Source organism: Subtercola sp. RTI3 (genome assembly GCF_035018625.1).
Lineage (GTDB): Bacteria > Actinomycetota > Actinomycetes > Actinomycetales > Microbacteriaceae > Subtercola > Subtercola vilae.
The window spans coordinates 55,716-102,976 of sequence record NZ_JASJXO010000008.1 but is presented as its reverse complement, the minus strand read 5'-3'; the positions used below and the strand labels follow the sequence as shown (position 1 = coordinate 102,976).

At 65.2% G+C, this 47,261-nt stretch carries 48 protein-coding genes and 1 tRNA gene (1 of these 49 only partly in view); 42 read left to right on the top strand and 7 right to left on the bottom strand.

Features of this window, described 5'->3' with window-relative positions; genetic code table 11:
* Window positions 1-191 precede the first annotated feature (191 nt).
* From QN358_RS05405 to der, 17 genes are all read left to right on the top strand, one after another.
* Complete coding sequence (locus QN358_RS05405) at window positions 192-1,292, top strand: hypothetical protein (RefSeq protein WP_323511803.1); 1,101 nt, start codon at window positions 192-194, stop codon at window positions 1,290-1,292.
* 1 nt (window position 1,293) lies between these two features.
* Entirely contained in the window at window positions 1,294-2,286 is a 993-nt protein-coding gene (locus QN358_RS05400) for an HAD-IIA family hydrolase (RefSeq protein ID WP_136642364.1), read from the top strand.
* 22 nt (window positions 2,287-2,308) lie between these two features.
* Window positions 2,309-2,506: a hypothetical protein gene (locus QN358_RS05395; protein ID WP_136642365.1), complete on the top strand. Its 198-nt coding sequence runs from the start codon at window positions 2,309-2,311 to the stop codon at window positions 2,504-2,506.
* Window positions 2,499-3,320: a TlyA family RNA methyltransferase gene (locus tag QN358_RS05390; RefSeq protein WP_323511802.1), complete on the top strand. Its 822-nt coding sequence runs from the start codon at window positions 2,499-2,501 to the stop codon at window positions 3,318-3,320. Before QN358_RS05395 ends, QN358_RS05390 begins: the two co-directional genes overlap by 8 nt.
* Complete coding sequence (locus QN358_RS05385; protein WP_416351957.1) at window positions 3,275-4,267, top strand: NAD kinase; 993 nt, start codon at window positions 3,275-3,277, stop codon at window positions 4,265-4,267. Before QN358_RS05390 ends, QN358_RS05385 begins: the two co-directional genes overlap by 46 nt.
* Before the next feature lie 65 nt (window positions 4,268-4,332).
* Window positions 4,333-6,054 carry a DNA repair protein RecN gene (gene recN, locus QN358_RS05380; RefSeq protein ID WP_323511810.1) on the top strand — a complete coding sequence of 574 codons (1,722 nt, stop codon included), beginning with the start codon at window positions 4,333-4,335 and terminating at the stop codon, window positions 6,052-6,054.
* A 189-nt stretch (window positions 6,055-6,243) separates the two neighbouring features.
* Window positions 6,244-7,764 carry an MFS transporter gene (locus QN358_RS05375; protein ID WP_237280389.1) on the top strand — a complete coding sequence of 507 codons (1,521 nt, stop codon included), beginning with the start codon at window positions 6,244-6,246 and terminating at the stop codon, window positions 7,762-7,764.
* Window positions 7,765-7,776: 12 nt separating this feature from the next.
* Entirely contained in the window at window positions 7,777-9,540 is a 1,764-nt protein-coding gene (locus QN358_RS05370; protein ID WP_136642368.1) for a CTP synthase, read from the top strand.
* Window positions 9,541-9,542: 2 nt separating this feature from the next.
* Complete coding sequence (locus QN358_RS05365; protein ID WP_323511800.1) at window positions 9,543-10,196, top strand: NUDIX hydrolase; 654 nt, start codon at window positions 9,543-9,545, stop codon at window positions 10,194-10,196.
* A 9-nt stretch (window positions 10,197-10,205) separates the two neighbouring features.
* The gene (locus QN358_RS05360; protein ID WP_136642370.1) at window positions 10,206-11,297 is read left to right on the top strand and encodes a site-specific tyrosine recombinase XerD; all 1,092 of its coding nucleotides are present in this window, start codon (window positions 10,206-10,208) and stop codon (window positions 11,295-11,297) included.
* Window positions 11,298-11,350: 53 nt separating this feature from the next.
* A complete protein-coding gene (locus tag QN358_RS05355) occupies window positions 11,351-12,184 on the top strand; it encodes a ParA family protein (protein WP_136642418.1) in 834 nt (277 codons plus the stop codon).
* On the top strand, window positions 12,168-13,037 hold the full coding sequence (locus tag QN358_RS05350) for a segregation and condensation protein A (RefSeq protein WP_416351956.1): 870 nt from the start codon (window positions 12,168-12,170) through the stop codon (window positions 13,035-13,037). Before QN358_RS05355 ends, QN358_RS05350 begins: the two co-directional genes overlap by 17 nt.
* Complete coding sequence (scpB, locus tag QN358_RS05345) at window positions 13,027-13,683, top strand: SMC-Scp complex subunit ScpB (RefSeq protein WP_323511799.1); 657 nt, start codon at window positions 13,027-13,029, stop codon at window positions 13,681-13,683. Before QN358_RS05350 ends, scpB begins: the two co-directional genes overlap by 11 nt.
* Window positions 13,667-14,512, top strand: a complete 846-nt coding sequence (locus tag QN358_RS05340; protein ID WP_136642373.1) for a pseudouridine synthase — start codon at window positions 13,667-13,669, stop codon at window positions 14,510-14,512. Before scpB ends, QN358_RS05340 begins: the two co-directional genes overlap by 17 nt.
* Window positions 14,487-15,587 carry a prephenate dehydrogenase gene (locus QN358_RS05335; RefSeq protein ID WP_323511808.1) on the top strand — a complete coding sequence of 367 codons (1,101 nt, stop codon included), beginning with the start codon at window positions 14,487-14,489 and terminating at the stop codon, window positions 15,585-15,587. The genes QN358_RS05340 and QN358_RS05335 overlap by 26 nt, the downstream gene beginning before the upstream one ends.
* On the top strand, window positions 15,584-16,267 hold the full coding sequence (gene cmk / locus QN358_RS05330) for a (d)CMP kinase (RefSeq protein ID WP_323511798.1): 684 nt from the start codon (window positions 15,584-15,586) through the stop codon (window positions 16,265-16,267). The genes QN358_RS05335 and cmk overlap by 4 nt, the downstream gene beginning before the upstream one ends.
* Window positions 16,260-17,798, top strand: a complete 1,539-nt coding sequence (gene der, locus QN358_RS05325; protein WP_136642375.1) for a ribosome biogenesis GTPase Der — start codon at window positions 16,260-16,262, stop codon at window positions 17,796-17,798. The genes cmk and der overlap by 8 nt, the downstream gene beginning before the upstream one ends.
* A 76-nt stretch (window positions 17,799-17,874) precedes the next feature.
* Here der and QN358_RS05320 read toward each other — a convergent pair whose 3' ends face one another.
* Window positions 17,875-18,795 (bottom strand): LysR family transcriptional regulator ArgP, encoded by a 921-nt coding sequence (locus QN358_RS05320; protein WP_323511807.1) that lies wholly within the window; start codon window positions 18,793-18,795, stop codon window positions 17,875-17,877.
* 71 nt (window positions 18,796-18,866) lie between these two features.
* Between QN358_RS05320 and QN358_RS05315 the strand changes: the two genes are divergently transcribed.
* The 3 genes from QN358_RS05315 (at window position 18,867) to QN358_RS05305 (ending at window position 20,252) form a co-directional block, all read left to right on the top strand.
* On the top strand, window positions 18,867-19,496 hold the full coding sequence (locus QN358_RS05315; RefSeq protein ID WP_136642376.1) for a LysE/ArgO family amino acid transporter: 630 nt from the start codon (window positions 18,867-18,869) through the stop codon (window positions 19,494-19,496).
* A gap of 38 nt (window positions 19,497-19,534) precedes the next feature.
* Window positions 19,535-20,080 carry an MOSC domain-containing protein gene (locus tag QN358_RS05310; RefSeq protein ID WP_136642377.1) on the top strand — a complete coding sequence of 182 codons (546 nt, stop codon included), beginning with the start codon at window positions 19,535-19,537 and terminating at the stop codon, window positions 20,078-20,080.
* 98 nt (window positions 20,081-20,178) lie between these two features.
* Window positions 20,179-20,252: transfer RNA gene (locus QN358_RS05305), tRNA-Pro, on the top strand.
* A 261-nt stretch (window positions 20,253-20,513) separates the two neighbouring features.
* Here the strand turns inward: QN358_RS05305 and QN358_RS05300 are convergent.
* Entirely contained in the window at window positions 20,514-21,431 is a 918-nt protein-coding gene (locus tag QN358_RS05300; protein ID WP_136642378.1) for an IclR family transcriptional regulator, read from the bottom strand.
* Window positions 21,432-21,576: 145 nt separating this feature from the next.
* Between QN358_RS05300 and QN358_RS05295 the strand changes: the two genes are divergently transcribed.
* From QN358_RS05295 to QN358_RS05240, 12 genes are all read left to right on the top strand, one after another.
* The gene (locus QN358_RS05295) at window positions 21,577-22,242 is read left to right on the top strand and encodes an ABC transporter permease (protein ID WP_136642379.1); all 666 of its coding nucleotides are present in this window, start codon (window positions 21,577-21,579) and stop codon (window positions 22,240-22,242) included.
* A gap of 1 nt (window position 22,243) precedes the next feature.
* Complete coding sequence (locus QN358_RS05290; protein WP_323511797.1) at window positions 22,244-23,347, top strand: ABC transporter ATP-binding protein; 1,104 nt, start codon at window positions 22,244-22,246, stop codon at window positions 23,345-23,347.
* The gene (locus QN358_RS05285; RefSeq protein WP_323511796.1) at window positions 23,344-24,135 is read left to right on the top strand and encodes an ABC transporter permease; all 792 of its coding nucleotides are present in this window, start codon (window positions 23,344-23,346) and stop codon (window positions 24,133-24,135) included. The genes QN358_RS05290 and QN358_RS05285 overlap by 4 nt, the downstream gene beginning before the upstream one ends.
* 61 nt (window positions 24,136-24,196) lie before the next feature.
* Window positions 24,197-25,144 (top strand): glycine betaine ABC transporter substrate-binding protein, encoded by a 948-nt coding sequence (locus QN358_RS05280; RefSeq protein ID WP_136642381.1) that lies wholly within the window; start codon window positions 24,197-24,199, stop codon window positions 25,142-25,144.
* A complete protein-coding gene (gene fae, locus QN358_RS05275) occupies window positions 25,144-25,662 on the top strand; it encodes a formaldehyde-activating enzyme (protein WP_323511795.1) in 519 nt (172 codons plus the stop codon). Before QN358_RS05280 ends, fae begins: the two co-directional genes overlap by 1 nt.
* Complete coding sequence (locus QN358_RS05270; RefSeq protein WP_323511794.1) at window positions 25,659-26,762, top strand: mandelate racemase/muconate lactonizing enzyme family protein; 1,104 nt, start codon at window positions 25,659-25,661, stop codon at window positions 26,760-26,762. The genes fae and QN358_RS05270 overlap by 4 nt, the downstream gene beginning before the upstream one ends.
* A gap of 46 nt (window positions 26,763-26,808) precedes the next feature.
* Window positions 26,809-28,314: an aldehyde dehydrogenase gene (locus QN358_RS05265; RefSeq protein ID WP_323511793.1), complete on the top strand. Its 1,506-nt coding sequence runs from the start codon at window positions 26,809-26,811 to the stop codon at window positions 28,312-28,314.
* Window positions 28,275-29,264 (top strand): NAD(P)-dependent oxidoreductase, encoded by a 990-nt coding sequence (locus tag QN358_RS05260; RefSeq protein WP_323511806.1) that lies wholly within the window; start codon window positions 28,275-28,277, stop codon window positions 29,262-29,264. Before QN358_RS05265 ends, QN358_RS05260 begins: the two co-directional genes overlap by 40 nt.
* Window positions 29,261-30,448 carry an iron-containing alcohol dehydrogenase gene (locus QN358_RS05255; protein ID WP_323511792.1) on the top strand — a complete coding sequence of 396 codons (1,188 nt, stop codon included), beginning with the start codon at window positions 29,261-29,263 and terminating at the stop codon, window positions 30,446-30,448. The genes QN358_RS05260 and QN358_RS05255 overlap by 4 nt, the downstream gene beginning before the upstream one ends.
* The gene (locus tag QN358_RS05250) at window positions 30,445-31,941 is read left to right on the top strand and encodes an NAD-dependent succinate-semialdehyde dehydrogenase (RefSeq protein WP_323511791.1); all 1,497 of its coding nucleotides are present in this window, start codon (window positions 30,445-30,447) and stop codon (window positions 31,939-31,941) included. The genes QN358_RS05255 and QN358_RS05250 overlap by 4 nt, the downstream gene beginning before the upstream one ends.
* A 71-nt stretch (window positions 31,942-32,012) precedes the next feature.
* Window positions 32,013-32,810 (top strand): aminoglycoside 6-adenylyltransferase, encoded by a 798-nt coding sequence (locus QN358_RS05245; protein ID WP_323511790.1) that lies wholly within the window; start codon window positions 32,013-32,015, stop codon window positions 32,808-32,810.
* A 138-nt stretch (window positions 32,811-32,948) separates the two neighbouring features.
* Complete coding sequence (locus QN358_RS05240; RefSeq protein WP_136642388.1) at window positions 32,949-33,167, top strand: hypothetical protein; 219 nt, start codon at window positions 32,949-32,951, stop codon at window positions 33,165-33,167.
* A 67-nt stretch (window positions 33,168-33,234) separates the two neighbouring features.
* Here QN358_RS05240 and QN358_RS05235 read toward each other — a convergent pair whose 3' ends face one another.
* Complete coding sequence (locus QN358_RS05235) at window positions 33,235-34,089, bottom strand: helix-turn-helix transcriptional regulator (protein WP_136642389.1); 855 nt, start codon at window positions 34,087-34,089, stop codon at window positions 33,235-33,237.
* A 141-nt stretch (window positions 34,090-34,230) separates the two neighbouring features.
* Between QN358_RS05235 and QN358_RS05230 the strand changes: the two genes are divergently transcribed.
* Window positions 34,231-34,974, top strand: a complete 744-nt coding sequence (locus QN358_RS05230) for an SDR family oxidoreductase (RefSeq protein ID WP_136642390.1) — start codon at window positions 34,231-34,233, stop codon at window positions 34,972-34,974.
* A 51-nt stretch (window positions 34,975-35,025) separates the two neighbouring features.
* On the opposite strand, the gene QN358_RS05225 is transcribed toward QN358_RS05230, so the two are convergent.
* The 4 genes from QN358_RS05225 to QN358_RS05210 all read right to left on the bottom strand — a co-directional run bounded on the left by QN358_RS05225 (window position 35,026) and on the right by QN358_RS05210 (window position 39,996).
* On the bottom strand, window positions 35,026-36,969 hold the full coding sequence (locus QN358_RS05225; protein WP_323511789.1) for a cation:proton antiporter: 1,944 nt from the start codon (window positions 36,967-36,969) through the stop codon (window positions 35,026-35,028).
* A 97-nt stretch (window positions 36,970-37,066) separates the two neighbouring features.
* Complete coding sequence (locus QN358_RS05220) at window positions 37,067-37,825, bottom strand: ATP-binding cassette domain-containing protein (protein WP_136642392.1); 759 nt, start codon at window positions 37,823-37,825, stop codon at window positions 37,067-37,069.
* Window positions 37,822-38,877: an ABC transporter permease gene (locus QN358_RS05215; RefSeq protein WP_136642393.1), complete on the bottom strand. Its 1,056-nt coding sequence runs from the start codon at window positions 38,875-38,877 to the stop codon at window positions 37,822-37,824. The genes QN358_RS05220 and QN358_RS05215 overlap by 4 nt, the downstream gene beginning before the upstream one ends.
* 114 nt (window positions 38,878-38,991) lie before the next feature.
* Window positions 38,992-39,996 carry a substrate-binding domain-containing protein gene (locus tag QN358_RS05210; protein ID WP_161580425.1) on the bottom strand — a complete coding sequence of 335 codons (1,005 nt, stop codon included), beginning with the start codon at window positions 39,994-39,996 and terminating at the stop codon, window positions 38,992-38,994.
* A 196-nt stretch (window positions 39,997-40,192) separates the two neighbouring features.
* Between QN358_RS05210 and QN358_RS05205 the strand changes: the two genes are divergently transcribed.
* The 9 genes from QN358_RS05205 to QN358_RS05165 form a co-directional block, all read left to right on the top strand.
* Window positions 40,193-41,263, top strand: a complete 1,071-nt coding sequence (locus tag QN358_RS05205) for a LacI family DNA-binding transcriptional regulator (RefSeq protein WP_136642395.1) — start codon at window positions 40,193-40,195, stop codon at window positions 41,261-41,263.
* A gap of 62 nt (window positions 41,264-41,325) precedes the next feature.
* Entirely contained in the window at window positions 41,326-41,637 is a 312-nt protein-coding gene (locus QN358_RS05200) for a putative quinol monooxygenase (protein ID WP_136642396.1), read from the top strand.
* The gene (locus QN358_RS05195; protein WP_136642397.1) at window positions 41,624-42,571 is read left to right on the top strand and encodes a carbohydrate kinase family protein; all 948 of its coding nucleotides are present in this window, start codon (window positions 41,624-41,626) and stop codon (window positions 42,569-42,571) included. The genes QN358_RS05200 and QN358_RS05195 overlap by 14 nt, the downstream gene beginning before the upstream one ends.
* A gap of 66 nt (window positions 42,572-42,637) precedes the next feature.
* On the top strand, window positions 42,638-43,024 hold the full coding sequence (locus tag QN358_RS05190) for a hypothetical protein (RefSeq protein WP_136642398.1): 387 nt from the start codon (window positions 42,638-42,640) through the stop codon (window positions 43,022-43,024).
* 209 nt (window positions 43,025-43,233) lie between these two features.
* Window positions 43,234-43,737 carry a flavin reductase family protein gene (locus QN358_RS05185; protein WP_161580426.1) on the top strand — a complete coding sequence of 168 codons (504 nt, stop codon included), beginning with the start codon at window positions 43,234-43,236 and terminating at the stop codon, window positions 43,735-43,737.
* Window positions 43,738-43,742: 5 nt separating this feature from the next.
* The gene (locus tag QN358_RS05180; protein WP_136642400.1) at window positions 43,743-44,603 is read left to right on the top strand and encodes an ABC transporter ATP-binding protein; all 861 of its coding nucleotides are present in this window, start codon (window positions 43,743-43,745) and stop codon (window positions 44,601-44,603) included.
* An 8-nt stretch (window positions 44,604-44,611) separates the two neighbouring features.
* The gene (locus QN358_RS05175) at window positions 44,612-45,478 is read left to right on the top strand and encodes an ABC transporter permease (RefSeq protein ID WP_136642401.1); all 867 of its coding nucleotides are present in this window, start codon (window positions 44,612-44,614) and stop codon (window positions 45,476-45,478) included.
* Between the two features lie 101 nt (window positions 45,479-45,579).
* Window positions 45,580-46,680, top strand: coding sequence for an ABC transporter substrate-binding protein (locus QN358_RS05170; RefSeq protein WP_323511788.1), 1,101 nt, complete (start codon window positions 45,580-45,582; stop codon window positions 46,678-46,680).
* A 32-nt stretch (window positions 46,681-46,712) separates the two neighbouring features.
* Window positions 46,713-47,261, top strand: the 5' portion of a protein-coding gene (locus QN358_RS05165) for an LLM class flavin-dependent oxidoreductase (RefSeq protein WP_136642403.1). 567 nt of this gene lie beyond the right edge of the window; 549 of the gene's 1,116 nt are visible here — the first part of the coding sequence; the start codon lies at window positions 46,713-46,715; the stop codon falls past the right edge of the window.

The following is a 47,261-nucleotide window of genomic DNA, read 5'->3' as shown; positions in this document are numbered from 1 at the left end:
AGACTCGCAGCGCCGATGGTACTGCAAGGGAGACCTTGTGGGAGAGTAGGACACCGCCGGACCCACCTTAAGAAACAAGACCAGAAGCCCACCTCACACGAGATGGGCTTCTGGTCTTTAACGCCTCGTTTCTTTCATCTAGACTCGAACCCACATCTACACAGCGCGCGTACAACAGCAGAAGGAGTGTCATGAGCGATTCACCAGACAGGGAGAAACGCCCAGGGCGCCGCGAAGACGGTGCGCGTGCAGACGGGCCACGGGGTGGCTCAGACCGGCCCCGTAGTGCAAGGCCTCCGCAGTCCGCTTCGGGCCAGGGCTATCAGGGTGCGAACAACAAGGGTGGCAGGCCCGCCAAAGACGGCGAACGTCGCCTCTGGACGAGCGACGGCAAACCCGCGCGCAGCGCCGCCCCCGGTTCTCGCGATACTCACAGCCAGCGCGGCGGTTACCGCGATGAGGGGCTGACCCCCGAAGAGTTGATGGCGCGCGAGCTGCGTGCGGTCAGGTCTCACCACGACGACCCTGATGTTCCCGAAGACGTGTCGGTGAAAGAACTCGATCGTGGGGCCTTCAACGAACTGAAGACGCTCTCGAAAGAGAACGCCGACGGCGTTGCGAAGCACCTGGTGATGGTTGCGCGGTTGATCGAGAGCGATCCAGAGCTCGCCCACAAACACGCGACGTCGGCCTCGCGGCGCGCAGGTCGTATCGCGATGGTGCGGGAGACCCTCGCGATCACTGCCTACGCCACGGGCGACTATGCCCTGGCCATCCGGGAGCTGCGCACCTATCGCCGCATCTCTGGGTCGAACGAGCAACTGGCACTCATGGTCGACAGCGAGCGTGGCCTCGGCCGACCCGACCGTGCCCTGGAGCTCGGCCGTTCGGTTGCGCGCGACACGCTGTCGCCGGCGACGCAGGTGGCAGTAGCCATCGCGATGTCGGGGGCCAGGCTCGACCTCGAGCAGCCGGAGGCGGCTCTGGCTGAGCTCAGCATTCCCCAACTCGACCCGACGCGCGCCTACACCTACAGCCCTGAGCTGTTCTGGGCGTACGCCGAAGTTCTCGACGATCTGCACCGCGACGACGAGGCGGCCACTTGGCGGGCTCATGCGGAGCGTGCCGAGCAGGCCCTCGATGCGGCTGTGGCCGTCGACGACGATGACCTGGTCGAGGTCTTTGAAGAAGACGTTTTCGAAGACGACGATGCCTTTGTCGTGACGGCAGAAGCCGACGACGAGAACCCCGAAGAAACGGTTGACGTACCTGTTCACGACGAAGAGAAATAGGGTGACAGCGCCCACTCCGCTCGATGGGGTCGATGTCGTTCTGGCCGATCTCGATGGAGTCGTCTACAAGGGCAAGGGCGCCATCGACCACGCTGTCGATGCCCTGAACCGGGCGGCAGGCGAAGGCCACGCTGTGGCGTACATCACGAACAACGCTTCTCGCACCGACGTGCAGGTGGCCGACCACCTCTCGAGCTTCGGGCTCAGCGTGTCCCCCCACGACGTGGTCACGAGCCCGCAGGCGGCAGTTCGACTTCTGGTCGATCTCGTGGCTCCGAACTCGAAGATTCTGGTCGTGGGTGGCGAGGGGCTCACCAGTGAGGTTGAGAAGGCCGGCTTCACCGTGGTGCGTGAGGCCTCTGATCAGCCGGCGGCAGTGATTCAGGGCTTCTCGCCCGATGTGGGGTGGAAGCATCTGGCCGAGGCGAGCTTTGCGTTGCATACCGGTATTCCATGGGTGGCGACGAACACCGACTGGACCATTCCGGTGGAGGGTGGCATCGCCCCCGGCAATGGCACTCTGGTCTCTGCGGTGCACACGGCTGTGGGCACGCTGCCTGTCGTGGGCGGAAAACCTGAGCGGGCGATCTTCGATGCGGCCGTTGCGCGATTCGGTGCGAAGCAGCCCATCTTCATCGGCGACAGGCTCGACACTGACATCGTGGGGGCGAACAAGGCGGGCATGCGTTCCATTCATGTGCTGACCGGCATCGACGGGCCGAAGCAGCTCATCGCGGCCGACAAAGACTCGCGCCCCACCTTCATTCTCGACGACCTCCGTGGGTTGTTCGAGCCGTATCCGGCGCTCGAACTCTCGAAAGACGGGGCCACGGCTACGGTCGGCGCCGCAGTCGTACGCATTCGCGGCAACGATGTTGAGTTGGTGAAGCCGGGGGAGTCGAGCGTGAACAGGTTGCGGGCAGCGTGCGGGTTGATCTGGGCATCCGGTCGCCCCATCTACGGCCTCACCGTGGCTCCTCAGCTCTACAGCTGACGGGCCGCGGTACCCTAGACAGGTGACTTTCGAGCCGAACGAACCAACGGGCGAGGGCTCTGCTGCCCCGACCGACTACCCGCGCGACGGTGGCCTGGTCACGCGTCTGCGGGTCATCGAAGACCAGCCGCTCGATACTCGGGCGGGGGCGTACGTGCAGGTGTACGACGAGTTGCGGGTGCGGCTCGAAGGCGGAGACGTTTCGACCAACCGTGCCTGAGCCCGAATCTGCTCGGCTCGACCAGGCGCTGGCTGCGAGCGGTCTCGCCCGGTCACGAAACCACGCGGCGCAGCTCATCGTCGACGGTTTTGTGCGGGTCGATGAGGTCGTGGTGGTGAAGCCCTCAGCGAAGGTGCGCGAGGGTCAGTCGCTGCGGGTCGAGGGCGAGGACCACTATGTGAGTCGTGGTGCCGGCAAGCTCGTTGCGGCTCTCGATGCCTTCGCGGGTGTCGTGGTGAAGGGCCGCGTCGCGCTCGATGCGGGCGCCTCGACCGGCGGGTTCAGCCAGGTGCTGCTCGAGCGGGGAGCCGCGCGGGTGCTCGCGGTCGACGTGGGGCACGGGCAGATGTCGCCGGTGGTGGCACAGGATGCCCGGGTCAGCGTCGTCGAGGGCTACAACATCAGGCACGCCACGCCCGAGTCGCTCGCGGCGGCGTCGAACGAGAGCGCGGCCCCCCAGCTCGTGGTGGCCGACCTGTCGTTCATCTCGCTGACAACGGTGCTGCCCGCGCTCGTGGCGGTGGCAGCACCCGGCGCAGATTTCGTGCTGCTGGTGAAGCCGCAGTTCGAGGTGGGCAGAACGGGCATCCGCGAAGGCGTAGTGAAGAACGCTGGGCTGAGGGCCGATGCGATTTCGACGGTCTTGTGGGCCGCGTTCGATCTCGGGTTGTCGACGGCGGGGCTCATCTCCTCCCCAATCGTGGGCAACCACGGAAATCATGAGTATCTGGTTTGGCTCAGTGCTTCGGTCGGCAGCAATCCGACAGAATGGTTAGACCGCGTTCTTTCAGTGGCAGGAGCACACACCCCGTGACGTCGACCCGATTCATTCTTGTTGTGCTGCACACGGGGCGGGGCGACTCGGTTGAGGCAGCCATGCGAGTGTGCGACCAGCTCGCCGCGTCGGGCGTGACCCCGGTGCTCTCGCCGAGCGACTTGGCCGATATCGCCGACCACCTGAGCGACCCTTCGGTGATCGCGGTGCTCGGCGAAGACGTCGAGCTGGGCGAGCTCGAACTCGTCATTGTGCTGGGCGGCGACGGAACGATTCTGCGCGCGGCCGAGGTGGTGCGGGGGTGTTCCGTTCCGCTGCTGGGCGTGAACCTCGGGCACGTGGGCTTCCTGGCAGAGAGTGAGCGTGAAGAGCTCGGTGCCTCGGTTGAGCGCGTGCTGAGCGGCGACTACACGGTCGAAGAGCGCATGACAATCGACATCGTTGTCACCGGCACCAACCATGACACGGGTGACACCGAGATTCTCTATGAAGGCTGGGCTCTGAACGAGGCGACGGTCGAGAAGGCCAGCCGGGAGCGCATGATCGAGGTCGTGATCGAGGTCGACGGCCGACCGCTGTCGACGTTCGGCTGCGATGGAGTGGTCATGGCGACGCCGACGGGCTCGACGGCGTACTCATTCAGTGCGGGTGGGCCCATTGTGTGGCCGAGCCTGGATGCGCTGTTGTTCGTTCCGCTGAGCCCGCACGCGCTGTTCTCTCGTGCGCTCGTGATCGGGCCCGACTCGGTGCTGGCCGTCGAACTGCTCGAGCGCACTCCGGGCGCCGGGGTGCTGTGGTGTGACGGTCGGCGCGGGTTCGACCTGCCCCAGGGCGCGCGGGTGGAGTCGCGGCGGTCGAGCGTTCCGGTTCGCCTGGCGCGGCTGACGCACGGCCCGTTCTCCGACCGGTTGGTGCAGAAGTTCTCGCTGCCCGTCGAGGGTTGGCGCGGCCCGGTGACCCGCGACGAGGCCGGCGGCGATCGATGAGCAAGGCCCAGGCCCAGGCACAGGCACAGTCGGCAGCCGTCGGCGCCGCCCCCACGAACCGCGGGGTGATCGACGAGATCACCATTCGAGACCTCGGGGTGATCGCCGAGGCCGTTCTGCCGCTCGGTGCGGGTTTCACGGCCGTGACCGGTGAGACCGGCGCGGGCAAGACCATGGTGGTTCAGGCGCTCGGCCTGCTGATGGGCGAACGTGCGGTGGCCGGGCAGGTGCGCATCGGCAGCACGCAGACCTGGGTGGAGGGGCGGTGGCGGGTTCCCGTCGACGGCCCCGTCGCCGAGCGTGTGCGTGACGCCGGCGGCGAGATCGACGACTTGGGTGCTTCGCCAGAGTCGATGGGCGAACTCATCCTGTCTCGGTCGGTGTCGGGCGAGGGTCGCAGCCGGGCGATTGTGGGCGGCCGGAGTGCCCCTGTGGGCGTGCTCGGGGAGCTCGGCGAACGGTTGGTTGTGGTGCACGGGCAGTCCGACCAGCTGCGCCTGCGATCATCCACCCAGCAACGACTCGCGCTCGACCGGTTCGCGGGCCCCACCTTCCACGCTGCCCTCGGCGTCTACGAAGAGACCTACGCGGGCTGGCAGCGGCTGCAGGTCGAGCTTGAAACGCTTGTATCGCAGCGGGAAGAGCGAATTCGCGAGGCAGACGCGCTCCGCGTTGCCGTCACCGAGATCGATGCCGTTCTGCCCCAGCCGGGCGAAGACGTCACCCTCGCCGAACGTGCGGCGCGCCTCACCAACCTCGAAGACCTCCGAGTGGCTGCTGCGGCCGCGCGGGAGGCCGTGTCAAGCGACGACCTCGACGGCCGACCCGACACCGTGAGCCTCATCGACTCGGCCCTTCGCCAGCTCGAGCGGGTGAGCGCACACGACTCGGCCCTCGAGCCGATCGTCGAGTCGCTGGCCAGCGCGTCGTTTCTCGTGGCCGAGATCTCGACCCAGCTGTCGAGCTACCTCGCCGAACTCGACACCGACGGTGGGGCCGAGCTCGACGACGTGCAGGAGCGGCGGGCCGAACTCTCGGTGCTCGCCCGCAAATACGGCCCCTCGCTCGACGATGTGATTGAGTATGTCGCGTCGGCCGGCCCTCGCCTGATCGAACTCGAGAACGACTCCGACCGCATCGACGAGCTCACCGACCAGGTGGCCGAACGCGCTGCCATAGTGGATGCCCTGGCCACAGACCTGAGCACAGCCCGCCTCGAGGCGGCCGGCCGTCTCTCCGGGCTGGTCTCCGACGAGCTGACAGCCCTCGCCATGAGTGGCTCGCAGCTGATCGTCGAGGTTCTGTCCGGCGACGAGCTCACCGCCTCCGGCCGTGACACCGTACATTTTCTGCTGGCTTCGCATGCCGGTACCGAGCCGCGCCCGCTCGGCCGGGGTGCTTCGGGCGGCGAGCTCTCACGCATCATGCTGGCCATCGAAGTGGTGCTCGCCGCGACCGACCCCGTGCCCACCTTCGTGTTCGACGAGGTCGACGCGGGGGTCGGCGGAGCTTCGGCCATCGAGATCGGCCGACGGCTCGCTCGGCTGGCCGAGGGTTCGCAGGTGATCGTGGTCACCCACCTCGCGCAGGTGGCCGCCTTCGCCACGAACCACCTGTCGGTGATCAAAGACAGTGACGGTGCGGTGACCGAGAGCAGTGTTCGCCAGCTCACCGGCGAAGACCGGGTGGCGGAGATGGCGCGTCTGCTGTCGGGGCTGCCCGACTCCGAGAGCGGCCTGGCCCACGCGCGCGAGCTGATCGAGTTGGCGGCGAGCCGCAGCGTGTAGGTAGCACGCAGCGTTCAGACGAGCGCGGTGAGCGGGCCATCGGCTTGGGCGTGGCAGCTTGTGTGGTCAGAAGTCCAGCAAAAAAGCGAACTCGCAATGCTCGACGTTTGCCCCTACCGTGAGAGAGCATCGCCTCCGCCAGTGTCGTCGCGATTCCAGATGCGCAATGACCTCAAGCCAGGAGATTTCGTGCCCGACAACTCAGTTCCCGAGGCGCCCGCCGCGGCCCCAGCCACGAGCAGCACCGCTGGTGCGGCACGGCGTGCGGGGGCATCCACAGCCGCCGAACAGCCCGAGCACCCTCGTCGACGCTGGGTCGTGCTCGGCATCGTGGCGCTCGCTCAACTCACGGTGGTGCTCGACGGAACCATCGTGAACATTGCTCTGCCCGATGCCCAGATCGACCTCGGCATGAGCGACGCCGACCGCAGTTGGGTGATCACGCTGTACGCGCTGGCATTTGGCGCACTGCTGCTGCTCGGTGGTCGCGTGGCCGACTACTGGGGCCGCAAACGTTCGTTCATCGTCGGCATGGCGGGGTTTGCGCTCGCATCGGGTATCGGTGGGCTCGCGAGCAGCAGCGAGATGTTGCTCGTCGCCCGCGGCGCGCAGGGTGTGTTCGCTGCGCTTCTCGCGCCGGCAGCCCTCGCGCTCTTGTCGGTGACCTTTCCGTCGGGGCCGAGCCGCGGCAAGGCGTTTGCCGTGTACGGCACCATCGCGGGTGGGGGAGCGGCCATCGGGCTCGTGCTCGGCGGCGTACTCACCGACTACCTCAGCTGGCACTGGTGCCTGCTGGTGAACGTTCCGATCGCCATTGTGGCGGTGGCGTTCGCCATTCCGATTCTCAAAGAAAGCAAGGCCGAGGGCGACACGCGCTACGACATCCCTGGTGCGCTTCTCGTGACGCTCGGCCTGGCATCGGTGGTCTACGGGTTCTCGCGGGCCAGCAACGGCTGGGGAAACCTCGACACCATCGGGTTTCTCGTGCTGGGCGTGGCGCTGCTCGTCGCGTTCGTCGTTGTCGAGTCTCGCGTGGCGAACCCCCTGCTGCCGCTTCGCGTAGTGGCGAACCGGGTGCGCGGCGGGGCGTACCTCACGTCGATCCTGGTGGGCGCGGCGCTGCTCGGCGGCCTGCTCTACCTGACGCTCTACTTTCAGATCGTGCTCAAGTTCTCACCGCTGCACTCGGGTATCGCCTCACTGCCCATGACGGCGTCGATCATTGTGACGGCCACGCTGATCTCGCGTGTTCTCACGCGGGTCGGGCCGCGCATCCTGATGACCGCTGGCCCCGTCGTGGCCGCGGGTGGGTTGTTCTGGCTCAGCCACATCACCGTTCAGGGCAACTACCTCACCGAGGTTCTGCCCGGCCAGATTCTGCTCGGTGTAGGGCTCGCGCTGGTGTTCGTGCCGCTGCAGAACGTGGCGCTCTCGGGCATTGAAGAACGCGACTCGGGCGTTGCCAGCGCCGCCGTGACGGCCACGCAGCAGATCGGCGGCTCGATTGGCACGGCGGTGTTCACGGCGCTCTACACTGCTGCGGCGGCCGCATATCTGTCGGTCAACCAGAGCAAGAACCCGCTGCCCAGTTTTGTCGATGGCTACTCGACTGTCTTCATCGCCGCGGCCATCACCGTGCTCGCTGCGGCACCGATTGCATACCTGCTCGTCAACATCAAGCGTGACGCATTCGCCGCGTCGCAGAGGTAGGGGCAGCCGTGCATGCTGTTAGTGTGGAACTCCGTGGATGATGATCAAAACGGCCCCCTGTTGACAGCGAACGATTCGACCGAGATTTCGGCTCCGAAGAACGGTTCGGCTCCGAAGAACAACTCGACGACGAAGCACATCTTCGTCACAGGCGGTGTCGTCTCGAGCCTCGGCAAGGGTCTCACCGCCGCAAGCCTCGGCAATCTGCTCACCGCGCGCGGTCTGCACGTCGTGATGCAGAAGCTCGACCCGTACCTGAACGTCGACCCGGGCACCATGAACCCGTTTCAGCACGGTGAGGTCTTCGTTACCGACGATGGCGCCGAGACCGACCTCGACATCGGTCACTACGAGCGTTTTCTCGACATCAATCTGAACCAGGCCGCGAACGTGACGACCGGCCAGATCTACTCGACCGTGATCGCGAAAGAGCGTCGCGGCGAGTATCTTGGCGACACCGTGCAGGTCATCCCGCACATCACCGACGAGATCAAGCGCCGTATGCGTCTGCAGGCCCAGGGCGAGAACGCGCCCGACGTGATCATCACGGAGATCGGCGGCACGGTAGGCGACATCGAGTCGCAGCCTTTTCTCGAATCGGCCCGCCAGGTTCGCCACGAGCTCGGCCGCCGCAACGTGTTCTTCGTGCACGTGTCGCTGGTGCCGTACATGAATGCCTCGGGTGAGCAGAAGACCAAACCCACGCAGCACTCGGTAGCTGCCCTGCGGTCGATCGGTATTCAACCCGACGCCCTGGTGCTGCGAAGCGACCGGCCCGTCTCCGACCCGAACAAGCGCAAGATCGCGCTGATGTGCGACGTCGACGAAGACGCCGTGGTGAACGCCATCGACGTTCCGTCGATCTATGACATCCCCACCATGTTGCACAACCAGGGCCTCGACGCCTACATCATCGATCACTTCGGGCTCGAGGTGAGCGACGTCGACTGGTCGGGCTGGGCCCCGCTTCTCGAAGCGGTCCATGAGCCGAAGCACGAGGTCACCATTGGTCTGGTCGGCAAGTACATCGACCTGCCCGACGCGTACCTCTCGGTCACCGAGGCGCTGAAGGCCGGCGGGTTCGCCCACCGCACCAAGGTCAACCTGAAGTGGATCGCCTCTGACGACTGCGAGACCCCCGAGAAGGCCGCCAAAGAGCTGGCCGATGTCGACGGCATCTGTGTTCCCGGCGGTTTCGGGGTTCGCGGTATCGAGGGAAAGCTCGGCGCACTGCTGTTCGCTCGCGAGAACGCGATTCCCACACTCGGCCTCTGCCTCGGCCTGCAGTGCATGGTCATCGAGTACGCCCGCAACGTGGTGGGGCTCACCGAGGCCTCCTCGAGCGAGTTCAACCCCGAGACGCCCTTCCCGGTGATCGCGACGATGGCCGAGCAGGTCGACATCATCGCCGGCGGCGACCTGGGTGGCACCATGCGCCTCGGCCTCTACGAAGCCAAGCTCGCCTCCGGTTCGCTGGTCGAGAGCCTCTACGGGGCACCCGCCGTCGAAGAGCGTCACCGCCACCGCTACGAGGTGAACAACAACTACCGCGGCAAGATCGCCGAGGCAGGCCTCTGGTTCTCTGGCACGTCTCCGGATGATCACCTCGTCGAATTCGTCGAACTGCCTCGTGACGTGCACCCGTACTACGTCGGAACGCAGGCGCACCCCGAACTCAGGTCGCGCCCGAACCGTGCCCACCCGTTGTTCGATGGACTGATCTCTGCCGCCCTCGAGCGCCAGGAAGCCAGCCGCCTGTTCCCGACGGACGCCTGAGCGTGACAACTGAAGCGGGTTCCTCTGCCCCGCTCGTCGACGACGAGATCGAGCCCACCATCACCCAGAGCAACGTGGTGTTCGACGGCAAGATCTGGGATGTCCGACGCGAGACCTTCACCTACAACGGTGCCGAGGTGGTGCGCGAGTTCGTCGCCCACACCGGCGCCGTGGCTGTTCTCGCCATCGATGACGACGACAACGTTCTGCTGATCAAGCAGTACCGCCACCCCATTCGCAAGCGCGAGTGGGAGATTCCGGCGGGGCTGCTCGACGGCGACGGCGAAGACTACCTCGTCGCGGCGCAGCGCGAACTGGCCGAAGAGGTCGACCTCGAAGCGGCCGAGTGGAGCGTGCTCACCGACTACGCCACTACTCCGGGCGGCAACAATGAGATCATCCGCATCTACGTCGCCCGCGGGCTCACGGCCACCACGACGGCTTTCGACCGCGAAGACGAAGAGGCCGACATGGAGCTGCGCTGGGTGGCGCTCGACGACATCGTCGACGGCGTGCTCGCCCGCGAGCTTCAGAACCCGTCGCTTGTCATCGCGTCGCTCGCCGCGCAGGCTTCTCGCGCCCGCGGCTGGTCGACGCTGGCGCCGAGTGACGCGCCGTGGCCCGAGTACGCTCGTCTGCACCCCGAGAACGACTAACTTGGCAGCATGCACACGCTCATCGACGGGTACCTCAGGCACCTGACGATCGAGCGGGGGCTCTCGGTGAACACGCTTGCCGCGTACCGGCGCGACCTCGGGCGGTATGAGGCGTGGCTGGCGGCGGCGGGGGTCGACGACTTCGCGGCGGTGGGCGAAGACCAGATCGGCGCGTTCACGAGGCAGCTGCGCACGGTAGAGGTGCCGGGGGCGCGGGCTGTGCCGGGGGTTCCGGATGCCCGTGACCCTGTCGGTGCGTCAGACACCGTCGCGGCGCCGACAGCACCCACAGCGCCGCTCGCGCCCTCGTCGGTGGCGCGCATCGTCTCGTCGGTGCGGGGGCTGCACAAGTTTCTGGCCGAAGAGGGCACCGTGCCGAGCAACGTGGCGCGCCAGGTGAAACCGCCGAAGCTCGGCAGCCGCCTGCCTAAGGCCATCACCATCGCGCAGATGACGACGCTTCTCGAGGCGACCGGGGGAGACGACCCCCAGTCGCTTCGTGATCGGGCGCTGCTCGAGCTGCTCTACGCCACCGGCGCGCGGGTCTCGGAGGCGGTGGCGCTCAATGTCGACGATGTGCCGGCCGACTCCGACTTCGTGCGGGTGGTGGGCAAGGGCAGCAAGCAGAGGGTGGTTCCGGTGGGCAGCTTCGCCCGGGCAGCGCTCGACGCGTACCTCGTGCGGGTGCGGCCGCTCTACTCGGTGCGCGGCAGGGCGACCCCGGCGCTGTTCCTCGGGCTGCGGGGCGACCGGTTGAGCAGGCAGGGGGCCTGGCTGATCATCCAGAGCGCGGCGAAACGGGCGGGACTCGAGGCGCACATCTCACCGCACACTTTTCGGCACTCGTTCGCAACGCACCTCATCACGGGCGGTGCCGACGTTCGGGTGGTGCAAGACCTGCTCGGGCACGCGTCGGTGACCACCACGCAGATCTACACGCAGGTCACCGCCGACACGCTGCGCGACATGTACCAGACCGCTCATCCGCGCGCTCGGAGGCAGACCACGCCTGCAGGGTTCCCGGGCGAAGCGCCTGCAGCCGGTAGAGTTGAGGCACCCGCCCTGGGAGAGGTCGGGGTGAGTGAGGAGCAGCGCCTGTGACGGCAAAGAAGAATGACCTTGCTGCTGAACTGCCGGGTCTTGAAGCGCCTGAGATGGGGCCGACGGGCCGACCGAAGAGACAGTTTCCGGCACCCGCACCGCTGAAGAGCCACGGGCCTGCGCGCATCATCTCGCTCTGCAACCAGAAGGGCGGCGTGGGCAAGACGACCACGACCGTGAACCTCGGCGCAACGCTCGCCGAAGACGGCCGCCGGGTGCTCGCCATCGACTTCGATCCGCAGGGTGCCCTGTCGGCCGGGCTCGGTGTGACCACGCATGACGGCGTCACGATCTACGACCTGCTGCTCGGCACGGCGAAAGACCCGCACGACGCCATCAGGTCGACGAGCGTGCCGAACTTCGACATCATTCCGGCGAACATCGACCTGTCGGCCGCCGAGGTGCACCTCATCAACGAGGTCGCCCGCGAGACGATTCTGGCGCGGGTGCTCCGCAAGGTGAGCGACGAGTACGACGTGATCCTCATCGACTGCCAGCCGTCGCTCGGCCTGCTCACTGTGAACGCACTGACCGCGAGCCATGGGGTGCTGATTCCTCTCGAGTGCGAGTTCTTCGCCCTTCGCGGTGTGGCGCTGCTGGTCGAGACCATCGACAAGGTTCGCGACCGTCTCAACCCGGCCATCAAGCTCGATGGCATTCTGGCCACCATGTACGACCCGCGCACGCTGCACTCGCGCGAGGTCATGCAGCGCGTGGTCGAGCAGTTCGGTACCGATGTGCTCGAGACGGTCATCGGCCGCACCATCAAGTTTCCTGACGCGAGCGTGTCTGGCACGCCCATCACGCAGTTCGCACCTGATCACGCGGCGGCGAATGCGTACCGCCAGCTGGCGCGAGAACTGGTTTTTCGTGGCGCGGTCGCCTAAGACGGCCGTTCAGAGCAGTTCGCGGGCGGCGCTCGCGACGGGCAGTGCTGACGGCGAGACGGTTTCTGCGGCGCCCGGTTTCTCGCTGAGTCTGTCGAACTTCGAGGGCCCGTTCGACCTGCTGCTCTCGCTCATCTCGAAACACGAGGTCGACATCACCGACATCGCGCTGAGCGCGGTGACCGATGAGTTTCTCAGCTACCTCAGAAACCTCGACTCTGAAGAAGAGCTCGAACGGGCATCCGAGTTCCTGGTGGTGGCGGCGACGCTGCTCGACCTGAAGATTGTCGGGTTGCTGCCGCAGGGTGAACTGGTCGATGCCGAAGATGTGGCCCTTCTCGAGGCGCGCGACCTGCTGTTCGCCCGGCTTCTGCAGTATCGGGCGTTCAAACAGGTTTCGGCTTGGTTCGCCACGCACTTCGACGCCGAGAACGGCCGGCACGCCCGTGCCGTGCGGCTCGAAGAGAAGTTTCGGCAGCAGACTCCCGAGCTGGTGTGGACCCTCAGCCCCGACGACTTCGCCGCACTGGCGATGCTTGCACTGACCCCGCGCGAAGTGCCGATGGTGGGGCTCGAGCACCTGCACGCACCGCTGGTGAGCATCCGGGAGCAGGCCGCGCACGTGGTGAGCGCGCTGCGGTCGGGTGAGCCCCTGAGTTTTCGCGAGTTGATCGCCGGCATTCTTGAGAAGGGCATCGTGGTGGCGCGTTTTCTCGCGGTGCTCGAGCTGTACCGCCACGCCGCCATCTCGTTCGAGCAGATCGAGCCGCTCGGCGACCTCACCATTCGCTGGACCGCCGACACGTGGTCTGAAGAGAACCTCTCGAACCTGGGGGCCGACTATGACAACTGAGCTGACCTCCCAGGCCGAATTCGCGCCCGAGCTGGCCGCCCAAGCCGAGTTCACACCCGAGCTCATCGAGCTGACGGCACCGGATGCCCCACAACTCGACCTCGAACGGGCGCTCGAAGCGATCTTCATGGTCGCCGACGCTCCGCAGAGCCTCGTCGCCCTGGCCACCACCCTCGGCAGCCCCGTGGCCGCCGTACGGCAGAGCATCGAGCGGCTCGTCGACGACTACGACGGCGCCGACGGCACCACCCGCCGCGGCTTCGAGCTACGCGAGGTGGCGGGTGGTTGGCGCCTCTACGTACGCAGCACCTACGACGCGGTAGTGCGCGACTTCGTGCTCACCGAGAACCCCTCGAAGCTGTCTCAGGCTGCCCTCGAGACGCTCTCGGTGATCGCCTACAAGCAGCCCATCACGCGCAGCGCCATCGCTTCGATTCGCGCGGTCAACGTCGACTCTGTGGTGCGCACTCTGCTCGGCCGCAGCCTCATCACCGAGGTCTCGACCGACGGTGAAACCGGCGCGATTTACTATGGAACGACCGATTTGTTGCTCACGCAGCTGGGGCTGAACAGCCTCGACGAGCTGCCTAAGATCTCACCACTCCTAGCCGATGGTGCGGAGGGTTTTGATGACCAGTTCCACTGATTTCGACAGCGCCGATGGTGCCGGCGGAGGCACGCTCCCCGAGGGTGTGCGCCTGCAGAAGGTACTCGCCGCGGCGGGTGTCGCTTCGCGGCGCGTGAGCGAAGAGCTCATCACCGCCGGCCGCGTGCGCGTGAACGGCGAGATCGTGCGAGAGCTCGGCCGCCGCATCGACCCCGAGACCGACAAGGTCGCGGTCGACAACACCGCGGTTCAGCTCGACACCACGAAGCGCTACGTGATGCTCAACAAGCCGGTGGGCATCGTCAGCTCGCTCGCCGACCAGCACGGCCGCCCTGACCTTTCGCGCTACACCTCGCTCTACGAAGAGCGCCTGTTCAACGTTGGCCGGCTCGACGCCGAGACCTCGGGTCTTCTCATTCTCACGAACGACGGCGAGCTCGCGCACGTGCTCGCGCACCCCTCGTTCGGCGTCATGAAGACCTACATCGCGCAAGTCGAAGACCGGGTCTCGCCGCAGACCATCTCGAAGCTCACCAAGGGCATCGAACTCGACGACGGCCCCATCGTCGCTGACAAAGCGCGACTGCTCGACAGCTCTGACCGCAGCAGCCTCGTCGAGGTGACGCTGCACTCCGGTCGCAACCGCATCGTGCGCCGGATGCTCGAAGAAGTCGGTCACCCCGTCATCGAGCTCGTTCGGCGGCAGTTCGGCCCGCTGCACCTCGGTTCGCTGAAGGCGGGCGACGTGCGCGACCTCACCCGCGACGAGCTCGGAGCCCTGCTGACCCTGTCGCGCGCGGCGAAGGCGCCCGACACGGGCGACGCCCGCTCAGCCGGTGGCAATTCGACCGGCGACGCCCGTGGTTGAGAGCCGGCTCACCGGCTCGGTTCGCGTGGTCGGGGTAGGGCTGCTCGGCACGAGCATCGGGTTGGGGCTCCGCGAACGCGGGGTCGACGTGATCCTCGCCGACGCGTCGCCGACTCACCTTCGTATCGCGATCGACTACGGCGCCGGGCGCCAGGCCGCGGCCGGGGACGAACCGCAGCTGATCGTGGTGTGTGTTCCGCCCGACGTCACCGCGCGTGTGGTGGCGGCCGAGCTCGAAGCGTATCCGCACGCGACGGTGACCGATGTGGCGAGCGTCAAGTTGGCGCCGCTCAGGGAACTGCGGGCATCCGGAGCCGACGTGTCGCGCTACGTGGGCACCCACCCCATGGCGGGCGCCGAACGCGGCGGGCCGCTGTCTGGCCGCGCCGACCTCTTTCTCGGCCGGCCGTGGGTGGTGGCCGCCCACGACGGCATCTCGTACCAACGCGGCAGCGCCATCGACGACCTCATTCTCGACCTCGGGGCGACCCTGGTTGAGATGACGCCCGAAGAGCACGACCGCAGCGTGGCGCTCATGTCGCACGTGCCGCAGGTGGTGTCGTCGCTGATGGCGCGGCGCCTGATCGATGCTCCGCACGCCGCGGTGAATCTGGCCGGGCAGGGCATTCGCGACGTGACCCGCATCGCCGCGAGCGACCCCGAACTGTGGGTGCAGATACTGGGGGCGAACGCGGCGGCCGTCGCGGGCATCCTGAACCTGTACCGAGACGATCTCACGCGCCTCATCGAGACGCTAGAGGCGCCCGAAGCTGTGGGTGCCAGCCGGCGCCTGGCCGAAGAACTCGCCGGTGGCAACGCGGGTGTGGCACGCATCCCGGGCAAGCACGGCCTCGACCGCCGCTACGCTCAGCTCGTGGTGATGGTCGACGACACGCCCGGCGAGCTCGCACGGCTGCTCGGCGAAATCGGAGAAGCAGACGTGAACCTCGAAGACCTGCGACTCGAACATTCGCCCGGCGCGCAGATCGGTTTCGCGAGCATTGCCGTGGTGCCCGAACGTCTTGCGCACCTCATCGAGTGGCTTTCGGCGCGCGGCTGGCGGATCGCCGGATGACCGGGGTCACCGTTGTGGCCGTCGATGGCCCCGCCGGCAGCGGCAAATCGAGCGTCAGCAAGCAGTCAGCACGCGAACTCGGTTTCGGGTACCTCGACACCGGAGCCGCCTACCGCGCTCTGGCGTGGATGCTGCTCGACCGCGGGCTCGACGCCGCCAACCCCGAGGTGGTGATCGCTTCGCTCGCCGACTTCGGGTTCTCGATCGGCACCGACCCCGACAATTACTTCGTGAAAGTCGACTCGGATGAGATCACGGAGGCCATTCGTGAGCCCTGGGTGACGAGCGAGGTTCGACTCGTCGCGCGGGTTCCCGAAGTGCGCGCGCACCTCAGCAACCTCTTTCGTTCGATCATTCTGGGCATCGACAAACCGGGCATCGTGGTGGAGGGTCGCGACATTACGACGGTCGTTGCGCCGGATGCTACCGCACGAATCCTGCTGACAGCGTCAGAAGAGGCTAGAATGGGCAGGCGTTCACTAGAACTCGTCGATCAGTCGGCCGCCGTCGTCGGCGAACAGCTGCGATCACGAGACCGCGCTGACTCCCGGGTCGTCGACTTCATGAATGCCGCAGACGGTGTAACCACCGTCGATTCAACCGAACTCGACTTCGACCAGACCGTTTCAGCGGTGGTCAGAGTTGTCAGACTTGCAGTATTGAGGGCCACCCATGGTTAACATTCACAGCGCCGACCGCGACACCGACGGCGAGTACGAAGAGTACCCGGCGGTGTCGGGCCAGCTCGTCGAGCGTCTCTCCGACCTCGACGAAGACCTCTCGGCCCGTCGCGCCGAAGCGCTCCGCACCGGGCTCGCCGACTACGACCTCGGCGAAGACGACCTCGCGATTCTCGAGGCCGCCACCGACGACCCCGACGCCATCACGTACCTGCCGGCCCTGCCGGTGCTGGCCATCGTGGGCCGCCCGAACGTGGGCAAGTCGGCGCTCGTCAACCGCATCATCGGCCGTCGTGAGGCCGTTGTCGAAGACACCCCCGGTGTCACCCGCGACCGAGTGAACTACAAGGCAGAATGGGCCGGCCGCCACTTCACCATCGTCGACACCGGCGGCTGGGAGCCCGATGCCCGCGGCATCGACGCCTCCGTCGCCGCGCAGGCCGAGATCGCCATCGAGCTCGCTGATGCCGTTCTCTTCGTCGTCGACGCCAACGTGGGCCCCACCGCCACCGACGAGCACGTCGTGCGGATGCTCCGCAAAACCAAGCGACCGGTGTTCGTGGCCGCCAACAAGATCGACGATGTGCGTCAGGAGCCGAACGCGGCCTCGCTGTGGTCGCTCGGCCTCGGCAACCCGTACCCCGTCTCGGCCCTGCACGGCCGCGGCGTCGCCGACATGCTCGACCAGATCATGAAGGTGCTGCCCGAGATCTCGGCCGTCGCCAAGCAGGAGGTCGGCGGCCCCCGCCGCGTTGCCATCCTGGGGCGCCCGAACACCGGCAAGTCGTCGCTGCTGAACCGCGCTGCGGGCGAAGAGCGCGTCGTTGTCAACGAACTCGCCGGAACCACTCGCGACCCGGTCGATGAGCAGGTCGAGATCGGCGGCAAGATCTGGCGCTTCGTCGACACCGCGGGCATCCGGCGCCGTGTGCACCTGCAGCAGGGTGCCGACTTCTATGCGTCGCTTCGCACCTCGGCCGCGCTCGAGAAGGCCGAAGTCGCTGTGGTCATGATCGATGTGTCGCAGCCGGTGAGCGAGCAAGACGTTCGCATCATCGACCTCGTGCTCGAATCGGGCCGTGCGCTGGTGTTGGCCTTCAACAAGTGGGATCTGCTCGACGACGAACGCCGTCGCTACCTCGAGCGCGAGATCGAGCAAGACCTCGCGCACGTGTCGTGGGCGCCGCGCGTCAACATCTCAGCGAAGACCGGGCGTCACATGGAGAAGCTGGTTCCGGCCCTCGAGCTGGCGCTTGCGTCATGGGACACCCGGGTGCCCACCGGCAAGTTCAACGCGTTTCTCGCCGAACTCACGGCCGAGCATCCCCACCCCGTTCGTGGTGGCAAGCAGCCGCGCATTCTGTTCGGTACGCAGGCCTCGAGCCGCCCGCCGACATTCGTGCTGTTCACCACCGGCTTTCTCGACCCGGGCTACCGCCGTTACATCGCGCGTCGCCTTCGCGAGATCTGGGGCTTCGAAGGGTCGCCGGTCAACGTCAACATGCGGGTGCGCGAGAAGCGCAAGCGCTAGGTCTGGCTCGGTTGACGGGCGCGTTCAGAGCGCGCTTGCTACACCGTGAGTCAGAAGGCCCTGTGAGCGGCAGAAATCAGGCCGCACGCAGGGCCTTCTGTGCGCCCTCCCGCACGACCTCGGTGACGCGGTTCAGGTGGGCTGAACTGAGGTTCCAGCGCTGCCAGAAGAGGTTCACGTCGACCGGATGCCCGGGGGCAAGCTCGACGAGTGACCCGTCAGCCAGCTCGGCGCCGCACTGCAGCTCGGGCAGCAGGCCCCAGCCGAGCCCGAGCACAATGGCGCGGGCGAAGTCAGCCGACGTGGGTACGTAGTGGCAGGGTGGCCGGGCGGTGCTACCCGTCAGCGTGCGCAGAAAGCGGTGCTGCAGGTCGTCTTTGCGGTCGAAGTTCACCATCGGCGACGACGAGAGCAGGCGCGGGTCAGCGTTGAGCCACTCTGCCACGAAGCCGGGGCTGGCGACCGCGAGGTAGCGCATGGTGCCGAGAGGCTCGGTCGAGCATCCCTGCACCGCTTCTGCGGTCGACGTGACGGCCGCCATCACCTCGCCCGAACGCAGCAGCTGGGTTGTGTGCTCTTGATCGTCGCGCTTGAGATCGAAGACGGTTCCCGTCGGCTGGGGGAGCGCGGCGAGGGCGGGCAGAAACCAGGTGGCGAGGCTGTCGGCGTTCACCGCGATGGCGATCGAGACGTGCTCGGGTTTCGCGCCCGGGTCGACGTTCGACGAGCCCGAACCGGATGCCCTGCCGAGCGATTCGGCCGTGTCGGCGCCCAGCAGCTGCACCTGGCGCGCGTATCGAAGCACCACCTCGCCCGCCGCGGTCGTCACGACCGGTGTCGTTCGTTGCACCAGCACCTGGCCGGCGGACTGCTCCATGGCCTTCACTCGCTGCGAAACGGCCGACGCCGTGATGTGCAGGCGGGTCGATGCAGCCTCGAACGTGCCCTCGTCGACCAGGGCGATGAGAGTACTCAAGTGTTCAACCTGAAAGGGCATCATTAGTACAGCTTATGTACACGTTGAAACATTAGCTGTCGTTTATTCTCGCCGCGCCATATGGTGACTCTGTGACGTTCTCCCTGACCCTCGTGCCGGCACTTCTCGGGTTGAGCACCGGGCTCGCGCTCATCGTCGCGATCGGCGCCCAGAACGCCTTCGTGCTTCGGCTGGGCATCGAGGGTCGCGCGCGGCTCATCGGGCCCGTCGTGTTGGTCTGCGCGCTCTCTGACGCGGTGCTGATCGTCGCCGGAGTGCTGGGCATCGGAGCGGTGATCGCGTCGGTACCCGTAGCGCTGGTGATCATCCGCGTTCTTGGCTCCGGCTTTCTCATTGTCTACGGGCTGTTCGCGGCCCGGCGGGCTCTGCGCCCGGGCGTTCTGCTCGCTTCCGCTGCAGTGCCCGCGCTCTCTCCCCGAATTGCGGCCACCACGGCGATGGCGCTGACCTGGCTCAACCCGCACGTCTACCTCGACACCGTGATCTTTCTCGGCTCGGTCGCGAACCAGCAGGGCGATGCCGAGCGGTGGTGGTGGGCGGGGGGAGCCATCGCGGCCAGTTTCCTGTGGTTCTCTGCCCTCGGCTTCGGCGCCCGGCTGCTGCGACCCGTCTTCGCGCGGCCCGGTGCGTGGCGTGTGCTCGATGGGCTGATTGCTGTGGTGATGGTGGGGCTGGGCATCCGGATGGCCGTGGGATTCTGAATTCGAGCCTCGGCGTCTCAGGGGGCTAGGCTTTTTTCATGGCAGAACTTCTCGCAGCGTGTGTCGTGCACCAGCTGATCGCCGACGCCGGATCGGTCGGAACCACGGCCATCGACAAACGCCCCGTTGAGGGCCCGGTTCGCGTGCGAAAGCTCGGCCTGCACGCCGATGTTCAGGCCAGTCGTAATCACCACGGCGGCGAAGCCAAGGCCCTGTACGTCTACGCCCAAGAAGACGCCGACTACTGGCAGCGCGAGTTGAACCGCCCCCTCGCTGCTGGCTGGTTCGGCGAGAACCTGCGCGTCAGCGGTGTTGACATTTCGGGAGCACGCGTGGGGGAGCGCTGGCAGATCGGTGAGCGCGTCGTGGTCGAAGTGACTTCGCCGCGTTCGCCCTGCGCCACCTTTGCCCGCTGGGTGGGCGGCCCGGATGCCCGGGGCTGGGTCAAACGCTTCTCCGACGCGCGCCGGCTCGGTGCCTACCTGCGCGTGGTGACCGCGGGGGAGATCGAGGCCGGTGACGCCATCGTTGTGCTGTCGGTTCCCGCGGGTGCGCCCACCATCACCGAGGTCTACGTGGGCTGAGCTGCTTTTGCACCCCGCCTCGGTACCCCGCGACGCGCGCGAGCGGCGCCCGTGGTTCGCGGCGCTGCCGAATCTGGGCTAATATAAACAGGTTGTCACGGGCTGTGGCGCAGCTTGGTAGCGCACTTGACTGGGGGTCAAGGGGTCGCAGGTTCAAATCCTGTCAGCCCGACACAAGAAGGCCGGAATCCTGCGGGAGTCCGGCCTCTGGTCTGTTACCAGCGCGCGTGTTTTCCGCCGCAGCTACGGCTACGCCGAATCGTCGGCCTCGCTCAGACGGCGGCAAATACGGCGGAGGTTTGAACGAGGGCCGGCGATTCAATGTGCGCACCCGATGCTTGCCCATCAGAATGATCAGCACGTAGTTGCTGCCGGCGCCGGCGCCAGTGACTGGTTCAATGGAGGTCGCTTTCGCGAAGATCGCCGGCCAGGTTCACTCGCCGGCGCCGAACGTGCTCGTCTGAGCCGAGCCTGCGCCGAGTTGCAGTGAGAGATCTGCAGCGATACTGGCGACGAGCTCTCCCACCGCATCGAGGTGTCGCCCCAGCCGAGCTTTCGGCGCGCTGACGTTGATGGCAGCAACGATGTTGCCGCGAAAGTCGAAGACCGGCGCAGAGACTCCGACGACACCCATCTCGAATTCCTCATCGACAGTGGCGTACCCGCGCTCGCGAATGCGCGTGATTTCGCTGATGAAGCTGTCGAAGTCGGTAATGAGGGGAGTGCCGGTCTCGGTGCTGGGCGAGGGGATGCCCTCATCGGAGAGCGGAACAGACGCGGTGGCCGAGCGATCGGCGGCGAGCGACACGGGAGCAACGGGCCCGGTGACAGGACGATCGTGGCCGTGCCGGTCATACCAGTCCCTGACGTCAGCCTCGCTTCGATCGCTGATGAGTACGCGGCCAGACGATGTCATCCACGCGGCGACACTGACCCCCTCCCAACCTATGCCTCTAAAGGCATACTCGCTCAGCTGGCTGCTGAGTGTGAGTACGTTGTCGCCTCGCAGCACGCACAAATGCGCAGTTTCATGGGTCGCGGTGACAACTCGGCGAAGGAATGGCAGCGCCTCACGCACGAGTCGGGATTCGAGCGTGCGGGCCGCGAGCGCGTAGAGCTGATAGCCGAGCCGGTAGTTCAGGGTCGATTGGTCGCGAGCAACGAGGCCCGCATCGGCCAGAGTCGCGAGAGTGCGTGACACCTGGCCTTTGTCTCGGCCCACGATCTCCGCGATACGAACCACGCCGAGGCCCCCGTTGGCCTCCGACTCGGGCGAGCCCAGGGTCTCGAGCAACTCGAGGTCACGGCGGAGACCAGCGGAGTTTCGGCGTGGTGCTGTAGGCGAATCCATGCCGCAACACTAACGGGTAGTTGCCATATACACAACAGTAGTTGCGCAAAAGGACACTCAGCCCATATGGTCACTTTTGTCGCACTTCACCCCGAGCCTCGGGCTGAAGCACTACTCAACGAAGAGCAAAGGAGACGAACGTTCTGTGACCGGATTCGATCTCTCGGGCCTCCTGGCCTTCTGGGCCAAACGCCACGACGACATACTCAGTCTGATCGGCGAACATCTGCTCGTCGTCGCCATCGCCCTTCTCCTGGCCACCATTGTGGGCGTAGGAGTGGGCCTCCTGGTGTGGAACAGGCCAGTCGGCCGTTCGCTCGCCGTCACCAGCGCCGCTGTCGTTCTCACGATTCCCTCGCTGGCGCTGCTCGCCGCCATGATTCCGCTGTTCGGCCTGGGCTGGACGCCCACGCTGATCGGCTTGACTCTCTACTCGCTGCTTCCGATCATCCGCAACACCGTTGTGGGTCTTCGCGAAGTGTCGCCCGCCATTATGGAGTCGGCCAAGGGAATGGGTATGAGCCCGCCCACCGTGCTGCTGCGCATCCAGCTGCCCATGGCGTGGCCCGTCATCGTCACCGGCGTGCGCGTGGCTGCACAACTCACGATCGGCATCGCTGCCATCGGCGCGTACGTCGGCGGCCCGGGCCTTGGCCAGATGATCTTTCAGGGCCTCAGCTCGCTCGGCTCGAAGAACGCACTGAACTTCGCCCTCACCGGCACACTCGGCGTCATCGTTCTGGCCCTCATCGTCGACGGCCTGTTCACCATCATCACGAAATACACGACCTCGAAGGGGCTGAGGGCCTGACATGACCGACGCTACGACAGACACTGGCAGCAACCGGATGCTCGGCGGCACGGCGACCGAGAAGACCATCCACACCACAACGAGCATCACGACCGTTCGCAATACCAGCGGTGCCCACATCGAACTGCGTGACGTGAACAAGGTGTACGCCGACCAGTCGGTTGCGGCGGTCGAGAACTTCTCGATGAACGTCGAGCCCGGCGAGCTCATCATGTTCGTCGGCCCGTCGGGCTGCGGCAAGACGACCACGATGAAGATGATCAACCGCATCATCGAACCGACCTCCGGCACCATCACCATCGACGGCAGAGACGTTCTCTCACTCAACCCAAACGAGCTGCGGCGCCACATCGGCTATGTGATTCAGCAGATCGGCCTCTTTCCGCACATGAGCATTGCCGAGAACATTGCTGTGGTGCCGAAGCTGCTGGGCTGGTCGAAGGAGAAGACGCGAAACCGAGTCGACGAACTGCTCTCGGTGGTGCAGCTCGACCCGCGCGAGTTCGCCGACAGGTACCCCAAGCAGCTGTCGGGCGGCCAGCAGCAGCGTGTCGGGGTTGCTCGTGCGCTCGCCGCCGACCCGCCGGTGATGCTCATGGACGAGCCGTTCGGCGCGACCGACCCCATTACCCGCGAGAAGTTGCAGCTCGAGTTTCTGCGCCTGCAGGAGAGTATCGGCAAGACGATCATCTTCGTGACTCACGACTTCGATGAAGCTGTGCGTCTGGGTGACCGCATCGCCGTGCTGAGCGAGAAGTCGAAAATCGAGCAGTTCGACACCCCCGAGAACATTCTCGCGTCACCGGCGAACGCCTACGTCGCCTCGTTCATCGGGCGGGGTGCTGCACTGAAGAGGCTCGGCCTCATCACGGTGGGCGACGCCGAGTTGGGGAGGGCATCGGATGCCCGGGGTGATGCCTCGGTCGACGAAGGCGACTCGCTGCGCGATGCCCTCGACCTGCTCATGCTGACAGGGCTGCCGGCCATCGCCGTCACCGCAATCGGGGGGCGCACAGTGGCGTCGATCTCCGTAGCGCAGGTCTCTGCCGCGCTGGGAGCCGGCGCCGCAGCCCTCGACGCGCCCGCTGCCGGAGAGCGCTCATGACACTCGCCGTGGTACTCGAGAGCGACACAACGGCCGCTCTGGTTGATCCGCAGGCCAGGCGCGCCCGGTTCTGGAGCCCGCGCCGCGTGGCCACGCCGATCGTGGTCGCGGTGGTGCTACTTGCTCTGTACTTGTGGGTGGCGAACTTGACCCTCGACTCCATCATGCAGCGAACGCTCAACTGGGACTACATTCTGTTGCGCACGCGGGAACACCTCGTGCTCACCTTTGTAGCGTCGGCACTGGTGGCCGTGCTGGCGATCCCCGCCGGAATCGTGGCGAGCCGTACCCGATCACGGGTGCTGCGCGGCGCGATCCTCACCATCGCGAACATCGGGCAGGCCACTCCGGCCATCGGGTTCATCATTCTGCTCGCGATCATCTGGCAGATCGGTTTTCAGACCGCGTTGATCGCGCTCGTTGCATATTCGTTTCTGCCCGTGCTCCGCAACACGATGGTCGGCCTTTCTCAGATCGACGCGCATGTCACCGAGTCGGCTCGGGGGATGGGCATGACCCCGAATCAGGTGTTGCTGCGCATCGAGCTTCCGCTGGCCGTGCCCGTGATTCTGGCGGGCCTGCGCACCTCGCTGGTGTTCTGCGTGGGGGTGGCGACTGTCGCCACCTTCATCAACGCCGGAGGCCTCGGCGACATGATCGTCAACGGCCTGAAACTCCAGCGGTTTCCTGTGCTGATCGCCGGTGCCGTGATCGTCTCCTGCATCGCCCTGCTCATCGACTGGCTCGCCAGCATCGCCGAAGACGTACTCCGCCCTAAAGGCGTCTGACCCACTGATTCACCCCCACAGTTTCACCCCACACAGCTTCACCCCATACAGAAAGAGCACCATGAACAAGACAAGAACCACCGCACTGCTGGCTGTACTGGCCGTCGGAGCCCTCGCCCTGAGTGCCTGCGCGGGTGGCGGAAGCAGCGCTGCTTCGTCATCGGGCAAAGGCTCAGAACTGGCCGGCCTCACCGGTGAGATCGGAGCGAAGGACTTCTCTGAACAGTACATTCTGGCGAACATCACGAGCCAGCTCTTCAATGCCCACGGCGCCTCGACAAAAGCCAACACCAGCGTGGTGGGCTCGGCCAATGTTCGTGCTGCTCTGGTGAGCGATCAGTTTCTCGGCTACTGGGAGTACACCGGAACGTCGTGGATCACCTACAACAACAACACCGTTCCCGTGCAGGGTGTCGAAGCACAGTTCGCGGCAACCAAGAAAGCCGACGCGGCCAACGGCATCGCCTGGCTCGACCCGGCGCCGCTCAACAACACGTATGCCTTCGCCATTCGCTCTGACAAGGCCAAATCGCTCGGCGTGACAAAGCTCAGCGACATCGCGAAGTTGCCCCTTTCTGAGCAGACGTTCTGTATCGAGAGCGAATTCTCGACGCGTGACGACGGCTGGCCGGGCGTCAAGAAGGCGTATGGCCTGCAGAGTGTTCCTGACTCGAATGTGGCTCTGCTCGACACCGGAGTCATCTACACGACCACGCAGAAAGGCGACACCTGCAATTTCGGTGAGGTCTTTCAGACCGACGGTCGTATTCCTGCTCTTGGCCTGACCGTGATGCAAGACGACAAATCGTTCTTCCCCGTCTACCAGGGTGCTTTCACCGTGAAGCAGGCGACCCTCGACAAGTACCCCGGCATGGCTGCTGTCATTGCCCTCATCGCTCCGAAGCTCACCACTGAAGAGATGCAGAAGCTGAACGCCAAGGCAGATGTCGATGGAGACGACCCCGCCGACATCGCGAAGCAGTGGCTCACAGAGCAGGGCCTCATCTGATGCAGCAACCCATGAGTCTGGGTGAGAGTTTCATCGGCGACGGGGTGAATGCCGCACACGTCAACACCGTGTTCGGGCATCGTGACGGCCCGGCGGGCGTCGCATGGGCCACCTCCCTGGCAAGCCCCAGCGCCGGTCACGTTCCCTTTGTCACAGTGTTACGCCCGTCGCTCCCGGTCAAACCGTTGACGCTGTTCGTGACCAAGGCGGCGCCCGCCTCCGACGAGCACGGCCTCCTTGTCTGGGGCCCGGCGCAGGCCGGCATCGCAGCCGGTGTGGCGGATGCGTTGGCCGACGGCATCATCACCCTGCAGCAGGCAGACACCCACGTCATCATCGCGGCGGTGTGGGTCAATCCGGCGGCAGACGACGCAGAAGCGGTCTACGAGAACAACCGACTCTCGGTTCGCACTGCGTTGGAGAACGGCATCCGGCTGCTGCCGGAGACACAGCACGTCATCGCCGCTCGAAACTCCGCGTCGAACCCGTTCTACACTCCGAAGGCGGCCGTCGTATGAAGATCACCGACATTCGCCTCACTCGGCTGAATCTGCCACTGACGCCGCCCTTCAACGCGGCATGGGACCCGCAGCCGCGCCGCAACTTCGCTGCGACGCTCGTGGAGGTGCACACTGACGAGGGCGTGACGGGCGTTGGTTCCGGCGACACGATGGACGGGTTCGAGAGCTACCGCGACCTCTTCATCGGCACTGATCCGCTGCAGATCATCAACCAGGTTCGCCGCATCGAGACGATCAACTTCCACGGCGGCCGTTACTGGCCGCTGGAGGCTGCGCTCTGGGACATCATCGGGCAGGTCGCCGGCCTGCCCGTGAGCGTTCTGTTCGGCGGAGCCCGGGATCGGCTGCCGGCCTACGCCTCTTCTGGCGAACTGAGGCCCGCGGGCGAGCGGGCGGAATCCGCGCTCGCCGCTCGTGAACTCGGTTTTCGCGCCATGAAGATCCGCATTGCGCGGGGCCGGCTGGCCGAGGGAATCGAGACGGTTCGCCGAACCCGCGAGGCGGTAGGCGACGACTTCGACCTGATGGTCGACCTCAACCAGATGTGGCGCATGTCGGGCGACATCGAAGCAGCGCTTCCCTTGGCACAGGTGCAGCGTGTCGCGTCGCAACTCGCCGAACTCGGGGTGCTGTGGCTCGAAGAACCTCTGCCTCAGGTCGATGTGGCGGGGGCCAGACGGGTACGGTCGCAGACGGGCATCCAGATCTCCGGCGGCGAGATGGTTCGCTCGCTGCCCGAGATCATGTCGCTCATCGAGCAGGATGCGTTCGACATCTACCAGCCCGATGTCGCGCTGGCGGTGGGCATGTATCGCGCTCGCCAGGTGGCCGAGTCTGCGAATCTGCGGCACCGCCTGTTCACGCCTCACACCTGGAGCAACGGCCTCGGGCTGCTCGCCAACCTGCACGTCGCTGCGGGTGTCGATGCGGGCCCGTACATCGAGTTTCCGTTCGACCCACCGGGGTGGACACCAGAGCGGCGAGACTTCTTCATGCAGCCGCTGATGATCGATGCCCAGGGTGACTTGGTGGTGCCAGAGGCAGCCGGTCTCGGCGCTGTGATCGACTGGGCTGCCGTCGAACGCTTCACCGTGTGACCCGGCGCTCCGCACGCGACACACACGAAACGAAACGAAAGAGAAGATGACCGACTGGATCTCAGCCGCCGCCGCCCTGGCGCCCGAAACACGACTCTTCATCGGAGGGGAATTCTGCGCCGCCGCTGACGAAGCAACCTTCGACACGATCTCACCCCGCGACGGCCACGTGTTCGCCCGGGTCAGTTCGGCGGGCGATGCTGACGTCGACCGCGCTGTACGCGGCGCCGCCGCCGCATTCGACAGCGGCGTATGGTCGCGGGCCGACCGCCGAACGAGGCAGGCCGTTCTGTTCCGGCTCGCCGACCTGATGCTCGAGAATCTCGACGAGCTGGCCCTGCTCGAAGCCGTCGACTCGGGGCACCCCATCGGCGATGCCAGGGCTGTCGATGTGCCGACCGCGGCGCGAACCGTGCGCTGGTACGCGGAGGCGCTCGACAAGGTGTACGACGAAATTGCGCCCACGCCCGAGAACGCGCTCGCCCTGATCAGACGCGAACCGCTCGGCGTGATCGGTGCGGTTGTTCCATGGAACTACCCGCTCATCATCACGGCCTGGAAGATCGCACCCTCGCTCGCCGCCGGCAACTCGGTTGTTCTGAAGCCAGCCGAACTGACCAGCCTGTCGGCCCTGAAACTCGCCGAACTCGCCAGTGAGGCGGGGTTGCCGGCAGGCGTGCTTCAGGTCGTGCCCGGTGTGGGGCGGGTGGCCGGTCAGGCGTTGGGCCGGCATCCACTGGTCGACAAGATCGCGTTCACGGGATCGCCCGCGGTGGGCAAAGGTTTTCTCACGTACGCGGGGGAGTCGAACGGTAAACAGGTTTCGCTCGAATTGGGCGGTAAATCAGCCCAGGTGGTGCTGGCCGACGTCGCCGACCTCGACGCCTGCGCCTCAGCCATCGCGTGGGGAATCTTCTACAACGCGGGGCAGACCTGCCACGGGGGCAGCCGGTTGATTGTGGATGCCCTGGTGCACGATGAGCTCGTCGAGAAGGTCATCGCCGTTGGTCGCTCACTGGTTCTGGGCGATCCGCTCGACGAATCGACCCAGGTCGGATCCATTGCGAGCGAAGTGCAACTCGATCGTGTACTGGCGTACACCGCCATCGCACGCGCCGAGGGCGCTGTGGTGCACGGCGGAGAACGGGTTCGCCCCGACGGGTTGGGCGACGGGTTCTACGTCGAACCGACGGTGTTCGACGGTGTCGACAACGCCGGTCGCATCGGGCAGGAAGAGATTTTCGGGCCGGCTCTCTCTGTCACGACCGTGCACGGTGCGGCAGAGGGCATTCGAGTCGCGAACGAGAGCGCGTACGGCCTCGCCGCGAGCGTGTGGACCCAAGACCTCACGACAGCCCACCGTGCGGCGCGCGACCTGCGTGCCGGAACGGTCTGGGTGAACACCTTCGACGTCGCCGACGTCATCACCCCATTCGGAGGCGTCAAGCAGTCGGGCTCTGGCCGCGACCGCTCACTGCACGCCTTCGACTCGTACACCGCACTGAAAACAACCTGGATCAGCCTCGATTCAGCCAGCACCACGAAAGAGTGAGAGAAATGACGAACAGCCAACCGACCACGGTCGGTTTCATCGGCCTGGGCAATATGGGCTCGGGCATGACCCGCAACCTGCAGAAGTCGGGCTTCGCGCTCATTGTGAACGACATCCGCCGGGAAGCCGCAGCAGAGCTGCTCGAGGGCGGCGCGATCTGGGCTGACACACCCGCGGAGGTGGCGGCGGCCAGCGACGTGGTCATCACGATGCTGCCCACCCCGCGACACGTCGATGCCGTTGTGAACGGTCTCGACGGCATCCTGGCCGGCATTCGTGACGGAGGTACTTGGATCGACATGTCGACGTCAGTGCCCGAGGTGGCCAACCGGGTACGGGCAGACCACCCAGACCGGGGTCTGCACATCGTCGACGCTCCCGTCTCGGGCATGTCGGTGGGTGCTTCCAACGGCATGCTGCAGATCTTCGTCGGCGGCGAGGCGAGCGACCTGCAGCGCCTGCGACCGATTTTCGAGGCGATGGGCGACCCTGAGCGGATTCTGCATGTCGGGAAGGCCGGTGCGGGGTACGCCGTCAAACTGATGATCAACCAGCTCTGGTTCTCGCACCTCGTGGCCACGGCCGAAGTGCTGGCCATCGGGGTCAAGGCCGGGGTCGACCTCGAGGTGCTGCGCCAATCGCTCATCGCGAGCCCGGCGAACAGCAACTTTGTAGAGAATGATGTGCTGGGCATCCTCGATCACGGCGACTACGACGAGGGCTTCGCCATCGCGCTGGCCTGCAAAGACCTGGGGTTGTCGATCGATCTTGCCCGTTCGGTGGGGGTTCCCGCCGAGCTATCGGGGCTCGTCGAACAGATCTACCGTCGGGCCAAAGCCCAGTACGGCGACCGGGCCGGTGAGATGACTCCGGTGAAGCTCTACGAAGACCTGATCGGTGTCGAGCTGCGCCGCGCGCCGGCGACCGTGGGCGAGCAGGTGTTCGCATGAGCATCCTTCCGGCCCAGAACGTCGCGCTCAGCGACATGAACCTCGATCTCGACCCGAAGCCGTTTGCCTACTTCGGCCGCGGGCGGGTCTTGGAGGTCGGTCGGGTGACCGCCGCTACGGGGGCAACGAGCGCGCTCATCGTCACCGACGCATTTCTCGCGGCATCGCCGGTCGTGGCAGCCGTTCGCGCGTCACTCGAAGCCGCCGGAATCGCCGTGTCGGTCTACGGCGGCGTGACCCCGAACCCGACCACCACCTCGGTCGACGAAGGGAGCGATATCGCTCGCGACACCGGTGTCGGCGCCCTGGTGGCGGTCGGCGGAGGCTCGTCGATGGATGCGGCGAAGGGCATCGCCCTCGGGGCCGTGAATACCAACCGCGGTATCGAACTCGACTACCGCAGTGACTTCGCGGTTGCGGCACTGCCGATCGTGGCGGTGCCCACGACGGCCGGCACCGGCGCCGAGGTCAATGCCTTCGGCGTCGTCACCGACGTCGTGCAGCATCGCAAGTTCTACGTGGGCTCGTCGAGTGCACTCGCGCGTGCAGCTGTGCTCGACCCTGACCTCACGGTGGGCCTGCCCGCCTCGGCGACGGCGGCGACCGGTATGGATGCCCTCACCCACTCACTCGAGTCGTACCTGTCACGACAGCCCAACCCCTACAGCGATGGCATCGCTCTGCAGGTCATCTCGACGGTTGCAGAGTTTCTGCCGCGGGCGGTCAGCGACGGGAGCGACATCGAAGCGCGTTCACAGTTGTTGCTCGCGTCGCACATCGCCGGCGTCGGCTTCTCGCACACCGGCCTGGGGCTGGTGCACGGCATCGCCCACCCGCTGGGCGGCCGGTTCAACATTCCGCACGGCCTCGCACTCTGCATCGTGATCGAGCGCGTGCTGCGGTTCAACCGCTCGGCGCGCGAAGAACGGTTGGCCCGGGTGGCTTTCGCCCTGGGCGTGGGCGACAGCCGGGCATCCGTGGCCGAGAACGCCGACGCGGCCATCGCCGCTATCGCATCGTTGGCCCGCGCGGTGGGCATGACGGCCACGCTGTCGGGATTCGGCGTCACGGAGAAAGATCTTGCATCGCTCGCCGACGACACGCTTGCCGATGCCGTCACCATCAACAACCCCATCGAACCCACCGTCGGCGACATCGTCGCGATTCTGGAGGCAGCACTGTGAGCATCGTTTCGGCCAACCCGACTCCCGCCGACGAGCGGGCGCTGCTCGCGTCGCTGCCTACGGGTCTGCTCATCGACGGTGTCTGGCGCCCGGCCAGCGACGGCGGCACCTTCGACGTGATCGACCCGTCGACCGGTGATGCCTTGCTCACCATCGCCAGCGCCACACCCGCTGACGGGGCCGCCGCCCTCGATGCGGCTGTCGGTGCGCAACGCGCGTGGGCACGCACAGCCCCTCGGGAGCGTGCCGAGATTCTGAGGCGCGCATTCGAGGCGGTCACGGCGCGTTCTGATGACTTTGCACTGCTGATGACGCTGGAGATGGGCAAGCCGCTCGCCGAGTCGCGCGGCGAAGTCGCGTACGGCGCCGAATTTCTGCGGTGGTTCTCAGAGGAGACCGCTCGAATCGCCGGGCGCTTCGCCATGGCGCCCGATGGCAACAGCCGTCTGCTCGTCATGAAGCGGCCGGTGGGCCCCAGCCTGTTCATCACTCCGTGGAACTTTCCGCTCGCGATGGCCACGAGAAAGATTGCTCCGGCGATCGCCGCCGGCTGCACGATGGTACTGAAACCCGCTGCGCTGACGCCCCTCACCGCACTGCTGTTCGCCCAGGTGCTCAGCGAAGCGGGCCTGCCCGACGGGGTGCTGAACGTGATTCAGACGACCCGTGCCGGTGCTGTGACCGGGCCTCTGATTGCAGATTCCCGGCTGCGCAAGCTCTCATTCACCGGCTCGACAGAGGTGGGCCGACGGCTGATCGCCGACGCGGCACAGCAGGTTCTCCGCGTGTCGATGGAGCTCGGTGGCAACGCGCCGCTCCTGGTCTTCGACGATGCCGACCTCGACAAGGCGGTCGACGGTGCCATGCTCGCCAAGCTCCGCAACGGAGGGGAAGCCTGCACGGCGGCGAACCGAATTCTGGTGCAGAGGGGAGTGGCGGGGGAATTCTCCCGCCGTCTCACCGAGCGAATGGCGGCGCACACCATCGCGCGGGGCACCGACCCGGCATCGAAGATCGGCCCGCTGGTCGACGAATCCACGCGCCAGAAGGTGCACGAACTGGTCACCTCTGCCGTCGCCGAGGGGGCGACGCTGGCGCTCGGGGGGCGGGTGGTGCAGGGAGCGGGCTACTTCTATGAGCCGACAGTGCTCACTGACGTGCCGGCGGGCGCGCGCATCCTGAGCCAGGAGATCTTCGGCCCGGTTGCACCGATAGTCACGTTCGACACCGAGGAAGAGGCGGTGCGGCTGGCCAATGACACCGAATTCGGGCTCGTCGCCTACGCGTTCACGCGTGACCTGAACCGCGGGCTTCGGCTCGCCGAAGAGCTCGAGGTGGGCATGTTCGGCCTGAACACGGGAATCGTGTCGAACCCCGCAGCTCCCTTCGGCGGGGTGAAGCAGTCGGGCACCGGTCGGGAGGGGGGCATCGAGGGCATCGAGGAGTACCTCGAAACCCGCTACGTCGGGATCGCCGACCCGTATCGGGAGTAGAGAGGGGTGGAATTGCGGAACAAGGTGGGGTTCCGCTCCGCCCGGTCGCTTCTGCGTGACACAGTGGGCTCGTGGATTATGACAACGCGATCGAGCAACTCGTCGAATGGGCGCTGAAGAACGCCGTTGTGCGCGGCGTGATTCTGACGGGCTCGGGATCGACCGGAGAGACGCACCCGCTATCCGACCGCGACGCGGAGATTTACACAACAGATCCTGCGTCGCTTCTTTCGGATGACTCCTGGTGGGCTCGTCTGGGAGAGGTTCTCGTCGTCGAGCGTCTTGACATGCCTGGCTGGTACCCGTCTCGTCTCGTCTACTACGTCGGCGGAAAGCTCGACCTGACCGTCATTCCCGCCGCTGCCATCAGCGAAGTGCCACGGCAGCGCCCATTCACCGTTCTTCTTGACAAAGACAACGCGGCGGCGCACCCTGAGCCAGATGAGGTGATCGGTCTCCACCCGAGTGAATCAGATTTCGACGAACGACTGAATTGGGCGTACGCGGCTGCACTCATGTGCGCGAAAGCCATCGCCCGAGATGAGCCGTGGTCGAGCAAGATTCGTGATCGCGACCTCAAACACTCACTGCTTGTCATGATCGAGTGGGATCATCGCGCCCGGTATGGGCTCGAGTTCGACGTTCGTTTTCTCGGGTCGGGCATGAGGCAGTGGATGGATCGCGGTGTTCAGGATGCTCTCGAGAAATGCTGGGCCCGCTTCGACTCAGACGACTCGGAGAGAGCACTTCTCGCTACAGTGGCCCTCTTCGCTGCGCTGAGTACTCGTGTGGCTGTCACGCTCAGATTCGCGCCGTTCGATCACGAACGCGTCAGTGCCGAAATCGCAGCTGTTCTCTCGTCGCGTTAGCCGTCATCGCAATAGTCGGCATGGTGAGCCCATGCTCCTCGATGCCACCATCGAGGCGGTACTCGCCGTTCGCGACCGTTTCGATCCAGTCGATCGATTTCACACCGCTATCGTGCACCCTGAGGGTAAGTTGAGTCCATGAATTCACGCGTTGGTCGAATGGTTCTGGTGGTTGTCGGCGTGATCGCTCTCGTCGTGGGCGTGGTGTTCGCGGGGCAGGGTGCCAACCTGATCCCCGGCAGCTCGATGACCGGTGACCGCATGTGGCTGTACATCGGTGTCGTTGTTGCCGTGGTCGGCATCGTACTGATTGTGCTCGGCCTCCGGCGACCGGGTCGAGGTCACACGAACGTCTGAGAAGGTGACGGTGACGCTGACGGTGTGCAGCTGCGTAATTTCGGCATGATCGTCACTGGTCGATACGTCACTCGAGCGCGGCCGACTGGTGCAGTTGAAGCGCTCCGATGACGCTCAGAAGGTGCAGGCGTTCGTAGCTGTCTGTGCCCGGTTTCGCGGTGAAGATCAAGAGGCACTGTTCTTGGTCGGGGTCGAGCAACACCTGGCAGTTGAGGCTGAGCTCGCCGACTTCCGGATGCACAAACCACTTGTCATCGGAATGCAGGAGCCCGACTTCGTGGTCAGCCCAGATAGCCGCAAATTCGGGGCTCTGCTCGGTCAGCCGTCGCGCAAGAGCTGCCGCGCGCGAGGTCGACCCCTGCTGCGTGACGACGCCGCGGTGTTGGGCAACGAAGACGCGGCCGAGGCGTTCATGATCGCGTTCGGGGTAGATCTGGCGGCTCTCGGGTTCGGTGAACCAACGGTAGAGATTGCTTCGCCGATCACCGTGGAACTGCGTCTGTTCGCCGAGCAGCGCAACGGCCAACGGGGTCTGCGCGAGCGTCTCACCCATGCTGTTCATGACCTGTGCAGGCGTATCGTGAAGCCGGTCGAGCACGCGCATCAAGCCGGGATTGATGTGATCGCCCCGCTGGGCACGTGTCGGCGTCGTGTGGCCGGTCAGGTGAAACAGGTGATCGCGTTCGGTGAGCGACAGGCGAAGTGCCCGCGCAATCGCTCCGACCATCTGCTCTGAGGGCGCGGGGGCGTTGCTTCGCTCGAGGCGGGCGTAATAGTCGGTCGACATGCCCGCAAGCTCGGCGACCTCTTCTCGTCGCAATCCGTTGGCTCGTCTTCTGGGCCCCCGCGACAATCCGACGTCTTCTGGTTGCAGCGCCTCTCTGCGCGTACGCAGAAAACTGGCCAATTCGGGGCTATTCACACCTTGAGTCTCACAGAACAAGCGGTTCTGAGCCACGACTTCTCATTCAGTGGATAAGCGCGTCCTTGTTCGCTCATTTCACTTGCGTTGTAGTGGAGTCATCAACAAATGGACCACAACGATCTGAACGGCGTACATCTCATGAAACTCACCGCAAACACCATCTTCATACCCGGTGCCACCTCTGGCATCGGCCTCGGACTCGCTCTGCGTTTTCACCGAGCGGGAAACACCGTCATCATCGGCGGTCGTAGGCAAGCGCTTCTCGAGCAGATCGCTCGGGAGAACCCGGGCATCCATACCGTCGTCATCGATACAGCCGATGCGTCATCGATCACCTCCACTGCAGCTGACGTTCAGAAGCGGTTTCCGCAGACGAACGTCGTGATCACCGTTGCCGGCATCATGCTGCCCGAAAACCTGAACACCGCCGATTTTCTCGCGACTGCCGAGAGTACGGTGCACACCAACCTGTTGGGCCCCATCCGCCTGATCGCCGCGTTCACCGAGTTTCTGGCCGGCCAAGACGAGGCAACGATCATGACAGTGTCATCCGGACTCGCGTTCGTGCCGTTGCCTTTCACGCCCACCTACAGCGCAACGAAAGCGGCCATCCACTCGTTCACACAGAGCCTTCGGGTGCAGCTGGCCGCAACCAGCATTCAGGTGATTGAGCTCGTGCCACCCGCCGTTCAAACCGCCCTGATGGGTCAAGAAGAGTCGGCAAACGCAATGCCTCTGAACGACTTTCTCACCGAAGTCATGGCGATTCTCGAGGCGCAACCAGAAGCCGACGAGATTCTCGTGGAGAACGTCAATTTTCTGCGTTTCGCAGAGGCTCGTGGGTCTCACGACGAGGTTCTCAGCCTGCTCTCCGGTCACTGAGCCGGCACGCCGCAGGCACGCCACGGTAACGTCACAGTCACGTCGCAGGGTTCACGCTTCTGCGGCGCGACTGTCGACGGCGTCGAGTGAGATCTCCTCTGAATCGAGTGCGGCACGCAGCACGTCAATCGTTTCGGAGGAGAATGCTCCGCGCTCGTAAGCATCACGAAGGGCGTCGCGTTCGGCGACGAGTTGCACGCGGCGCAGCTGCTGAAACTGCACGACCTCGTTCGCTTCGTCAGAGAGATCGGCATTCGCCCAGACCTCGAGGCGGCCCATCCACATCTCGGCTTGTGCGTTCACCTCGTGCAGCACGCCCTCCTGAAGGGGGGTTCCGGATGCTTCGGCGGCGGTGACAGCGGACGCGACGGCTGTGTCGCCGGCGTCTTTCATGAGCTTACGCAATTCATACAGCTCGGCCCGCTCGCTTCCGGGCGCATCTTTCGCGGGCCGCAGTCGGCGAACAACCGGCGGCAGCAGAAGGCCCTGGGCCACCAGTGTGACGATAGCAACGGCGAACGCGATGAGTACCAGGGATTCACGCATGGGCTGGCCGTCAGGGATGGTCTGCACGGCCGCCACGGTCACCACACCGCGCATGCCGGAAAGCCCGAGAACAACCCCGTCGCGCCAGCCGAGCGCCTGGTCGCGCTCTGCGGTGAGGTCGTTGTTCTGTTGGTCGAGGCGCTTTCGAAAGTTCTGAAAGGTCGTGGAGAAGCGCGCCCGCGCGGTCGCGTCGATTTCGACGGGCACTGGCGGGGGATTCTTCTCGAGTTCTGCCAGCTGGGCGACGATACGATCTCGGGCCGAGCTGTCTTTCTTCGTGACAAGGCCGAATCGTGCGCGAACGCCGCGCGTGAAGCTCCGAAAGGGGGACTGCGTGATGCCGAGCTGCCTGAAGTTCGCGGCACGCCGCTGAAAGTCCTCCTCGGTCACATCGTCGAAACGCCCCTTGGTCTGATCTGCCCGCGCAACACGCTTTCGGTACCGCTTGCGAATCGTGGAGAGCAGTGGTGGCATTGCGGCGAAGCGTACGCCGATGAGCAGCACGATCACGAGCCCGGCAACCCCCAGGGTGCCGAACAGTTCGTTCGAACCCGCCACGGCATTGACGATGGGCCAGAGCTGAAAACCCATGAAGAGAAACACCGCGTTCTCGACCAGCAGCGTGACGATACGCCAGGTACCCGATTCTGCGAGCCGGAAGGAGGCGCGAATGCGGTACGCCCCCTGGTTGCCGACCAGGATTCCCGCGACAACCACTGCAACGACTCCTGAAGCGTGGCAGAACTCACCGGCGAGGTAGGCCACGAAGGGTATGACGAGCGAGATGGCAGCATCGAGAACCGGATCGGTGATGCGGCGGCGAAGCGCCACAGCAACGGCCCCGAGAATGCCGCCGATCAGCACAGCGCCGACAACGGCCCAGATGAACGTGATCGTGATCATCCAGCCGCTCGGCGACGCCACCGTCGTGGTCACGATCGCAAGCATGGTCGACAGCAGCACGAGTGCGGTCGCGTCGTTGACGAGCCCCTCGCCTTCGAGAATCGTGACGATGCGCGGGGGCAACCCCAGGCGCTTGCCCAAACTTGTGGCGGCGACCGCATCGGGAGGTGCGACGACCGCCCCCAATGCAATCGCGAGTGCCAGGGGAACGGTCATCCAGAGCAGGTGAACCAGCACTCCGACCAGCACGGCCGACACCACAACCAGCACAATGGCGAGAAACCCGATCACCCGAAGGTTCCGGCGGAAGTCGACGAACGGCACTTGCCTGGCCGCCGCATACAGAAGCGGTGGCAGGATCACGGTCAAGACGAGAGAGGGTTCGACCTCGAAGTGGGGAATCGCGGGAACGGCACCCACTCCGACCCCGACAACGGTGAGTGCCAGTGGGGCAGCGACCCCGATGCGGCTCGCTAAAAACGAGACGACTCCGATGACCAGCACCACACCGATCACCACAAGCGTGACCAGCTCAGTGCTCTCCATGGCCTCAGGTTACCTGAGCGCACAAACGCACAGTCCCAGTGCTCGGTCGGTGGGACCGGCACTGGGACCGTTGGTTTGGTTGCGGGATGCCCGGGGCTCAGACCAGCAGGCCCGTGATGGTGCCCAGAAGGGTGTCGACATCGAAGTCTGAGGTGGGGGCATCCTTCACGATCTTGCCGAGTCGCAGAACCACGATGCGGTCGGTCACTTCGAGAATGTGCGGCAGGGTGTGCGAGATGAAAATCACGCCGAGCCCTTTGGCCTTGGCCGCACGGATGACCTGCAGCACCTCTTTCGACTGACGTGCACCGAGGTGGTTCGTGGGCTCGTCGAGGATGATGACCTTGCGAGCCCACGACACCGTGCGCCCGATCGCGACGGCCTGGCGCTGACCACCCGAGAGCTGCGATACGGGTCGGTTCGACGCGGGCACGGCGATGCCGACACGTTCGAGGTCGGCGTGGGCCTCGGCATCCATTTTCTTCTGGGCAAGAAATCCGAGTTTGCCCAGCAGCCCGGGGCTCACGATCTCGCGGCCGAGAAACACGTTCGCGCTCACCGAGAGGTGCGGCGCGAGGCTCGATTCCTGATAGAGGGTTTCGACGCCGGCCTGCAGTGCTTCGTGCGGGCTGGCCCAGTGTCGCTCGATTCCGTCGAGAAAGATCTGGCCGCTGTCGGGGCGGTGTGCACCTGCGAGTGCTTTGACGAGCGTCGACTTGCCGGCACCGTTGTCGCCGACCAGGCCGACAACTTCACCGGCTCGTACGGCGAGGCTGGCGTTGTCGAGCGCGATCACGCTGCCGTAGCTCTTGGAGATGTTGCGTACTTCGTAGAGGGGAGCGCTGGTGTCGGTCATGATCGTTTTCCGTTCGCACGCAGGGCCTGCAGCGAGACGGCTGCGGCAATGAGGATGGCGACGACAACCTGTTTCCAGTTGGGCTCGACGCCGATGATGATGAGACCGCTGGTGACCGTGGCCAGAATGAGCGACCCGAGCACGGTGCCCGACATGCGGCCGATGCCGCCGGCGAGGGCAACACCTCCGATGACCACCGCAGCGATGGCGTCGAGCTCGTCACCGACACCAGAGGTCGGTGCGCCAGAACCGAGTCGTATATAGAGGAACATGCCCGCAAGACCGGAGAGCAACCCTGACAGCACGTAGATCTTGGTGAGGTGCCGCTTCACGTTGATTCCGGCGGCGAGGGCGGCGAACGGGTTGGAGCCGATGGCGTACGTGTAGCGACCGAACCGTGCCTTGTGCAGAAACAGGCCGGCAATGATGACGACGACGATGACCACGATGAGTGGCCACGACAACGGGCCGAGCCACGGCACGCTGAGGTCGATTGCGCTCTGTGGGCCGTCGCCGACCGGTGCGCCGCCCGTGAGCACGATCGACATGCCGCCAGCGGCGCCGAGGGTGGCCAGGGTGGCGATGAAGGGTACGAGGTGCAGCCGGTTGATCAGCAGGGAGTTGACGAAGCCGACGAACATGCCGGTCGCTGCGGCAACGAGGGTTCCGCAGAGAATGGTGATGCTGTCGCCCATGCCGGCGGCGGTCATGGCCTGCATTGCGTAGGCGGCGATGACGCCAGAGAAGCCGAGGGTTGCGCCCACCGAGAGGTCGATGCCGCCGGAGATGATGACGAAGGTCTCAGCGACGGCGATCAGGGCGACAGGGCCCCAGTCGAGAAGCACGTTGCCGAACACGTCGAGCGAGAAGAAGATGGGGTTCAAGATCGAGAAGACGACCACCATGCCGATGAGAACAAGGAGAAGGATGGTCTGCTGGTTGGTCAGGAACCCGGTCAGCCGCTCTGACAGAGGGGTGGAGTGCGATTCGGGTGAGGCCGGCGGTCGCGGGTTCGCGCCCGGCGCCAGCTCCGGTGATTCGGTGAGTGCCACAGTGTGCCTTTCGCGTCGTTGAACGCCGTTCGTGAAGAAAGTGTGGGGGGTGCGCCGGCACAGATTGGTGACCGCGCCGGCGCACGGGATGAAGCGGGGATGAAGCGGGTGGTACTACTGAACGTAGGTGTACTTCGTCAGGTCAGCAGCCGACGTGTCTTTGTTCATGGTGATGTTGGGCAGCGTGACCTTGGCAGCGATGCTCGACTTGCCGGTCTGAATGAACGACTGGCACGCGTCGATGGCCTGTTTTGCCTCTTCGGCCGGGTTCTGGGCGATGAGAGCGGTGAAGACGCCCTTCGCGATGAGATCGACATTGGTCTTGTAGGCGTCGTAGCCGATCAGGGCGACCTTGCCCGTGAGGCCCTTGGCCTGCAGGGCTGACGATGCGCCGGTGGCGTTGGTACCGTCGATGGCGAAGATGCCCGCCAGGTCGGGGTACTTGGTCAACCAGTTGCTGACGTTGCTGTTGGCGGTCGCGGGCTGCGACTGCGAGTAGGCCGTGTCGACGACGGTGACGCCCGGGTACTTCGCGGCCAGCTGGTCTTCGAAGCCCTTGAGGCGGTCGACGTTCGTGGTGGCGGTGGCCGAGGTGAGGCCGGCCACGACCTTGTAGCTGCCGCCTGCCTTGTAGCCGATGGCGGTGGCCATCTGGTCTGCCGCGGCAGCGCCGCCCTGGGTGTTGTCACCCGTGATGAATGACACAACGTTACTGAGATCGGTGACGTGGGTGTCGACGTTCACCACAGGAATCTTGGCTGCGGTGGCCTTGGCCACTGATGCCTGCAGGGCGTCGGGGTCTGTCGGGATGAGGACGAGGCAGTCGGGCTTCTGCGCCAGTACCTGATCGACGATCGGAATCTGCGTGGCGGGGGAGTAGAGCGAGGGATCGCCCTGCCAGATCAGCTTGTCGCCGTTGGCGGAGGTCTCGGCGGTCGCGCCGACCTTCATGGCCTTGAAGAACGGGTCGGCTTCTGCGCCCATGACAAAAGCAATGGTCAGCGACTTCGCGCCGGGGGTCGAGGGTGTTGCGGTTGTCGTGCTGCTACAAGCTGACGCCACCAGCAGCAACGAGGTTGCAATGCTGACTGCTCCGACGGTTTGGATGATGCGCTTCATTGCGGTGACTCTCCTTTGAGTGCGAGCTGGCGGCCGGTCTTCGGTCGTCATACTCGCCGTGCTGCTGCGGGTTCGTGGAATATCATGACAGTTGCAATGAGATCGATCTCAACAATAAGGTGAGATCGATCTCGGTGATGATGGGTATGATCATCACACCGTTCATCCTCGCTGTCAAACCATCTGGAAAAACGCAATGACACAATCGGCCAAAGGCGCCCTGCCCACCATCACTGATGTGGCGAACCATGCAGGCGTCTCCCGTGCCACCACGTCACGGGCCCTCAGCAACTACGGAGTCGTGAACGCGGCCACGCGGGCAAGGGTGCTTGAGAGCGCAGCCGAACTGGGCTACGTGCCCAACGTTCTGGCCCGCTCGATGCGTGCCGGCAGCACGCACACGCTGGGGCTGATCATCGCCGAAGTGGGTCTGAGCGTGTTCGATCTGGCCATGCGATCGGTCATCGAATCTGCCCGTCTCGAGGACTACCAGGTGCTGGTCACGAACACGAACGAAGACCTGCGTGCCGAGCGAACGTCGGTTCGGGTGATGCTCGAGAAGCAGGTCGACGGCCTGATCGTGGTGCCCAGCTCGGTCGATGAGCTCGAATTCCTCAGCAAGGCCGACCTCAAAGGCAAGCCGGTCACTCTGCTCGACCGCTCTCTCGATTCTCTCGGTATCGCGAGTGTGACCGCCGACAACCTGCAGGGCACACGAGATGCGGTCGAGCACATGCAGGCGCTCGGCCATACGAAGATCGGGTTGATTGTGGTCACCGCGAACCTTTCGGGCGAGACGGGCGAGCGACCCGCGGGGCTCATCACGACCATCCATGACCGGGTCGAAGGCTACTACCGCGCGATGGCCGACGCCGGCATCGACATCGACCCCGCCTGGGTTCGCTACTGCGGTGATGCAGACGAGTCAGCGACGCAGGCCGTGAACACCATTCTCGATGCCGAGAACCCGCCTACCGCCCTGATCGCCTCCAACGCCAACATGTCGCTCGCTGTTCTGCGGGTGGCAAAAAAACGTGGTCTGGTCATCGGCGACGACCTCTCTCTCGTCGGATTCGACGATGCGCCGTGGGCTGCCGTTCTCACGCCGGCACTCACGGTCGTCGACCTGCCGATCGAGCAGATGGCGAAGGCAGCCGTCGACAACCTGCTGGCCCAGATTCGTAATCCCGACGCCGAACCCACGTCTGTCGTCTTGCCCACCCGCCTGCTGATCAGAGACTCGGTACGAGACCTGTCGACCGCGTAGGCCCCGCCGCGCTCGACGACCTCGCACACACCTTCGACCGCACCAAGAGAATCGATGCCTGCATGACCGTCTCCCTCTATGCCGAGTTCACCGCCACCGCGGGAAACGAACCGGCCGTGTACCAACTCATCACCGACTTCGCCAGCGCAGTGCGAGCCGAACCCGGCAATCTGCGATTCGACCCGCACTTTCGTGACGACAACCCGATGACCATTTTCGTGTACGAACAATATTCTGACCAGACAGCGTTCGACTCACACCTCGCCAGCGCCCACGGCATTGCCTTCAACACCGAACTCGCGCCGCTGGTGAGCGGGGGAGGCTCGACCCTGACCATGCTCAAAACGATCGGTGAGACCAATGACAACTTCTAGCCCCGCCCCCGCCGCTGACGCCGCCTCGGTAGTCGTTGTCGGCGAGGCCCTGACAGACATCGTTCAGCGCCAGCACGAGGTCACCGAGCATCCCGGCGGATCGCCCATGAACGTCGCCATCGGCCTCGCCCGGCTCGGCGACGAGGTAGAACTGGTGACGCGCATCGGTAGCGACGAGCGAGGGGCCGCTCTCACGAGCCACATCGAAGAATCGGGAGTCACGTTCTTTCCCGGCTCGATCGTCGACGAGGCCACGTCGACCGGCACCGCGGTGCTCGACGAGACCGGCGCGGCCCGGTACGAGTTCGACATTCGTTGGTCGCTCGACTTCGTCGACCAGCTGTCGCCGGCTGCCCTGGTGCACACGGGCTCGATCGCCGCGTATCTCAGCCCCGGAGCCGCCGATGTTCTGCGACTGCTGACGGCTACGCCGGCATCGACTATCGTCACCTTCGACCCGAACGTGCGCCCGTCTCTTCTCGGCACGCCCGACACCGAACGCCGCACCGCTGAGAACCTGATGGCGGTGTCGAACGTCGTGAAACTCAGCGACGAAGATGCCGAGTGGCTGTACCCGGGGGTGCCGCAGAGCGAAGTGCTCGACCACATTCGCACGTTCGGCCCCGCGCTTGCGATCATGACGCGGGGGGCATCCGGTGCCCTTCTCTCGAGCAGCCGCGCGAACATCACCGTTCCCGGCCGAACGGTTGTCGTCGCCGACACCATCGGTGCGGGCGACTCCTTCATGAGCGCGGTCATCCATGTGCTGCTCCGGATGCTCGCCGACGGCACCACGCCAGAGTCGATCTGTGACGGCTCGGCTTTCACCCTGGCCGCGCTCACCGACATCGGCGCGTTCGCTGTCGAATGCGCTGCGGTCACCGTCTCGCGCGCAGGAGCCAACCCGCCGCACCTCACAGACGTCACGGGGTAGGGAGCACCGTGGGCGACGGCCTGCGGGGGTAATGCGCCCGAAACAAAGCACGCCTATGGTCATCGTGTGACTGTTCCCGACCCCGACCTGACACTCGAGTTGCTCGCGGCGCTGTCGACCCATCTTGGGCTCGAACTCTCGGGCCGGTCGGTCACGATGGCCGACGGTGTTCGGCTGCAGATCGATGGCGTCGACGAATCGGGCCGGCTGCTGGTTCAGTGCGTTGCGAGTTCGGGTGTTGTGAAGTCGACGCAGCGCAACAAGGCCATGGCCGACGCCCTCAAGCTGGTCTGGCTTCGTTCGACACTTTTCGTGGGCGCCCGCGTGGCCCTCTGCATCAGCGAACCGGTGGGGCGCTTCTTCACCAAACCGGCGTGGCTCGCCCAGGCGGTGGCCGACCTGCACGTCGAGGTGTACGTCGTGGCGGCCGGCGGCCGCGTCGAACGGCTCTAGCCGTACCGCACGAGGCGAAAAGCTCCGCGCCCCTCGAAAATCGTCGCGATTCGAAAAGTCACACGCTCGAAACACGAGCGTACGTTCTTTGTAACAGGGCACCCCTAACGTTATGAATGTCAACGATCCCGCGGGCCGTCGACATCTGCTTCCGCCCGCCTCTCCCGTCGTCTCAATGCATTTCAACGAGAAGAACACCGGAGGGCCATATGGGCCACGCATTTAACGAGGTCACACTCGAATCAGACCACGACCCCGCCCTGTTGCGGAGGGCGTTGTCGCAGCTCGCCACGTCTGTGACGGTCGTCACCACAACCCACGAGGGGCGTCAGCACGGCTTCACTGCGAACAGCTTCACGTCGGTTTCGGTGAACCCGCCTTTGGTGCTCGCATGCCTCGCCGACACTGCTGAGTGTTACGACGCGTTCAGCCAGACCGACCGGGTGGCGATCAATGTGTTGAGCGAGGGGCAGGCAGAGCATGCCCGGCTGTTCGCCACTCGCGGCGCAGACAAGTTCGGCCAGGTCGAGGTCGATTCCGGCCGATTCGGTGTGCCGGTCATCCGGGGCGCCATGGTGACCATCGAGGGAACCATTCACGACCGGGTCGTGGCCGGCGACCATCTGATGATTCTGGTGCGGGTGGAGCACGTGAGTCTCGACGACTCTGCCCCGCTCACATATCAGGCTCGTGCGTTCAAGAAGCTGGGTTGAGGCCGATGACGAATACCCACAGTGCCGGCGCTTCGCTGGAGTACGCGTCTCCTGACGAGATCGTGGTCTCTGACGCGCTGAAGGTCTACGGTTCGGGTGCGGGCGAGGTAACGGCCCTGTCGCACGTCGATCTGACGGTCAAACGAGGCCAGTTCGTGAGCGTGATCGGCCCGAGCGGCTGCGGAAAGTCGACCATGCTGCGCATGATCGCCGGGCTCGAACAGCCAGACTCCGGCGAGGTGAGCGTGTTCGGCGCCCACCCCGACGAGGCGTGTGCTGCAAAGATGATCGGCTTCGTGCCGCAGGTTCCTGCACTGCTGCCCTGGCTGAGCGTGCTCGGCAACGTCACCATTCCTTCGAAGGTGAACAGGCGAGCGGATGCCCTGCGGCGCACTCTGCCCGGTCACGTCGCCCGGCCCGCCACTGACCCCCGGGTGTTGCTGACCAAACTCGGTCTCGGTGACGCCATCGACCGGCTGCCGCACCAGCTTTCGGGCGGCATGCAGCAGCGCGTGGCCATTGCCCGAGCGTTCTCGATTCAGGCCGACGTGCTGCTGATGGACGAGCCCTTCTCTGCCCTCGACGAGTTCACCCGTGAAGCAATTCAGGTGCAGCTGCTCGAACTGTGGGAGCAGATGCGAACCACGGTGGTGTTCGTCACGCACTCCGTCTCTGAAGCGGTCGTGCTCTCAGATGTGGTTGTCGTGATGTCTGCGCGGCCGGGGCGAATCGAGGCCGTCATCCCGATCGATCTACCGAGACCCAGGCGGCAGGGCCTGCTCGAAGCGGCCGCGATGCACGAATACGAAGACCTCATCCGCGAGAAGCTGCAGACGGCCTGGGCGTCAGGGCCGGTTGTGCGATGACCCAGCAGATGAATTCGTCAGTGATCCGCTCGTCTTCGGCGACCCGCTCTTCCTCGTCGTCTCCCACCCGTTCCTCTCCGGTGGCTCGCTCGTCTGGGGCGACCCGCTCACCGTGGCGGCCGCGCGTCTGGGCGCCCGCCGTCATCGCCATTCTGATCGCAGCACTGGTGTGGGAATACGTGGCGACGAACAACACATATCTCCTGCCTCGGCTCGGCACCATCGGGCAGGCCCTCGCGACGCAGCCGGCTTTCTTTCTCGACAACGCCTGGGTGACACTCTCTGAGGCGCTGGTGGGCCTCGTGATCGGGTTCGTGGCCGCCTTCGTGGTGGCTGTGCTCGTCACGGAGTCGGGCATTCTGCGCCGCGCCATCATGCCGCTCGCCGTGGTGCTGAACGTCACGCCGGTGGTTGCCATCGCACCTGCACTGGTCGTCGCGTTCGGCTTCGGGCCGGCGCCGAAGCTCATCGTCACCGCGCTCATCACCTTCTTTCCCATCCTGATGAACGTGATCACTGGGCTGAACTCGGTGTCGCCACCGATTCTGCAGGTCTTCTCGACCCTGCGGGCGAACCGGTTCGAGGTGCTCACCCGGCTGCGACTGCCGTCGAGCCTGCCCTATGTCTTCGCGGCACTGAAGGTGGTCTTCCCGCTCTCGGTCGTCGGCGCGGTCGTCGCCGAATTCTCGGCGCCGGGAGCCGCGAAGGGGCTCGGCACCGTCATCAGCGTCGCGTCGTCGAACTCGCGCCTCGCTGTGGTCTACGCGGCGATCGCGTGCCTGGCCCTGATGGGCGCGGCGCTGCTTCTGCTCATCACTCTGCTCGAGAAGCGCGTCTTGCGCTGGCACGAATCCCAGCTTCTGAAACGCGAGTGAGCGCGCGCGCCCGCTAGCGGCGCGTCCGGCCTCTCGTTCCTCGGCTTCGCCCGACAGACACGCACCACATTCCTCATAACCCACCCCACTAGGAGACAGCTATGCCTACTCGACGTACTCTTCGCCTCACTCAGGTGGCCGCGCTCGCCGCCGCTGCTGCACTTGCCCTGACCGGATGCTCGACTGCGAGCTCGTCGGCCCCCGCTGCCTCGTCGGCTTCGGCCATCTCGGCCGAACGCTGCGCAGCGAACAAAGCTGCCGGCCCCATCACCTACGTCACCGGTTTTCAGTACCAGGCCTCGGCGTCGATCCTCGACGTGCTCGCTGCGAAGAAGCTCGGCTACTTCGACGCGCTGTGCCTGAATGTCACCATTCAGCCGGGCACCGGCGACACCGCCGGCAACTCACAGCTCGTCGCGGCGGGCACGGCAACGCTCACTGACGTGGGCGGCGACTCCGACCTGCTGCTGGCGCACTCGAACGGTGTCGACGTGACGGGCATCGCGACGTACGGCCAGGTTCCCATCACCACCCTGATGACGGCGACCTCGATCACCGACCTCAAACAGCTCGAGGGAACAACGCTCGGCCAGAAGGGCCAGCTGCCGCCGGAGATTCAGGCGATGCTGGTGAAGAAGGGGGTCGACGTCTCGAAGATCACCCAGGTCACGGTGGGCTACGACCCGAGCATCCTGCCCCGCGGCCAGGTGCAGTCGCTCACCGGCTACAAGTCGAACGAGCCGCTGACGCTGAAAGCTGCCGGTGACACGATCACGCAGTGGAACCCCGAAGACTACGGAATTCCGGGAACGTTCGGCACGGTCGTCGCCAACCCTGCCTTCGTGAAAGCCAACGCCACGGCGACACAGGATTTCTTGCGCGCCTCGTTTCACGCTTACGACTACTGCCTGACGAATGCATCTGAGTGCGTCGGTTTTGCCGCTGACCTGGCCGGTGGGGGAGCCAGCTACGACGTCGATCACAACGTTCAGGTGTGGCAGACCGAGACGGCTCTCGTCACCAAATCTGAGCCCGCGGGTACGCCCCTGGGGTCGCTGAATACCACGCTCATGGCGAAGGAGGCCCAGTTTCTGCTTGACAGCAAGCAGCTGACGGCCCTGCCCGATGTGAGCACTTTCACTGACCCGTCATTCGTTTCGGCGATCTACACGGGCACCGACCTGATCTGGCCGGCGCCGTAACCTCTCACCGCACGAAGAAGGAGCACCACACCGTGAATGACCGCGAATACGGAATCTTTCTGCCGATCGGCAACGGCGGCTGGATCATGTCTGACACAGCGCCGCACCCCGAGGCGACCTACGAGTACAACCGCACGGCAGCAATGCTGGCCGAGCAGGCCGACTTCGACTTCATCATGTCGATGGCGAAGTGGCGTGGCTACGGCGGAACGACCGATCACTGGGGCCAGACGCTCGAGTCGATCACCATGATGGCGGCGCTCGCCGAGGCCACCGAACGGGTGAAGATCTGGGCGACGGTTCACACCAACCTCATTCACCCGGCGGTGGCCGCGAAGATGTATGCCACGCTCGACCAGATCAGCCACGGCAGATCGGGCATGAACATCGTTGTGGGCGCCTACGCTCAGGAGTTCTCGCAGATGGGCCAATGGCGAGACGACTTCGACCACGAGACGCGGTACCGGTATACCGAGGAGTGGCTGAAGGTCGTCGAGCTGCTGTGGGCGAACGACACGGTCACGTTCGACGGTGAGTTCTTCACGCTCGACGACTGCCAGTCGCGGCCGCACCCGGCCGTG

Bases quoted from the DNA above. Each gene is read 5' to 3' on its own strand.
- QN358_RS05405 (WP_323511803.1), top strand. From the start codon at position 192: ATGAGCGATTCACCAGACAGGGAGAAACGCCCAGGGCGCCGCGAAGAC.
- QN358_RS05385 (WP_416351957.1), top strand. From the start codon at position 3,275: ATGGTTAGACCGCGTTCTTTCAGTGGCAGGAGCACACACCCCGTGACG.
- QN358_RS05370 (WP_136642368.1), top strand. From the start codon at position 7,777: ATGCTGTTAGTGTGGAACTCCGTGGATGATGATCAAAACGGCCCCCTG.
- QN358_RS05360 (WP_136642370.1), top strand. From the start codon at position 10,206: ATGCACACGCTCATCGACGGGTACCTCAGGCACCTGACGATCGAGCGG.
- QN358_RS05355 (WP_136642418.1), top strand. From the start codon at position 11,351: ATGGGGCCGACGGGCCGACCGAAGAGACAGTTTCCGGCACCCGCACCG.
- scpB (WP_323511799.1), top strand. From the start codon at position 13,027: ATGACAACTGAGCTGACCTCCCAGGCCGAATTCGCGCCCGAGCTGGCC.
- QN358_RS05340 (WP_136642373.1), top strand. From the start codon at position 13,667: ATGACCAGTTCCACTGATTTCGACAGCGCCGATGGTGCCGGCGGAGGC.
- cmk (WP_323511798.1), top strand. From the start codon at position 15,584: ATGACCGGGGTCACCGTTGTGGCCGTCGATGGCCCCGCCGGCAGCGGC.
- der (WP_136642375.1), top strand. From the start codon at position 16,260: ATGGTTAACATTCACAGCGCCGACCGCGACACCGACGGCGAGTACGAA.
- QN358_RS05320 (WP_323511807.1), bottom strand. From the start codon at position 18,795: ATGCCCTTTCAGGTTGAACACTTGAGTACTCTCATCGCCCTGGTCGAC.
- QN358_RS05310 (WP_136642377.1), top strand. From the start codon at position 19,535: ATGGCAGAACTTCTCGCAGCGTGTGTCGTGCACCAGCTGATCGCCGAC.
- QN358_RS05300 (WP_136642378.1), bottom strand. From the start codon at position 21,431: ATGGATTCGCCTACAGCACCACGCCGAAACTCCGCTGGTCTCCGCCGT.
- QN358_RS05290 (WP_323511797.1), top strand. From the start codon at position 22,244: ATGACCGACGCTACGACAGACACTGGCAGCAACCGGATGCTCGGCGGC.
- QN358_RS05285 (WP_323511796.1), top strand. From the start codon at position 23,344: ATGACACTCGCCGTGGTACTCGAGAGCGACACAACGGCCGCTCTGGTT.
- QN358_RS05280 (WP_136642381.1), top strand. From the start codon at position 24,197: ATGAACAAGACAAGAACCACCGCACTGCTGGCTGTACTGGCCGTCGGA.
- fae (WP_323511795.1), top strand. From the start codon at position 25,144: ATGCAGCAACCCATGAGTCTGGGTGAGAGTTTCATCGGCGACGGGGTG.
- QN358_RS05270 (WP_323511794.1), top strand. From the start codon at position 25,659: ATGAAGATCACCGACATTCGCCTCACTCGGCTGAATCTGCCACTGACG.
- QN358_RS05265 (WP_323511793.1), top strand. From the start codon at position 26,809: ATGACCGACTGGATCTCAGCCGCCGCCGCCCTGGCGCCCGAAACACGA.
- QN358_RS05255 (WP_323511792.1), top strand. From the start codon at position 29,261: ATGAGCATCCTTCCGGCCCAGAACGTCGCGCTCAGCGACATGAACCTC.
- QN358_RS05240 (WP_136642388.1), top strand. From the start codon at position 32,949: ATGAATTCACGCGTTGGTCGAATGGTTCTGGTGGTTGTCGGCGTGATC.
- QN358_RS05230 (WP_136642390.1), top strand. From the start codon at position 34,231: ATGAAACTCACCGCAAACACCATCTTCATACCCGGTGCCACCTCTGGC.
- QN358_RS05225 (WP_323511789.1), bottom strand. From the start codon at position 36,969: ATGGAGAGCACTGAGCTGGTCACGCTTGTGGTGATCGGTGTGGTGCTG.
- QN358_RS05220 (WP_136642392.1), bottom strand. From the start codon at position 37,825: ATGACCGACACCAGCGCTCCCCTCTACGAAGTACGCAACATCTCCAAG.
- QN358_RS05210 (WP_161580425.1), bottom strand. From the start codon at position 39,996: ATGAAGCGCATCATCCAAACCGTCGGAGCAGTCAGCATTGCAACCTCG.
- QN358_RS05205 (WP_136642395.1), top strand. From the start codon at position 40,193: ATGACACAATCGGCCAAAGGCGCCCTGCCCACCATCACTGATGTGGCG.
- QN358_RS05200 (WP_136642396.1), top strand. From the start codon at position 41,326: ATGACCGTCTCCCTCTATGCCGAGTTCACCGCCACCGCGGGAAACGAA.
- QN358_RS05195 (WP_136642397.1), top strand. From the start codon at position 41,624: ATGACAACTTCTAGCCCCGCCCCCGCCGCTGACGCCGCCTCGGTAGTC.
- QN358_RS05185 (WP_161580426.1), top strand. From the start codon at position 43,234: ATGGGCCACGCATTTAACGAGGTCACACTCGAATCAGACCACGACCCC.
- QN358_RS05180 (WP_136642400.1), top strand. From the start codon at position 43,743: ATGACGAATACCCACAGTGCCGGCGCTTCGCTGGAGTACGCGTCTCCT.
- QN358_RS05175 (WP_136642401.1), top strand. From the start codon at position 44,612: ATGAATTCGTCAGTGATCCGCTCGTCTTCGGCGACCCGCTCTTCCTCG.
- QN358_RS05170 (WP_323511788.1), top strand. From the start codon at position 45,580: ATGCCTACTCGACGTACTCTTCGCCTCACTCAGGTGGCCGCGCTCGCC.